Source organism: Rhodoferax sp., from assembly GCF_028689295.1.
Taxonomy (GTDB): Bacteria; Pseudomonadota; Gammaproteobacteria; order Burkholderiales; family Burkholderiaceae_C; genus Rhodoferax.
The window spans coordinates 57,672-114,878 of sequence record NZ_JAQTWL010000009.1 but is presented as its reverse complement, the minus strand read 5'-3'; the positions used below and the strand labels follow the sequence as shown (position 1 = coordinate 114,878).

The window sequence follows — 57,207 nt, the reverse complement described above, 5'->3', positions numbered from 1 at the left end:
CCAGCGGGCAAATCCAGGCCGCCTTTGAGCTCGGCCATTTTCATCACGCCAGCTTCCATTTTCATCTCATGCACTTGCGCGACGCCTGCCACAGGTGAAGACGCGCCCACCAATTTGGCACCGGCATCGGCGGTGAGGGTCATGAAGGCGCCGGTGGCCATTTGACCTTTGACGGTGGCGCGCGCCCAGGCGTTTTGCACCTCGACCGCGTCATGGGCAAACGCGCACAAGGTAGACGCGGCCAGCGCCACGGCAGTCATCAGTGATTTGAATTTCATGGGGTTCCTTCAGGATTAAAAGGTCGGGACGACCGACAGAGTGACAGAAAAACGGGGCTTACGCCGTTACCGGAAAAGCACGAATAACCGGCGTTTGTTGGCGTTAGCGGGGTTGGCTTCAGTCAACCCGAAGAACAACCTGCCGGACGCACCGTAAAACAGGGCTATCAGGCTTTGGGGGGCGCGCGCGCAGGTGGTGGCGCGGCGGTCAGGGCGGCGATGATGGCCGCTGGAATGCTTTGCAGCACATGACTCAGAGGCTGTGTTGCCTCCAACGTATTCAACACGAAGGGGGGTGGCGCACCACCCACCAGGCACAGCGGGCAGAACAGGGTGTCACCGGTGTCGGATGAGGCTGCAGTGTTGACCGTGCCGTCGTCAGCCAGCACCACCTTGAGCATGCCCGCGCCGGTGCAGATCACCAGCTCTGTCGGCGGGTTGACCATGGGTGAGGCCACGGCCGCCCCCAGCGTCAGGGCTAACCACAGCAGGGCCAGACGGGCCAGCCAGGGTGCGTTGCGCAGGGTGTGCAGAAGGTCCATGGGGCGCGATTATTGCACCTGGGCGAGCACTTGGTGTAGACGACACACTTTGGCCTGTTGCCGACCTCGCCGCTCCTTGGTCAGGTCGCAGCCGTTTCACCCAGGCGCCTGAGCGCGCTGGAGCGACGTTCCTCATCGAGTGCCTTGTCCTCAATGCCCTGGCGCACAAAGTCAATGTGTTCGCTGGCGGCCGAGGCCGCATCTTGCGGCTTGTGCTCGCGAATGGCCTGCCAGATGGCGCGGTGCTGTGCTCGCAACTGTTGCCAGCGCTGCGGCCGGGTGTGCAAGTGCACCAGATTGTTGGCCACATGACCGTGGATCACCCGCATCAGGCTGGCCGTCAGGTGGCCGATCAGCACGTTGTGCGAAGCCTCGGCCACAGCCTGGTGAAAGGCCACGTCGGCATCGATACAGTTGGCCAGATCATCCCGGTCGTAGCTGGCTTCCAGCGCCGCATAGACCGCGTCGAGCCGGCTGATGTCGATGTCAGTGGCACGATCGGCGGCCAGCGCGGCAGCCTGGCTCTCCAACATTTGGCGCACTTCGAGCAGATCACGGTGCAGCATGGGATTACCCTTGAGCATGTCCTGCCAGGGATCGACAAAATGCGCCTCCAGCCGATCCGTGACGTAAGTGCCGCCGCCATGGCGCGTGCTCAGCAGGCCCTTGGACACCAGTTGCTGCATCGCCTCGCGCAGCGAGGGGCGCGACACGCCCAGTTCCAGCGCCAGCGTCCGCTCTGACGGCAAGCGGTCGCCAGGCTTGAGCGAGCCTTCAAGGATTCGCTTCTCGAGTTCGCTGGCAACAGAGTCAGCCAGGCGGGTAGCTGCAGGGCGTCGTGGGTTCATATTGCAATAAATGGTCAGACCAATTGCATCATATTTCAAAACCCTTTTGAAAATAACGCATCAGATCCTAGGGTAAACCCTAGTTCACAGGCCAACTCATAAAATTTACAGTCGCTATTGGTAATACCACTTTACCAAAAAAATAATAAAGGAGACAAATCCATGAGCCAATTATTGGACGTGCTGGCGCGCATTCTGCCGCCCAAACAGGTCATCAGTGACCCGCTGCGGCGTCTGGCCTACGGCACCGATGCCAGCTTTTATCGCCTGACACCCGAAGTGGTGGCGGTGGTCGAGTCCGAGCAAGAAGTGCAGGCGCTGCTGCAGGTCACACGCACGCTGGGTAGCCCGGTCACGTTTCGCGCCGCCGGTACCAGTTTGTCGGGCCAGGCCGTCACCGATAGCGTGCTAGCCCTGATTGGCGAGGGTTTTGCCACTTGCGAGATTGGCCCTGATGCTGCCACGGTGCGCGTCGGCCCCGGCATCATCGGTGGCGAGGTGAACTTTCGCCTGAGCCAGCACGGGCGCAAGATCGGCCCCGACCCGGCATCCATCAACGCCTGCAAGATCGGCGGTATTGCCGCCAACAATGCTTCGGGCATGTGCTGCGGCACGGCGCAAAACAGCTACCGCACGCTGGCCGGCATGCGTGTCATTCTGGCCGACGGCACGCTGCTCGACACTGAAGACGCCTACAGCGTGGCCAGTTTTCACCAGAGCCACGCCACCCTGCTGGATGACCTGCAACACCTGGGTGAGACCACCCGCGCGGACGAGGTGCTGGCAGCGCGCATTCGCCACAAGTACAGCATCAAAAACACCACCGGCTACAGCCTCAACGCGCTGGTCGATTTTGCCGACCCCGTCGACATCCTGGCGCACCTGATGATCGGCTCCGAAGGTACCCTCGGCTTCATCTCGCGCATCACTTACCAGACGGTGAATGAGGACCCATTCAAGGCCAGCGCGCTGGTGTTTTTCCCGAATATCGAGGTGGCCTGCAAGGCGGTGATCGGGCTCAAACCCAAGCCGGTGTCGGCGGTCGAACTGCTCGACCGCGCCTCCCTGCGCTCGGTGCAAGACAAGCCGGGTTTGCCCGCCATCATGCGCACCCTGAGTGATGAGGTCGCCGCGCTGTTGATTGAGGTGCGCGGCGAAACGGCCATGGCGTTGCAACTGCGCATGGATGCGGCGTTGGATGCCTTGCGCGGTATCGAAACCATCGAACCTCCGGTGTTTTCAACCGACCCCGCCACCTGCGAGATGTACTGGAAAGTACGCAAGGGCACCTTCCCGGCGGTGGGGGCGATGCGCCGCACCGGCACCACGGTCATCATCGAAGACGTGGCGTTTCCGCTGGCGACTCTGGCCAGTGCCACGCTCGATTTGCAGGCGCTGCTGCGCAAGCACGGTTACTTTGAGGGCATCATCTTTGGCCACGCCCTTGAGGGCAACCTGCACTTTGTCTTCACGCAGGATTTCTCGGTGCAATCCGAGGTGGACCGCTACGCCCGCTTCATGAACGACATCTGCACGCTGGTGGTGGACAAGTACGACGGCTCACTCAAAGCCGAACACGGCACCGGCCGCAACATGGCGCCGTTTGTCGAAAAAGAATGGGGCACACAGGCGACCGGATTGATGCGCCGCATCAAGCAACTGTTTGACCCGCAAAACTTGCTCAACCCCGGCGTGATCCTGAACGATGACCCGCAGGCGCACCTGAAAAACCTCAAGCCCATGCCGGCCGCCGAAGAGCTGGTGGACCGTTGTATTGAATGCGGCTTTTGCGAGCCGCTGTGCCCGTCGCACCGCCTGACCTTGTCGCCGCGCCAGCGCATTGTGAGCTGGCGCGATCTATCCCGACGCACGGCGACGGGCGAGAGCGTGGCCGATCTGGAAGCCGACTTTGCCTACTATGGCCTGGACACCTGCGCCGGCTGCGGCCTGTGCTCAACGGCCTGCCCGGTCGGCATCGACACCGGTGCCCTGACGCGCCTGCTGCGCGGCCGCGGCATGGGCAGCACATCGCACAAGGTGGCGCAATGGACGGCGGACAACTTTGGCAAGGTAGCCAGCGCCTCGCGCCTGGGGCTTGGCCTCGGGCACGTGGCCTCCAGCGTGGTCGGCGACAAGGTGCTGGGCAAGCTCTCGGGCGGCAAGTGGAAACGCGGCATGCCGCATGCCGGCAAAACGCCCGAGGCATACCAAGGCGAGGGTGACCCGGTGGTCTATTTCCCGGCCTGCGGCGGGCGCATTTTTGGCGCCAACACCGCCAATGAAGCGACCCTGCCCGAAGTCATCATGACCCTGCTGGTGCGCGCCGGCTACAAGCCCATCCTGCCCGAGGGTTTTGACAAACTCTGCTGCGGCCAGATGTTGGAGAGCAAGGGCATGGCCGAGGAGGCCGACGAAATGAGCGATGCCGTGACGCAAGCGCTGTTAAAAGCGGCGGACGACGGCCACGGTGGTTACTACCCGGTTCTCATGGATGCCAGCACCTGCTCGGTTCGGATGCAGAAAAAGCTGGCGGGTAGCCCTTTGCAACTGCTGGACTTTCACGAATTTGCCCACGACGCAATGCTGCCACGGTTGTTCATCACCAAGAAGCCCGGGCCGGTGGCGCTGCACATCAATTGCAGTGTGCGCCGCACCGGCTCCGACGCCAAACTGCGCCGCGTGCTGGCGGCCTGCGTCGAGCAGGTCATCGAGCCGGCGGGCGTCACTTGTTGCGGCTTTGGCGGCGACCGCGGCTTTGCCGTGCCGGAGCTCAATGTGCATGCGCTGCGCAAGGTGCATGACGCCTTGCCGGCAAGCTGCTGCGAGGGGGTTTCGACCAACCGCACCTGCGAAATTGGCCTCACGGCTGAAACCGGCCGACCCTACCACGCCCTTGCCTACCTGCTTGAAGAATGCAGCCGGGAGGAGGTTGCCATGCTCTGCTGAAGTCGCGAGAACTTTTCCGCGCGCATGGTCTGACCAAGGCCACACGCTTCATTTTTCAATTTATTCAAGGTGGTTTTTATGGTTTGGCAACAGGTTTACGATCCATTTGGGAACATGGTGATTTCTACCCTGCTGGCGGCAATACCGGTGGTGGTGATGCTGGTGGCGTTAGGCTTCATGCACATCAAGGCCCACATCGCCGCCGGCCTGGGCCTGCTCGCCGCGGTGGCGGTGGCGGTTTTTGCCTACGGCATGCCAGCAAGCATGGCAGGCACCGCCGCCATGTATGGTGGCTTTACCGGGCTTCTTCCCATCGGCTGGATTGTGCTCAACATCATTTTTTTGCAACAACTGGCCGAGCAAAACGGCAGCTTCAAGGTGTTGCAGGCCTCACTCTCGAACATCACCGATGACCGGCGCCTGCAACTGCTGCTGATTGCCTTTTGTTTTGGTGCGTTCTTCGAGGGCGCCGCCGGCTTTGGCACACCGGTCGCGGTGACGGCTGGCATTCTGATCGGCCTGGGCTTCTCGCCGCTGGCCGCATCGGGCCTGAGCCTGATTGCCAACACGGCTCCAGTCGCCTTTGGCGCGCTGGGCACGCCGGTCATTACATTGGCCAGGGTGCACGGCTATGACCTGATGGAAGTCACCGCGATGATCGGGCGCCAACTGCCCGTCTTCTCCCTGATGGTGCCATTCTGGTTGATCTGGGCCTTTGCCGGCCGCAAGGCGATGATGGAAATCTGGCCCGCCATTCTGGTCACCGGCCTGTCATTTGCCATCCCGCAATACCTGGTGTCGAACTTCATTGGCCCGGAACTGGTGGACATTATTGCCGCCATTGTCTCGATGGTCTGCCTGATCTTGTTCCTGCGCGTCTGGCAACCCAAGAAAATCTGGACTTCGCCCTCCATCAAAGGGCACGACATCAGCGCCCATGACGCCAGGCCACCAGAACCGGCTTTGAAGTATTCCAGAGCGCAATTGATCGAGGCTTGGACACCCTGGGCGATCCTGACCGTGTTTGTGTTTGTCTGGGGCCTGCCACCCGTCAAAACCTTCCTGAACAATATCTTTGCACCCAAGTTCGTGATGGAGGGCCTGCACAACCTGATCATGAAAATGCCGCCGGTGGTGCCAACGCCGCATCCTGAGGCAGCGGTCTATGTGCTCAACCTGCTGTCCGCGACAGGCACCGGCATCTTGCTGGCCGCCGTCATCGGCGCGCTGGTTATGAAGTACAAGCCGATGGAAATCGTGCGCACCTTTGGTCGCACCTTCTGGCTGGTGCGCTATTCGCTCATGACCATTGTGCTGATGCTGGGCCTTGGCACGCTGACGCGTTTTTCGGGTACCGACACGACACTTGGTCTGGCATTCGCCAACAGCGGTGTGTTCTACCCGTTCTTTGGCACCTTGATGGGCTGGATTGGCGTGGCCATGACGGGTTCGGACACCGCCTCCAATGTGCTCTTTGGCGGTATGCAGCGGGTCGCAGCCGAGCAACTGGGCCTGTCGCCCAATCTGATGGGGGCAGCCAACAGCTCGGGCGGGGTGATGGGCAAGATGATCGACGCACAATCCATCGTGGTGGCATCGACTGCCACACGCTGGTTCAACCACGAGGGCGATATTCTTCGCTATGTGTTTTTCCACTCGATTGCGCTGGCTTGTCTGGTCGGTCTGTATGTGACGATGCAGGCTTACGTCTGGCCCTTCACCCTGATGGTTGTTCACTAAACTTAAGGAAATAGACATGCACAAACGAATTTTTGTCGCTATCGACAACAGCAGCACGGCGCAAAAGGCGCTCAATGAAGCGATTGAACTGGCCGCCGCATTGGGCGCCGAACTCTGCATCGGCACGGCGCTGGACGAAGCCCCGCTGTCCCAGCACGGCATGGGCCTGGGTTCCTACATTGACGTCGACAAGATTAAGCAGGAAATGCGCGCTGCCGGCGATGCCCTGCTCGACCAGGCTGCCGCCATAGCCAAGGAGGCGGGCTGTGAGCCGTACCGCATTCTGATCGAGTCAGACAACAAGCGCCTCTCGGACATGATTGTGGATGCGGCCACCCAATGGAATGCCGACCTGATCGTGATGGGCACACACGGCCGGCGCGGCTTTGAGCGCCTGCTGGTCGGCAGCGTTGCGGAACATGTGATTCGCATTGCCACCACTTCGCTGCTGCTGGTTCGCGAAAAATAAGCCCACGCTGCTTTGGAGCGCACGGCGACCTTGCCCGCCGCTTGCATTCCTGAGCTTGATCCGCCCTTTGAAATCTTGATTTCGAGGGCGCTTCAACATCTTCGGGCGGGACCAAGAGCTGATCGAATAGGAACTGCCATAAGCCTGCTATCCTGTTGCCATCAACAGTTTTACTCAAGCGCATGCAGTACACCTTTGTTTCAGCCACCATTTTGCTGATCCTGATCACCGATCCGATCGGCAATATCCCGATTTTTGCCAACGCCCTCAAGCACGTGGCACCCGAGCGGCGCGCGCGTGTCATCCTGCGCGAAGTGCTGATTGCCTTTTTGCTGCTGCTGACCTTCATGTTCATTGGCGGGGGCTTTTTGCGCGTGATGAACCTGAGCGAGTTGTCGCTGCAGATTGGCGGCGGCGTGATTTTGTTTTTGATCGCGCTGCGCATGATTTTTCCGCCGCCCAAGGTGGAGGCGGACGAACGCTTGGGCGAGCCACTGATCGTGCCCCTGGCCATTCCGGCCATTGCCGGACCGTCGGCGCTGGCCACGGTGCTGCTGCTGGTGTCGCAAGCGCCGGAGAAGCGGCTTGAATGGATCGCCGCGCTGTGCGTCACCATGAGCGTGAGTGCCGTGGTGCTGGTGCTGGCAGAGCGCATCCAGCGCGTGGCTGGTGACCGTTTTGTGGTGGCGCTGGAGCGCCTGATGGGCCTGGTGCTGGTGGCGGTGTCGATCGAGATGCTGCTGCGCGGCATCAAAACCTTTATCCAGCAAGTGGCTTGAGTCTGGCGTCCCAGCGCAAGCCCAAGTTGACGCCATGACCCTGAAAACCTGGCTGTCCCTGACGCTGGTGGTGTCGCTGGCGCACCTGGCGCTGCTGCAAACAATGCCTTTGAGCCTGAACATGGCGCACAACGAGGCCACCTCGCGCTTTGTTACCCGCACGCTTGTATTGCCAGACGCGACGCCGCCGCCCCCCAAGGGCGTGACGGCCACACCAGCCCTGCCCAAAACCAAGCCCAAACCAGCTCAACGAACGGCACCAAGACTCGCACACCAGTCGGTCACAGCCCCATTGCCCGGCACCCCGGCAGACAGTGCGGTGCCAATCGCTGCCGTCAGTATTCCTGCCACGGAGGCTGCGCCCGACAACGCATCAGCCTCGTTGAGAGTTGTTGCCATGGCCAGCGCGCCGTCAGCGCCAGCACCTCAACCCGGGGCGGCGTCACCCGCGCGTGCAGCCGCTTTCAATGCCCAGTCTTTACCGGGCTCTGTCAAGCTGGTGTACCGGGTGGAGTCCAACAAATTCCCCTACAGATTGCAAACCGAGTTGCTGTGGCAGCAGCACGACCAGACCTATCAGGCGCGCATGAGTTTCGGCGCTTTTGGCCTGGCGCGCGTGCAGTCCAGCCGTGGGCGGATCGATGAGCATGGTCTGGCGCCTGATCGTTTCTCCGATAAATTCCGCAGCGAAGTGGCCGCCCACTTCAATCGTCAGCTGGGCGTGGTGACCTTCAGCGCGAACACGCCCAACCTGCCGCTGCAGCCCGGTGCCCAGGACCGCCTGAGCGTGCTGTTGCAGCTGGCGGCACTGGTCGCCAGCGCGCCGCGAAGTTTTGCCCCCGGCACCACGCTGAGCATTCAAACCATTGGTCCGCGTGATGGCGAACAGTGGTCGTTTACATTTGGCGACATTGAATCGCTGGAATTGCCGGGCGGGCAGCAGCGGGGACTCAAATTGGTTCGTCAGCCACGCCACCCTTACGACCAAACCATCGAAGTGTGGCTGGCTCCCGACTTGAGTTTTCTGCCCGCGCGCATCCGCATCACCGAAACCAACGGCGATTTTGTGGATCAAAAATGGCAGGCCTCCGAGGCCGCTGACAGCCCTTGAAATCCCTCGATTCGCAACCAAGTTCAAGGCCAATTGGATTCATGGATAATTTGACGCATGCACACGCTCTACGATTCTGAGACTTATTCGGTCACCCACATGTTGGCCAATGCCGTCACGGCCGAAGTTCAGCCCGATGACATGAAAGCTGGCGAGCAGTTGCTGATCGTGCCGCAACTGGTGCGCCATGGCTTCGAGATTGTGGACAAGCGCGCCAACAAAGAGGTTTACCTCGATGGTTCCTGGGCCGAGTTGTTCCAGCAGCAAATCTCTGCCTGGCAGACCAAAACACCGACCCAGGAAGAAGTGGAAGACACCCTGGAGCAATACGCCGAGTTGGCGCAAAACCCGGTCGTGGTGCACTGACGCACTGAGCCAGTCATGAGCAGCGCCGAGATCACAGCGCTGTTGCTGCTATGCACGGCTGTGAGCTTCACACCCGGCCCCAACACCACCATCTCCACCGCGCTGGCGGCCAACTTCGGCCTGCGCCGGGCCATGCGGTTTGTGCTGGCTGTGCCGGTTGGTTGGGGCTTGCTGCTGGGCCTGTGCACCAGTGGCGTGGGTGCGCTGGTGGTGAGCCTGCCGCCGCTGCGCCTCGCAGTCCAAGCCACCGGTGTGGCCTACCTGTTATGGCTGGCCTGGAAGTTGATGCAGCCGCACAAGCTGGCACAGGCCGATGCCAGCCAGCTCGACGTGACTTTCTGGCAGGGCGTAATGCTGCAGTTCCTCAACATCAAGGCCTGGATGCTGGCCCTCACCGTCGTGGCCGGCTGGCTGGCCGGGCGCGCCGACCTGTGGCCGCGTTTTGCCGTGGTGCTGCCCCTGCTGCTGGCTTTTGCCCTGGCCAGCAACCTGAGCTACGCACTGGTCGGCACGTTGTTGCGCCAATGGCTGGCCGACCCACAGCACGGCGGTCGGCGCCTGCGCTGGTTCAACCGCAGCATGGGCACTGTGTTGGTGGCCACAGCGCTGTGGATGGCGACGGTCTAGGCCGACCGTAAAAGGCAAAGGAGAACACTCATGACAACCCCTGGCTTGAAAACCCTGGGCCTGATCGGCGGCATGAGTTGGGAGTCCACCGTGCCCTACTACCGCGAGATCAATGAAACCGTCAAGGCCCGATTGGGCGGACTGCATTCCGCCAGGATTATTTTGTACAGCGTGGACTTTGCAGAAATTGAGGAGTTGCAAGCCGGCGGCCAGTGGCAGGCCGCCGGTGCCCTGCTGGCCGAAGTCGCGCAAAAGCTCGAAGGCGCGGGTGCCGACGCGCTGGTACTGTGCACCAACACCATGCACAAGGTGGCAGAGGCCATTTCAGCCGCGGTGAACATCCCGCTGCTCCACATTGCCGACCCGACCGCACTGGCCATCCGGCAAGCGGGCTACACCACCGTGGGCTTGCTGGGCACCCGTTTCACCATGGAACAGGACTTTTACCGCAGCCGCCTGGAACAAGGCCACGGTTTGACGGTACTGACACCGCCCGTGGCCGACCGTGAACGGGTGCACCAGATCATTTACCAGGAGCTGTGCCTGGGCCAGGTACGCGATGCCTCGCGCCTGGCCTACTTGCGGGTAATCGCCGACCTTGGCACACGCGGCGCACAAGCCATCATTCTGGGATGCACCGAAATCGCCATGCTGATTCAGCCTGAAAGCTGTTCCTTGCCCCTTTTCGACACCACAGCCTTGCACGCCAGCAGCGCCGCACACTGGGCCCTTTCAGAGCCCTCTTCCTTTGTTTTCGAAACTTCAAAAAGATCTTCATGACCACCCCTACTTCCTCCTGGCATCTGGCGCGCCGCGCCGCGCGCATGAACCCCTCGGTCATCCGCGAAATCCTGAAGGTCACCGAAAAGCCGGGCATCATCAGTTTTGCCGGCGGCCTGCCCTCCAGCAAAACTTTTCCGGTGGCCGAGTTCGAGTCCGCCTGCGCCAAAGTGCTCAAGGATGACCCTGCCGGTGCCCTGCAGTACGCCGCCAGCGAGGGCTTCGGGCCGCTGCGCGACATGGTGGCCGACATGCTGCCCTGGAACGTCGACCCGGCGCAAGTGCTGATCACCACCGGCTCACAGCAGGGGCTGGACCTGGTGGCCAAAGTCTTGATCGATGCGGACAGCAAGATCCTGGTGGAGTCACCCACCTACCTCGGCGCGGTCATGGCCTTCATCCCGATGGAGCCCAGGTTGGTGAGCGTGGCCAGTGACGAACACGGCGTGGACATCGCTGACCTGTCGCAAAAAGCCGACAATGCCCGTTTTCTTTACGTGCTGCCCAATTTTCAAAACCCCACGGGCAACACCCTATCCGAGAGCCGCCGCGCCGCGCTCAGCGCACTGGCAAGCCAACGCGGCTTGCCGCTGATTGAAGACAACCCTTACGGCGACCTGTGGTTCGATGCGCCACCACCCGCGCCCTTGACGGCGCGCAACCCGGAGGGCTGCATTTATCTGGGATCGTTCTCAAAGGTGCTGGCACCGGGCCTGCGCCTGGGCTTTGTGGTGGCCCCGAAAGCGGTTTACCCCAAACTCCTGCAAGCCAAGCAGGCCGCCGACCTGCACAGCCCCGGTTTCAACCAGCGCATGATTGCAGAGGTCATGAAAGACGGCTTTTTGGAGCGCCACGTGCCCACCATTCGCGCGCTGTACAAAGCCCAGCGCGATGCCATGCTGGCGGCCCTGGCACATGAAATGCCAGCAGGCGATGCAGACAATACCCTGACTTGGAACTCGCCCGCGGGCGGCATGTTCCTGTGGGCGCGCCTGCCCAAGGGCATGCGCGCGGTTGATCTGCTGCCCTTTGCCGTTGAACAAGGTGTGGCCTTTGTGCCAGGCGCGCCGTTTTACGCCGACCATGGCGACGAGCGCACCCTGCGCCTGTCGTTTGTCACCCCCAGCGTGGACGAGATTCACCGCGGCGTGGCAGCGCTGGCCGTGGCGCTGAAGATATATGCCGCCAGCCTGCAGGCCTGATGCCATGAAAAAACAACCGGTAGCCTGCTGCGCCAGTGCGCGTCCAACCCCTGCCCACGTATCGCGCTGGTGACAAATGCACCCAGCCAATATCGCTTAAATTCAGGACATGGGCATTCTTTACCTGGTCCGCCACGCACAAGCCTCGTTTGGCGCCGCAGATTACGATCAATTGAGCGACTTGGGCCGGCGCCAAAGTGTTCAACTGGGGCGCCACTTTGCCAGCAAAGGCATGACCTTTGATGTGATTCTGAGCGGAACACTGCGCCGCCATGCGCAAACCCTGAGCGGCATCAGCGAAGGGCTGGGTCTGCCCTTGCACGCTGTGCAGTGGCCCGGTCTGAACGAATACGACAGCGCCGCCGTGATTGCCGCCGTGCACCCCGGGCCGCTGGATCGCACACCCTCACCAGACAGCTACCGCCAGCACTTCCGGCTACTGCGCGCCGGCTTGCTGCAATGGATGCTGGGCAACACCCAGCCGCAAAGCATGCCGGTCTGGCAGACTTTTGGACAACAAGTGATTGAAGTGCTTGACCATGTGCGGCTGAGCCAGGCCGAGCGGGTCCTGCTGGTGTCCAGCGGTGGCCCGATTGCCAGCGCGATTGGTCATGTGCTGGGGACGCCACCCGAGGCCACGGTCGAACTCAATATGCGCTTGCGCAACACGGCAGTGTCCGAGTTTTCCTTTAGCGCCAAGCGCCACACCTTGCTGACTTACAACACCCTGCCCCACCTGGAGCAGCTCGATTTTGCTGAATGGGTGAGCTACGCCTGAGCAAACATCGGCATTCAATTCAATAGACCAAAAAAAACCACCCGAAGGTGGTTTTTCCAATGCCATGCGGCAGCGGGCTTCAGGCTTTCTTGCCAACGGTAGCAGCAGCGTTCAAGGCTTGCTCAGTCACCACAGCCATGTTGCTTTCAGCCATCGAAAGGGCTTGCTTGGCCGAGCTTTGTGCCGACTCAATGGCGTTCTGGCTGGAAGCCAGGGCGCTCTTGAGCACAGCCACAGCCGACTCGGTGCCAGCCGGTGCGTTCTTGGCCACGTTTTCAATCACTTGATTGAAAGCCTTCTGCGTTTCAGCAGCCTTGCCTTCAGCGGCTTTGGTGTATTCAGCGCCAGTTTCCACCGCGATGCCATACACGTGACGGCCGTAAGCGACCGACTTTTCGGCCAGGGGAGCCACCAGGCTGGTTTGGAGGGCAACAGCTTGTTGCAGGTCCTTGGCCGACAGCACAGATTTGGCGTGCTCGATGGATTCAGTCATCAGGGCCTTGGCGGCAGCCATGTTGAGTTCAACCAGCTTCTCGAAGCCAGAAAAAGTTTTGTTGGCAAGGGCCATCGTGGCGGCGAGGTTGGCTTTGTTGGTGGCGGTGATTTGGTCAGCGGTGATGTACATGGTGAGTTCCTTTGGGGTGAAATGAGGGATATAAAGCTGCCTCGAACAATTATGTTGCAGTGCAGCATGGGTTGAATTATAGGGAAAACCCGAAGTCTCGCAAGTCTTTTTTGTTGCAGTGCAACAAAAATGTTAGGGATTCACCTCTAACTGGCTCAATTCAGCGACAGGTTCAGCGCCACAAAAGTAGCGCAGTGCCAATCACGGTCAGTATGGCGCCCAGCCAGGCGCCCGGTGCCGGGGCGCGTTTGAGCTGCAGCCAGAGCAGCGGCAACACCAGAATGGGCGACACCGACGACAGGATGGCGACCATGCCCACATCACCTTGCTCCAGCGCCAGCAGCACCAGCGTCATGCCAATGCCCATGGCGATGAACCCGTTGAGAGCGGTTTGCGCCAGCACCCGCGCCGTGGGCGCCTGGGTTGCGCGCGCAGCCTGAAAACCCGCCAGCAACAACACCGCGTGGGCGGCGGTGGCTACCGTGACGCGCACCGCCGAAGCCATGATCGGGTCCACCTGCTGCGCCATCACCGGCTTGGCAATCAGCGAGCCCACTGCCTGGCACAGCGCCGCCAGCAGGGCCAGCGCCACGCCCACGCGCACTTGGCCATGGTCGGCTTCCCAGGCATGGGTTTCGTCCTTGTGGCGGCCCAGCACAATGGCCAGCATCACGCCGGCCAGGGTGAGCAGCCCGCCCAGCAGGGCTTGCAAGCTCAAACGCTCGCCCAGCAGGGCAAAGCCCAGAGCGGCGCTGAAGGCGGCATGGGTGGCGAACAGCACGCCGGCACGGCGTGGCCCGAGGCGGTTGATGGCAGAAAACAGCGCGGTGTCGCCAATAAAGATGCCGATCAGGCCGCTGACCGCCATGACACCCCAGGAGTGGCCGTCGAAGCTGTGCCAGTTGCCCTGCACGGCCACCACCGCCCACAGCATCACGGCCACCATGGCCATGCGCCAGCGGGTGAAGGCAAAGGCGCCCAGATGTCGCGACGGTGTGACCGACATCACGCTGCCCAGCGCCCAGCAGGCCGCCGCGCCCAGGGCAAACAGGTCGTAGGGGTTCATGGCCAGCGCTCAGACCGTCTTTGGCAGACGCATGGTTCAGGGCAATCTGGGATTCGCCACCAGCGTATCGGGCGGCAAGCGATCAATTTCAGCCAATAGCCGTGCCAGCGCCCAGCCTGCGGCGTTTACCACGGCATGGCCTTTTTCTGCCGAGGCGTTGGCCGCATTGCCCACCGCACCGGCCGGGTTGTAGTCCTGCGTTTGCCAGGCCAGCTTGGCGCTCTTGCCGTTGCCCAAAATGTCGAACTGCGTTGCACGCGCCTGCGCCTTTGATGCAAAGTTTTGCGCCTGGCGCATGTCCACACGGGCAGGGTCGAGCGCCAGCATCATCGAGCTCTCGATGTCGCCGCCGTGAATGCCAAAGCGGTGCTCCCCGGCGCTGAACAAGGCGTTGACATCCTGGCCCAGTTCGTCCGTCAAAGGCAGATTGAACCAGCTCACGCCATAGACCAGCATGCCGAGCCGGGCTCGCAGGTCGCGCGCCACAAGATCCATCACACCGACGTTGCCACCGTGGCCATTGAACAGCACCAGTTTGGTGATGCCGGCAGCCGCCACCGATTCAGCGATGTCGGCCCACAGCCGCAGGATGGTCTCGTTCTTGAGGGTCAGCGTGCCGGCAAAGCGGGCATGTTCCGGGCTCAGGCCAATCGCCTGAGTGGGCAAAACCAGCGTCTGCAATTCAGCGGGCAGGTGCGTCAGCGCGGCGGCCACGATGCCATCGACCAGCACCGTGTCGACACTTAGCGGCAGGTGCGGCCCATGCTGCTCGGTCGCCGCCACCGGCAATACGGCGATGGTGCGCCCGACCTCACCGCTGGTGCGAAGGCGCGCAAAGTCGGCAGTCGTCCAGTCAGCCCAGAAGCGGGAAATGGTGGCCATGGTGTGGTTCCTGGTAAGCAGTTAGGTGGGCTGCGCGGCGGGCCATGAGACTCAGGCCTTTTTCATGAACTCCGCCTTGAGCATGAACGCGCCCTGGTCGGTTTTGCAGTCCACCTCGTGGTCGCCCGCGCCCTCGGGCAGGCGGATGCCCTTGATCTTGGTGCCCTTTTTGAGCACGATGGACGAGCCCTTGACCTTGAGGTCCTTGATCAGGATCACGGTGTCGCCATCGGCCAGCGGGTTGCCGTTGGCGTCCTTGACCGGGCCACTCGCCTCTTCGCCAGCCTCGGATGTGGCCACCTTGGGCCACTCGAAACCGCAGTCCGGACAGACAAAGTTGTCGCCGTCGGGGTAGGTATTTTCAAGGGTGCATTGGGGACAGGCAGGTAAATTGGACATGGTCATCAGGTAGGAAGGCTAAAAATGGAAACAGGCGGAAATCAAGACGTGCTTTGACTTTTCAAGCGCATCTCCGCCGCCCGCGCATGGGCTTGCAGGCCTTCACCGTGCGCCAGGATGGAGGCGATTTGACCCAGGGTCTGGGCACCGGCTTCACTGACTTCGATCAGGCTGCTGCGCTTTTGAAAATCGTAAACACCCAGCGGCGATGAAAACCGCGCTGTGCCGCTGGTGGGCAGCACGTGGTTGGGGCCGGCGCAGTAGTCGCCCAGCGACTCGCTGGTGTAGGCGCCCAGAAAAATGGCGCCGGCGTGTTTCAGTAGCGGCTCCCAGCGGTGCGGGTCACGGCTACTCACCTCCAGGTGTTCCGGCGCAATCCGGTTGCTGATGCCGCAGGCTTCTTCCATGCTGCGGGTCAAAATCAACGCACCGCGGCCGTTGAGCGACTTGGCGATGATCTCGCGCCTTGGCATCTCGGGCAGCAGCCGGTCGATGCTCATCTGCACCTGATCGATGTAGGCCGCGTCGGGGCACAACAAAATGCTTTGCGCCAATTCGTCGTGCTCGGCCTGGCTGAACAGATCCATCGCCACCCAGTCGGGCGGCGTGGAGCCGTCGGCGAGCACCAGAATCTCGCTCGGGCCGGCGATCATGTCGATACCCACAGTGCCAAACACCCGTCGCTTGGCAGCGGCCACGTAGGCATTGCCGGGGCCGGTGATCTTGTCAACCGTCGGAATCGTCTCAGAACCATAGGCGAGCGCGGCCACCGCCTGGGCGCCGCCAATGGTGAAGGCGCGGGACACACCGGCCACATAGGCAGCCGCCAGCACCAGGGCATTTTTCTCGCCTTTGGGCGTGGGCACCACCATGATGATCTCGGTCACACCGGCCACGTGCGCGGGAATGGCGTTCATCAGCACGCTGCTCGGGTAAGCGGCCTTGCCGCCTGGCACGTAAATCCCGACACGGTCCAGCGGCGTGACTTTTTGTCCCAGTAAGGTACCGTCTTCATCACGGTAGCTCCAGCTTTCACCATTGGCTTTGCGCTGGGCTTCGTGGTAACTGCGCACACGGGCGGTAGCGGCTTGCAGGGCTTCACGCTGCACCATCGGCAGGGCATCGAAGGCGAGCTTGAGCTCGGCCTGGGTCAGTTCCAGCTCGGCCATACTGGCAGCCTGCAAGCCGTCGAAGCGGGCGGTGTAGTCGAGCACGGCGGCGTCGCCTCGCAGTTGCACATCGCGCAGAATGTCAGCCACGCGCTGCTCGATGCCGGCATCGGTTTCGGCCGACCAATGCAGGCGCGCCTTGAATTCAGCCTCGAAGCTGTTGCTTGCGGTGGAAAGGCGGGCGGGCTTGGCAAGGGGTGACATGGCATTCATTCCAGGTTTATTTACCGATGGCCAAGGCAAACGCATCAATGATGCGGCGAATGGGGGCCTGCTTGAGCTTGAGCGCGGCCTGGTTTACCACCAGGCGCGAGCTGATGTCCATAATGTGCTCGACCTCCACCAGGTGATTGGCCTTGAGCGTGTTGCCGGAGGACACCAGATCGACAATGGCATCGGCCATGCCCACCAGGGGCGCGAGCTCCATGCTGCCATAGAGCTTGATCAAATCGACGTGCACGCCTTTGGACGCAAAAAAATCGCGCGAAATCGCCACGTATTTGGTGGCCACGGTCAGGCGCGAGCCTTTCTTGATGGCCGTGGCGTAGTCGAAGTCGGAGCGCACCGCCACGCTGATGCGGCACTTGGCGATTTGCAGGTCCAGCGGCTGGTAAAGGCCCTGGCTGCCGTGCTCCAGCAAGGTGTCCTTGCCGGTAATGCCGAGGTCGGCACCACCGTATTGCACATAGGTGGGCACGTCGGTGGCGCGCACCACCAGAACCCGCACGTCGGGCTGGTTCGTCGTCAAAATGAGCTTGCGCGAGGTTTCCGGGTCTTCCAGCACCGCGATACCGGCCGCCTTGAGCAGCGGCAGGGTTTCCTCGAAGATGCGACCTTTGGACAGGGCCAGGGTAATCATGATTTCACTCTTTCTATGTCGGCACCCAAGGCGCGCAGCTTGGCTTCCATCTGGTCGTAGCCGCGGTCCAGGTGGTAAATGCGGTCCACCCGTGTCTCGCCCTCTGCCACCAGCCCGGCAATGACGAGGCTGGCCGAAGCGCGCAAGTCGGTCGCCATCACGGTGGCACCCGACAAGGCGCGCACCCCTTCCACCATGGACACCTTGCCATCGATCTGGATGTTGGCGCCGAGGCGCACCAGTTCGTTGACGTGCATGAAGCGGTTCTCGAAAATGGTCTCGGTCACCAGCGCCGTGCCTTGCGCCACTGCATTGAGCGCCATGAACTGGGCCTGCATGTCGGTCGGGAAGCCCGGGTATTCGGTGGTGCGAAAGCTTTGCGCCTTGAGCTGCCGGGCACCGCCGGACTGAACACGGATGCCATCTGACACCTTGGTGATGGTCACCCCGGCATCGCGCAGTTTTTCCACCACTGCTTCCAAGTGCTCAATACGGCCATGCTGCGCCACCACATCACCGCCGGCAGCGGCCACGGCGCATAAAAAGGTGCCGGTCTCAATGCGGTCGGCCACCACCTGATGCGTGCAGCCATGCAACTGCTCTACACCCTGGATGCGAATGCGGCTGCTGCCGTGGCCCTCGATGCGCGCCCCCATCTGGATCAGCATTTCGGCCAAGTCAGGAATCTCGGGCTCCTGGGCGGCGTTTTCCAGAATGGTTTCACCCTCGGCCAGGGCCGCGGCCATCATGAAGTTTTCGGTGCCGGTGACCGTGACCATGTCGGTCGCAATGCGCGCACCCTTGAGCCGCGTGCGCCCTGCGGCCAGCCTGGCCACCATGTAGCCATGTTCGACGGCAATCTCGGCGCCCATGGCGGTGAGGCCCTTGATGTGCTGATCGACCGGGCGCGAGCCGATGGCGCAGCCTCCGGGCAGCGACACGCGGGCGTGCCCGAAGCGCGCCAGCAACGGCCCCAGCACCAGCACCGAGGCGCGCATGGTCTTGACCAGCTCGTAGGGGGCTTCTGGCGTGATGGGCCCGGCGGCAGAGAAGCTCATGCCACCGCGCTCGCCGTGGGTCTGGGTCTGCACCCCCATGTGACCGAGCAGCTTGCGCATGGTCGCCACGTCCTGCAGCCGCGGCACGTTGATCAGATTGACCAGCTCAGGTGTCAGCAGGGTTGCGCAAAGCTCGGGCAAAGCGGCATTTTTCGCCCCCGAGATGGTGACCGTGCCGTTGAGCTGGCGGCCACCGCGAATCAGTAATTTATCCATGTATCAGACCGGTTACGCTGCCCATTCGGCAGGGGTGAAGGTTTTCATCGACAGCGCGTGAATTTCATCGGTTTTCATTCTGTTGCCCAAGGTTGCATAGACCCGTTGGTGCCGCGCAATGGCGCGTTTGCCTTCAAATTCGGGCGAGACGACGGTGGCATACCAATGGCGGCCATCGCCTTCGAGCGTGAGATGGTCACAGGCCAGACCGGCGGCAATGAGTTGTTTGATTTGATCAGCGTTCATAGTCACTTTCTTGAATTCTTCAAATTGTCGTCATTGCGGAACCATCAGTGACGGATTTTGTAACCCATGCGCAGCAGTTGCAGCGCCCACAGGCCGACCCCGGCAGTGGCGCTGGCCACGATAGCAAGGCTGAGCCAGGGCGAGACGTCGCTGGTGCCGAAAAAGCCATAGCGAAAGCCGTCGATCATGTAGAAGAACGGATTGAAATGGCTCACGGTTTGCCAAAACGGCGGTAACGAATGAATGGAGTAAAAGACCCCGCTCAAGAACGTCATGGGCATCACGGCAAAATTCTGGAATGCCGCCATGTGGTCGAATTTTTCGGACCACAAACCGGCCACCACGCCCAGGGCGCCCATCAGCGCCGCGCCCAGCACGGCAAACAGCAACGCCCACAGCGGTTGCGCAATGGGTAGCACTGCAAACAGCAGGGCGACCGCCAGCACGCCCGCGCCCACCACCAGGCCACGCACCACGGCCGCGCCGACATAGGCCACAAACCAATGCCAGGGTGACAAGGGGGTGAGCAGCAAAAACACCAGGTTGCCCATCACCTTGCTGGCAATCAGGGACGACGAACTGTTGGCAAAGGCGTTTTGTAAAAGGCTCATCATGGCCAGCCCCGGCACCAGAAAGGCGGTGTAGCTGACATCGTCATACACCTTGACGTGCGACTCCAGCGCCTGGCCAAAGACCAGCAAATACAGCATCGCCGTGAGAATGGGGCCGGTGATGGTTTGCGCGGCCACCCGCCAGAAGCGCAGCACCTCCTTGTAAAGCAGCATTTGCCAGCCGGTCATGCGGGACTCCGGTCATCGCGCCCGGGATGCTGCTGCATCACTTTCAAGAACACGTCTTCGAGGTCGGGGCGGCGAATCTCGATGTCTTGCACCTGCAGGCCTGCCTGGCGGATTTGCGCCAGGTACTGCTCGACGGCAGCCGCGTCTTTGGCGGGCAATTGCACCACGCGCCCAGTGACGCGCGCCAGGCGGGCCAGTTCAGGGGGCAGGTTGCCATCGACGGTGCAGCGCAACACATTGCCGGAGGCCGCGCTGAGCAGCGCGCTGGTGCTGTCGAGCGCCACCACCTTGCCGGTTTTCAGCATGGCAATGCGGCCGCACAGGGCTTCGGCCTCTTCGAGGTAGTGCGTTGTCAACAAGACGGTGTGCCCCTGTTTGTTGAGCTTGTCGATAAATTGCCACAGGGTCTGGCGCAACTCCACATCGACCCCGGCGGTGGGCTCGTCAAGCACGATCACTGGCGGCTTGTGCACCAGCGCCAAGGCCACCAGCACCCGTCGCTTCATGCCGCCCGAGAGCGCGCGCATGTTGGCGTTGGCCTTGTCGGTCAGACCCAGGTTGTCAAGCAACTCATCCACCCAGGCTTCGTTGTGCTTGACGCCGAAGTAGCCCGACTGGAACAGCAGCGCCTCGCGCACGTTGAAAAAGGGGTCGAACACCAGTTCCTGCGGCACCACCCCAAGGGCAAGGCGAGCGGCGGCGAAGTCGCTTTGCACGTCATGGCCCATCACACTGACGCGCCCGGAACTGGCTTGGGCCAGGCCCGCCAGAATGGTGATCAGGGTGGTTTTACCCGCGCCATTGGGGCCGAGCAGACCAAAAAACTCGCCCGCCTCGATGTCCAGGCTGACGTTGTCAAGCGCCAGAAACGTGCTGCCCTGCGGGTCGCGTGGAGAGGGGTAGCTTTTGGAAACCGACTGGAATGAGATGGCGGGCATGGGGCCGCTATTTTACCGGGGCATCAGGCTTGCGATGGCAGCAGTTCGGCAATGCCGTACAGATCGGCCAAATCGTGCAGACGCTGCGGCACACCTTGCAAAACCAATGTTTTACCGGTTTGCAAGGCGGCCCGGCGCAGTTCCAGCAACACGGCCAGCGCCGTGGAATCAAAACGCTGCAGGGCTGAGGCGTCCACGGCGACGCTAGCCGATGGCTCGGCGCGAACAGCGTCCAGCATCCCGGCCAGGGTCGCTGTGGCCGTATCGTGCAGCAAGGTTTGGGGCAGGCGCAGCATGTTGAGTACGGCAGTATTAGCCCTTGGCAGGCTTTTCTGTTTTGGCCGGCGCGGCCGCGTTGGATTTGTTGCGCTCGGTGAGCGTGACGATCAGGCCGTCGATGCCTTTGGCGTTGATTTCCTGGGCAAACTGGCTACGGTAGGTATCGACCAGCCAGACACCGAGTACATTGAGGTTATAGATTTTCCAGCCGGCACCGACACCCGGTGTTTTTTCCAGCCGGTAGTCCAATTGCACCGGGTCGCCTCGGCCCTTGATCAGGGTGCGCACAATCACCTCCTTGTCGTCTGCTGCGGCGCGCAAGGGTTTGACCGTGAAGCTCAGGTTTTTGGCCTGGCTCATGGCACCTGCGTAGGTGCGCACCAGCAGGGTCTTGAATTCGGCCTCCAGGCGCTTGCGCTGATCGGGCGTTGCCTGGCGCCAGCCGGGGCCGACCGCAGAAGCTGTCATGCGCTGAAAGTTCACATGGGGCATGACTTTTTCATCCACCAGCGCGACGATGCGCGCCACATCACCGGCCTGTACCGCCTTATCGGCCTGTATGGTGTCAAGCGCTTCCTTGGTCAGGCGCTCAATCAGCGCATCAGGCGCTTCGTCTGCGGCCTGGGCTGGCAGCGCCATCATCAGTGATGCGCTGGCTGCAAGGGCCAGCAGCCCTTGGTTGAATAAACGTCTGTTCATGGTTTTTGATCCCTAAAAAATTACTTGGCTGAGCTTTCTTCAACCGCAGGAGGCGAGCCGTTGTCATCCGGCGGATAGCCGTCGTACACATCATTGAGACGGCGCTGCAAAAAGGCATCGCGGGTAAATGTGTAAGGGTCCAGTGCCACTTGATCGAGCATTTTTGACGCATCGAGCAGGCGGGAACGCCGGTTCAGCAAACTCAGCGCGGTGAGCGAGTTGCGCGTGGAAACATCATTGACGCCAGAGACCAGATTGCCCTGTGCATCCACCGGTAACGCTGCGGTGTCGCGCACGGTTGACGGACCCATCAAGGGCAGCACCAGATAGGGCCCGGCGCCCACCCCCCAGTGACCCAGCGTCTGGCCGAAGTCTTCGGTGTGACGCTCGATCTGCATTTCGGAGGCGATGTCGAGCACGCCGCCCAGGCCCAGGAACGTGTTGACGCCAAATCGCGCCAGGCTGTCGCCGGCGGCTTCGCCCTTGAGTTGCAGGGCATTGTTCACGATCGACCAGGCATCCTGCAGGTTGGCAAAGAAATTGGTGACGCCGGTGCGCACCGGCGACGGCAACACATCGCGATACACCGTGGCCACCGGTTTGATCACGGCACGGTCCACCGCGTCATTGAACTGGTACATGCCCCGGTTGAATGGCTCCAGCGGATCGCGCGGATTGGCGGTGGGCCCGGTGGCACAGCCCGTGAGCAACACCAGGCTGATCACCATGCCGACGCGCAAAACGCCGTCGCGGCCTGGACGGCATTCTCGGTTCATCGTTTCATTTTTTTTCATTTGAGCTGCTCGCATCCACGTTACTGCCTTCTGCTGCCTTGCTGAACAAGAACTGGCTGATCAGGTTTTCCAGCACCACCGCCGACTGGGTGCTGGAGATGGTGTCCCCCGGGCCAAGGTTTTTGTCTTCGGCACCGGGCTCGATGCCCAGATACTGCTCGCCCAACAGCCCGCTGGTCAGGATTTTGAGAGAACTGTCCTTGGGGAACACATAGCGGTTCTCCAGTGCCAGCGTCACCACCGCCTGAAAAGATTTGTCGTCGAAGACGATGTTGTCCACCCGCCCCACCACGACGCCGGCACTGCGCACCGCTGCCTTGGGCTTGACGCCGCCCACATTGTCGAACTTGGCCTTGACCAGATAGGTTTTCTGAAAACTCAGGGTCAGCAAGTTGGCCGACTGCAGGGCCAGAAACAGAATGGCCACCGCGCCGATCAGCACAAACAGGCCGACCCAGACATCATTTTTTGAACGTTTCATAAAACTTCCTTTTAATCAGTTGGGGACAGAGCTTGTGCGCTTCGCGTCACTGCGGTCTTTCCCACAAGTTCTTTTCTTTAGATCGTGAACATCATCGCCGTCAGGATGAAATCCAGCCCCAGCACGGCGAGCGACGCGACCACCACGGTGCGCGTGGTGGCGCTGGCCACGCCTTCAGGCGTGGCTTGTGCCTCAAAGCCCTGCAGCAGCGCGACAAAGGTCACGGTAAACCCAAAAACAATGCTCTTGATGATGCCGTTGCCCACGTCCTGCCAGACATCGACACCGCCCTGGATCTGGCTCCAGAACGAGCCGGCATCAACGCCGATCATGAGCACGCCCACGACCCAGCCGCCGATGATGCCCATGGCGCTGAACACCGCCGCCAGCAGCGGCATGGTGATGACCCCGGCCCAAAAGCGCGGCGCCAGGATGCGCTGCACCGGGTCCACGGCCATCATTTCCATGACGCTGATCTGCTCGCCGGCCTTCATCAGGCCGATCTCGGCGGTCAGCGAGGTGCCGGCCCGCCCGGCAAAGAGCAGCGCGGTGACCACCGGTCCGAGTTCGCGCACCAGGCTCAGCGTGACCAGCAAGCCCAGCGCTTCGGACGAGCCGTAGCGCTGCAGGGTGTAGTAGCCCTGCAGGCCAAAGACAAAGCCGACGAACAGGCCCGACACCGCGATGATCGCCAGCGAGTAATTGCCCAAAAAGTGAATCTGGTCGCGAATCAGGCCAAAGCGCTTCAGGCTGCCCGGCAGGGTGGCGAGCAGGCGCACAAATAACCGGGCGCCCAAGCCCATGTCCGCCAGTTGGCGCCGGGTGGCCAAGCCGATATCGGCAGGTTTGTACCAGCTCATGCGTTTGCCTCCACACCAAAATCCTCGGTCATCGACGGGCCCGGGTAATGAAAACGCACCGGCCCGTCCGACAGGGCATTGACATACTGATAGACCAGCGGGTCGCTGCTCTGGCGCACCTGCTCGGGCGTGCCCTGCATGGCAATTTTGCCGTTCGCCAGAATAATCACATGGTCGGAAATTGAAAAAGTTTGTTCCAGCTCATGCGAGACAAAAACGCTGGTCAGCCCCATCGCGTCATTGAGCTGGCGAATCAGCCGCGCTGCCGTGCCGAGCGAGATCGGGTCGAGACCGGAAAACGGCTCGTCGTACATGACAAGTTCAGGGTCGAGCGCAATGGCGCGCGCCAGCGCGATGCGCCGCGCCATGCCGCCCGACAAGTCGGCGGGCATCAGGTCATGCGCGCCGCGCAGGCCCACGGCGTTGAGCTTCATGAGCACGATGTCGCGAATCAGCGCCTCAGGCAAATCGGTGTGCTCGCGCAGCGGGAATGCCACGTTGTCGAACACCGACAGGTCGGCAAACAGCGCACCGAACTGAAACAGCATGCCCATGCGGCGTCGCGCGGCGTAAATTTGCGCCTGATTCATGGGCGTCACGTCCTGCCCGTCGAACAGCATCTGGCCGGACTGCGCCCGGTACTGGCCGCCCATCAGGCGCAGGATGGTGGTCTTGCCGCCGCCCGAGGCACCCATCAGCGCCGTCACCTTGCCGCGTGGGATCGACAGGGAAACGTCGTCCAGGATCACCCGCTCTCCATACCCGAAGGTGAGATGGCGTAATTCGACAAGCGCGTCTGATGAAGTTAGGGCCATAAATAAACAGAAAGGCCGGGAATGCCCGGCCTCGCCATCATAAGGGATTACACCTAAGAGTCTGTCGTGGCCGACGCTAAACCATTACATCAGCGCGGCAGATCGCTGAATCCCATCAGGAACTCATCGACCGCGCGGGCCGCCTGACGGCCTTCGCGGATGGCCCACACCACCAGGCTTTGGCCACGCCGCATGTCGCCGGCGGCAAACACCTTGGCCACATTGGTGGCGTAGCCGCCGGTGAACTCGGTACTGGCCCGGGCATTGCCACGGGCGTCTTTTTCCACACCGAAGGCATCGAGCACGGTGGCCACCGGATTCACAAAACCCATGGCCAGCAGCACCAGATCGGCCGGGTAAGTTTTCTCGGTGCCCGGGATTTCGACCATCTTGCCATCCTTGAGCTCGATGTGCACGGTTTTCAAACCCTTGACCTTGCCCTTTTCGCCGATGAATTCCCTGGTGGAAATGGCAAACTCGCGCACGCAGCCCTCGTCGTGGCTGGAGCTGGTGCGCAACTTCATGGGCCAGTAGGGCCAGGTCAGCGGCCGATTTTCCTCGACCGGGGGCTGGGGCATGACCTCGAACTGGGTCACGCTGACCGCGCCGTGGCGGTTGCTGGTTCCGACGCAGTCAGAGCCGGTGTCGCCGCCACCGATGACGATGACGTGTTTGCCGTCGGCGCGCAACTGGTTCTTGAGCTTGTCGCCGGCGTTGATCTTGTTTTGCTGCGGCAAAAACTCCATGGCGAAATGGACGCCGTCGAGCTCACGCCCGGGCACCGGCAAGTCGCGTGACTGCTCGGAGCCGCCAGTGAGCAGCACGGCGTCGTAATCCTGCTGCAGGAACGCCGGCGAAATCGTCTCTTTGGCCCAGTTGGTCACCTTACTGGCCTTGGGGATATCGCCCACCAGCACGCTGGTGCGAACAATCACGCCCTCAGCCTTGAGCTGCTCGACGCGCCGGTCGATGTGCGTTTTTTCCATCTTGAAGTCGGGAATGCCGTAGCGCAGCAGGCCGCCCAGGCGGTCGTTTTTCTCGAACAGGGTAACCTCATGGCCGACGCGCGCCAGCTGCTGCGCGGCCGCCAGCCCGGCCGGGCCCGAGCCGACGATGGCGACGCGTTTGCCGGTCTTGACCCTGGCGGGCTGGGGTGTGACCCAGCCGTGTTCCCAGGCGCGGTCGATGATGGCGTGCTCGATGCTCTTGATACCCACTGGCAACTGGTTGACGTTGAGTGTGCAGGCGGCTTCGCAGGGCGCCGGACAAATGCGGCCGGTGAACTCGGGAAAGTTGTTGGTGCTGTGTAGCACGTCGATGGCTTCTTTCCAGTCGCCGTGATAGACCAGATCATTGAAATCCGGAATGATGTTGTTGACCGGGCAGCCGTTGTTGCAAAACGGCGTGCCGCAGTCCATGCAGCGCGCCGCCTGCGTTGTGGCGGCCTGATCGTCGAGTCCGATGACGAACTCCTTGTAGTTTTTCAGGCGCTCGGGCACGGGCTTGTAGCCCTCTTCCAGGCGCTCATATTCCATGAAACCAGTTACTTTTCCCATGATATTTTTCCTGTTCGTCTGCCTGAGGAATTCACTTATTTAGCCGGGACGGCTTCTTTTTTGGTCGCCGCCTGCGCCCGGTCTGCCTTGGCTTGTGCGCCTTTTTTGGCATGGAGCTCGCCCAGAGCACGCTTGTACTCAATGGGGAAAACCTTGACAAATTTGGCGCGCGAGGTGTCCCAGTTGTCGAGCAACTCGCGGGCGCGCTTGCTGCCGGTCCAGCGATTGTGGTCGGCCAGCATTTGTTTAAGCTGGACTTCATCGCTCAGACCGCGGTGCCACAGGCTCTCGTCCATGGCCTCCTTCTGCTCGGCGGCAGTCAGCACTTTTTGCAGCGTCACCATGGCGTTGTTGCAGCGCTTGGCGAACTGGCCGTCTTCGTCATACACATAAGCGATGCCGCCGCTCATGCCGGCGGCAAAATTGCGCCCGGTCTTGCCCAGCACGGCCACGGTGCCGCCGGTCATGTATTCGCAGCCGTGGTCGCCGGTGCCTTCGACCACGGTGGTGGCACCCGACAGGCGCACCGCGAAGCGTTCGCCGGCCACGCCGCTAAAAAAAGCCTCGCCACTGGTGGCGCCAAACATCACGGTGTTGCCGACGATGGTGTTGCTGATGGCGTCGCCGCGGAAGTCGATGCTCGGGCGCACCACCACACGGCCGCCACTGAGGCCCTTGCCGGTGTAGTCGTTGGCGTCGCCGATCAGGTACAACGTGATGCCGTTGCAAAGGAAGGCGCCGAATGACTGGCCGCCGGTGCCCTCCAGCTGGATGCGGATCGTGTCGTCGGGCAAGCCCTCGGGGTGCACTTGCGTGACTGCTCCCGAAAGCATGGCCCCCACCGAGCGGTTCACGTTGCGCGCCATTTCCATGATCTTGACCTTTTCGCCGGTGTCGATGGCGCTACGGCACTTGGTGATCAGCACGTTGTCGAGCGACTTGTGCAGGCCGTGGTCCTGCGTCTCGAACTGGAAGCGCGGCACATCGGCGGGCACATCGGGTTGCGCGAACAGGCGGCTGAAGTCCAGGCCGCTGGCTTTCCAGTGCGCCAGCCCGGAGCGCTTGTCGAGCAAATCTGAGCGGCCGATCAGGTCGTCGAACTTGCGGATGCCCAGTTGCGCCATGATCTGGCGTGCCTCTTCGGCAATGAAGAAGAAATAGTTCACCACATGCTCTGGTTTGCCCGAGAATTTTTTGCGCAGCGCCGGGTCTTGCGTGGCAACGCCCACCGGGCAGGTGTTGAGGTGGCACTTGCGCATCATGATGCAGCCCTCCACCACCAGCGGCGCGGTGGCAAAGCCGAACTCGTCGGCACCCAGCAGCGCGCCCACCACCACGTCGCGGCCGGTCTTCATCTGGCCGTCGGCCTGCACGCGGATGCGGCTGCGCAGGCGGTTGAGCACCAGCGTTTGCTGGGTTTCGGCCAGGCCGATTTCCCACGGGCTGCCGGCGTGCTTGATGGACGACCAGGGCGAGGCGCCGGTGCCGCCGTCGTGGCCGGCGATCACCACGTGGTCGGCCTTGCATTTGGCAACGCCCGCGGCAATCGTGCCCACGCCGATCTCGCTCACCAGCTTGACGCTGATGCCGGCCTTGGGGGCGACGTTTTTCAGGTCGTGGATGAGCTGGGCCAGGTCTTCAATCGAATAAATGTCGTGGTGCGGCGGCGGCGAAATCAGGCCGACTCCAGGCACCGAGTGGCGCAGGCGGCCGATGTACTCGGACACCTTGCCGCCGGGCAGTTGGCCGCCCTCGCCCGGTTTGGCGCCTTGCGCCATCTTGATCTGGATCTGGTCGGCGCTGTTGAGGTATTCCGCCGTGACGCCGAAGCGCCCGGAAGCCACCTGCTTGATGCGCGAGCGCATCGAGTCGCCGTCCTGCAGCGTGTAGTCCACCTCGAACAGGTCCTTGCCGAGCAGCTCGGACATGGTTTGCCCCTGCTTGATCGGAATACCCTTGAGCTCGTTGCGGTAGCGCAGCGGGTCTTCGCCGCCCTCGCCGGTGTTGCTCTTGCCGCCGATGCGGTTCATGGCGACGGCCAGCGTGGCGTGGGCTTCGGTGGAAATGGAACCCAGCGACATGGCACCGGTGGCAAAACGCTTGACGATCTCCTTGGCCGGTTCGACCTCGTCGAGCGGGATTGCCTTGGCCGGGTCGATGCGGAACTCGAACAGGCCACGCAACGTCATGTGGCGCTTGTTCTGGTCGTTGATGATCTGCGCGTATTCCTTGTAGGTGTTCCAGTTGTTGGCGCGCGTGCTGTGCTGCAGCTTGGCAATGGCGTCGGGCGTCCACATGTGCTCCTCGCCTCGCGCGCGCCAGGCGTATTCGCCACCGGCATCGAGGCGGTTGGCCAGCACCGGGTCGGTGCCGTAAGCGGCCTTGTGCATGCGGATGGCTTCCTCGGCAATCTCGAACACGCCGATGCCCTCGACCCGGCTCGGCGTGCCGGTGAAGTACTGGTTGATGGTGGCGCTGGACAGGCCGATGGCCTCGAACAGCTGCGCGCCGCAATAGCTCATGTAGGTGCTCACGCCCATTTTGGACATGATCTTGGACAGACCCTTGCCGACCGCCTTGACGTAGTTGTAAATGGCCTTGTCGGCGTTCAGGTCGCCGGGCAGGTCTTTGCAGATGCTGGCCAGCGTTTCCATCGCCAGGTACGGGTGCACAGCCTCCGCGCCGTAGCCGGCCAGCACGGCGAAATGGTGCACTTCCCGCGCCGTGCCGGTCTCGACCACCAGCCCCGCGGTGGTGCGCAAGCCTTCGCGCACCAGATGCTGGTGGATGGCCGAGAGCGCCAGCAAGGCCGGAATCGCCACTTGGGTGGCGCTGATGGCGCGGTCGCTGATGATCAGGATGTTATTGCCGTCCTTGATGGCATCGACCGCCTCGGCGCACAGCGAGGCCAACTGGGCTTCGACCCCCTCATGGCCCCAGACCAGCGGGTAGGTGATGTCGAGCGTGTGGCTGTGAAACTTGCCGCGGGTGTATTTCTCGATGTCGCGCAACTTGGCCATGTCGGCAAAACCGAGCACCGGCTGGCTCACTTCGAGCCGCATCGGCGGATTGACCTGGTTGATGTCGAGCAAGTTGGGCTTGGGGCCGACAAACGACACCAGGCTCATCACGATGGCTTCGCGGATCGGGTCGATCGGCGGATTCGTCACCTGGGCGAACAACTGCTTGAAGTAGTTGTACAGCGGCTTGTTTTTGTCGCTCAAAACAGCCAGCGGGCTGTCGTTGCCCATCGAACCGAGGGCTTCTTCGCCGTTGGCGGCCATGGGCGCCATCAGGAACTTGATGTCTTCCTGGGAAAAGCCAAACGCCTGTTGCCGGTCCAGCAGGTTGCTCTCGGACTCGGCCGCGCTGGCGGGCTCGCCACCACCCTGCACGTCGTCGAGGCGGATGCGCAGGTTCTCGATCCACTGCTTGTAGGGCTTGCTGTTGGCCAGCCCGCTCTTGAGCTCATCGTCGTCGATCATGCGGCCCTGTTCCAGGTCGATCAGGAACATCTTGCCGGGCTGCAGGCGCCATTTGCGCACAATCTGGTTCTCGGGGAAGGGCAGCACGCCCGACTCGGACGCCATCACCACCAAGTCGTCGTCGGTGATGCAGTAGCGCGACGGGCGCAGGCCGTTGCGGTCGAGCGTGGCGCCTATCTGCCGGCCATCGGTAAACACGATGCTGGCCGGGCCGTCCCACGGCTCCATCATGGGCGCGTGGTACTCGTAAAACGCGCGGCGGCGCTCGCTCATGGCGGCGTTTTGCTCCCAGGGCTCGGGAATCATCATCATCACCGCCTGCGCCAGCGAGTAGCCGGCCATGGTCAGCAGTTCGAGGCAGTTGTCGAAGGTGGCGGTATCGGACTGGTCGGGAAAGCTGATGGGGTAAAGCTTTTGCAGGTCGGCGCCCAGCACCGGCGAGCTCATCACGCCTTCGCGCGCCTTCATCCAGTTGTAGTTGCCCTTGACGGTGTTGATTTCGCCGTTGTGCGCCACGTAGCGGTAGGGGTGCGCCAGCGGCCATTCGGGGAAGGTGTTGGTGGAAAAGCGCTGGTGCACCAGGCCCAGCGCCGAAATGCAGCGCGGGTCCTTCAAATCGAGGTAATAGGTGTCCACCTGGTGCGCCAGCAGCAAGCCCTTGTAGATCACGGTGCGGCTCGACATGCTGGGCACGTAATACTCTTTGCTGTGCTTGAGCTTGAGCGCCTGGATGTGCGCGCTGGCGGTCTTGCGGATCACATACAGCTTGCGCTCGAGCGCGTCCTGCACGATCACGTCATTGCCGCGGCCAATGAAGAGCTGACGCAGGATGGGCTCCTTGGCGCGCACCGTGGGCGACATCGGCATGTCGCGGTTGACCGGCACATCGCGCCAGCCCAGCAGCACCTGGCCTTCTATCTTGACGGCGCGCTCCAGTTCCTGCTCGCATGCCAGCCGACTGGCGTGCTCCTTGGGCAGGAAGATCATGCCAACGCCATACTCGCCGGGCGGCGGCAAGGTGACGCCCTGTGCGGCCATCTCTTCACGGTACAACGCGTCGGGCAACTGGATCAAAATGCCGGCGCCGTCGCCCATCAGCTTGTCGGCGCCCACGGCGCCCCGGTGGTCGAGGTTTTCGAGTATCTTGAGCGCATTCTTGACGATGTCATGCGACTTGACACCCTTGATGTGGGCCACAAAACCCACGCCGCAAGCATCGTGCTCATGCGCTGCTGAATACAAACCCTTGTCCTGGAGATGCTTGATCTCGGCTGCCGTCGTCATGGGGCGCGCTCCTGTAAATTTCAAAGATGAAGACTTTACCGCATTGCAGTATCCATGCCAAACAAAATAATTGGGGTCAGATTCCAATTAATTTTTAAAATCAGATTCCATAAATTAATTGGGGACACATTAAAATAAGTAGCAAAACAGCCTTTATCCTTAGCTATTTAAAGACTATTTTTAGGCTGGCTTATTGACAGAAAATGGGCGGCCAGCACCAGTTTTGGCGACGCGTCGCACGGTTCTTTTTTGCAAATCAGCCACAAAATCCGCCTCGCCCAAGGCCCAGCCGCTCAAGGTTGCCTGCGTGATGGCGATTTGCTGCACCGGGTTGAGCCCGCCCTGCACCAATTCGGCGTAGGCAGCTTCGCGTGCAAAAGGTGTGTTGCCGAGCGCCCAATAAAGCGCATGCGGTGTGATCAGCCGGTCGGGGCGCACACCCAGGTAATGCAAATGGCTCGACCACGGGTAGTCCTGCGCTTGCGCCACCAAGCCGGCCCGCACCGGATTGAGGTCGATGTAGGCCATGCAGGCCAGCAGGTAGCGGTCTGTCTGGATCAGGGTCGATTTGTAGCGCCCTTCCCACAAGGTGCCTGTGCGCTTTTGCGTGTCATTGAAATGGCGCACATAGCTGCGCCCCACGGCCTGCATCATTTTGGGCAAGCCGTCTGCCGTCTGCGGCGTGACCAGCAGGTGGAAGTGGTTGCTCATCAGTACATAGGCATGCACGGCCACGTCGAACTTTTTGGCGTTTTCTTCCAGCAGATCGAGCAGCCTGCGGTAATCGGCCGCCGCGGCAAAAATGGCTTGCCGGTTGTTGCCGCGCTGAATCACATGGTGCGGGTAACCCGGCAAGGTAAGTCGAGGAAGACGTGCCATGGTCTGGAATTAATTGGAATCTGACCCCAATTGTTTAAACCGGGTGTCAAGCAGGGACGACAGCCCGAACTCGTCGAGTAGCGCGCGCAGGCGCTCGGCCGCGGCGCGCTTTTTCTGGCCGGTGCGGCGGGCGATGATGAGTTCGTTTTTCAGGCTGTGCTCCCAACCCACCAGTTCGGTCACCGTGACCTGATAGCCGCAGGCCTCCAGATACAGGCAGCGCAGCACGTTGGTGATCTGGCTGCCCATCTCGCGGGTGTGCAAGGGGTGGCGCCACAGCTCGGACAGCGGCGTGCGCGACAGCGACAGCGCCTTGTGCTGGCTCAGCACGCGCGCCACCTCGGCCTGGCAACACGGCACCAGCACCATGAAGCGCGCCTGTTTTTGCAGACCAAAGGCAATCGCGTCGTCGGTGGCGGTGTCGCAGGCGTGCAGCGCCGTGACCATGTCGATGCGCGCCGGCAACTGGTCCGACTGCGCCGACTCGGCCACCGTCAGGTTCAAAAACGACATTCGCGCATAGCCCAGCCGCTGTGCCAGCTCACGCGATTTTTGCACCAGTTCCGGTCGTGTCTCGATGCCATAGATGTGCCCCTGCGCCTGTTGCTTGAAGAACAGGTCGTACACGATGAAGCCCAGGTACGACTTGCCCGCGCCATGGTCGGCCAGGGTGATGCCGGATGGCGGGTCGCCCAGTTCCAGCAGCAGTTTTTCGATGAACTGGTACAGGTGATACACCTGCTTGAGCTTGCGCCGCGAGTCCTGATTGAGCTTGCCATCGCGCGTCAGGATGTGCAGTTCCTTGAGCAGTTCGACGGACTGTCCGGGGCGAATGTCGTCGGCCAGCGTCGGCGGCACCTTGTCAGCCAGCTTGCCGCGCGGCGCGCTTTCAGGTTTTGGGTGTGTCATGGGGCGATGATGCCACGGGCGGCTCGGTGCGATCCACCTTGAGCGCCGCCCAGCCTTCCTGGCCCAGGCGCTCCATGGTTTGCATGTTGACCTCGAAGATCGACTCGGGGTCGGGAAAAGCCGCCACCGCGCGGTCGATACTGTCTTCGCGCAGCAGATGCAGCGTGGGGTAAGGCGAGCGGTTGGTAAAGTTGGTGATGTCGTCCTCAGCCGTGCCGGCAAACTGGTAGCGCGGGTGTAGCGAGGCTATTTGCAGCACACCGTCAAGCGCCAGGTCTTCCAGCGCCCGGTCGGCTTCAGCCAGAAAGTCGTTGAAATCCAGAAAGTCGTGCAGGCACTCAGGCGCGATCAACAGCGTGGTGTCGCGCAGCTTGGCGTCCATGGCAGCAAGGTATTTGAGCTCGCTGATCAGGTCTGGCAGCAAATCTTGTGGCGTGGCGGCATGGCTCACCGCGTAATGCACCTGGCCCTTGACATGCACGCTTTTGGCGAACGGGCACAGGTTCAGGCCGATCACGGCGCGCTCCAGCCAGGCGCGGGTATCGGCAATCACGGTGTCGTCAGGGGTCATGGGAGTCTTTCAGTCGAGCAAGCGCAAGCCGGTCAGGCGCTCGTGTTCGCGCAGCGCAAAACGATCGGTCATGCCGGCAATGTAGTCGGCCACGATGCGCGGCAAGGCATACTCGGGCAGCGGCTCGCTTGCCTGGGCACTTGCCAACCTGCGGTGGTGACTCTCAGGCATGTGGTCGGGCTGCGTCAGGTAGCGGTCGAACAGGTCGCGCACCACCTGCTGCGCCTGGCCGATGGTTTGCAACACCCGTGGGTGGCGGTACAGCTTTTGCAGCAAAAAGCTCTTCAGCGTTTGCGACTTGTCGCGCATGGGCGCGCTGAACCGGATCAGGGGCGGCAACTGTCGCACCGCGTCGGCATCCGCTGGCGCCGCCGTCTGCAGGGCCCCTCGCGTGGCGCTGATCACGTCATAAACCTGCGCGCTCAACATGCGGCGAATCGACTCGTAGAGCAGCCGCCGGCCCTGCCCCTTGTCCTGCAACTGCGGAAACTCAACCAGCGTCTGCCGCCTGAAGTCATCGAACAGCGCCACTTCCTGCAACTGCTCCAGCGTGATCAGGCCCGAGCGCACGCCGTCGTCGATGTCGTGCGCGTTGTAGGAAATTTCGTCGGCCAGGTTGCACAGCTGGGCCTCCAGGCTGGGCTGGTTGCGCGCCAGAAAACGCTGGCCCACGCCGTTCGGCTCGGTGCGTTCAAGCTGTTCGGCGTGGTGGCGCGAGCAGTGCTTGAGGATGCCCTCGCGCGTCTCGAACGTCAGGTTCAGTCCATCAAACTCGGGGTAGCGCTCCTCCAGACGGTCCACCACGCGCAAGCTTTGCAGGTTGTGCTCGAAGCCGCCAAAGTCGGCCATGCAGGCGTTGAGCGTGTCCTGCCCGGCGTGGCCGAACGGCGTGTGTCCCAGGTCGTGCGCCAGCGCAATGGCTTCGACCAGGTCTTCGTTGAGCCCGAGCGTGCGCGCCACCGAGCGGCCAAGCTGCGCCACCTCGAGCGAGTGCGTGAGCCGGGTGCGAAACAGGTCGCCTTCGTGGTTCAAAAACACCTGAGTTTTATAGACCAATCGCCTGAACGCCGTGCTGTGCACGATGCGGTCGCGGTCGCGCTGGTAGTCGGTGCGGGTGGGCGCCGGTGGCTGCGGGTAACGCCGCCCACGCGACTTTGCCGCGTCGCAGGCGTAAGGAGCCAGGGTCATGCTTGACTTTTGACTGTCAGCCAGCGCAGCAGGCGTCGATCACCTGGCGCACCATGGCATCGGGCGCGCTGCGCACCGCCGCCCGGCCCGGCTGCGCGATCACGACAAACTTGATTTCACCGGCCTCGCTCTTTTTGTCCAGCCGCATCAGCTCCAGGTAACGCCCGGCGTTGTCAGCTGCGGCCAGCAGCGGCGCCTTGACGGGCAGGCCGGCCTGTTGAATCAGGGTTTTGAGGCGGTTGACAAAAAATGCATCGACCAGCCCCAAACGCTGCGACAAATGCGCCGCCATCACCATGCCGCAGCCCACCGCCTCGCCGTGCAGCCATTCGCCATAACCCAGGCCGGCCTCGATGGCGTGGCCAAAGGTGTGGCCAAAATTGAGAATGGCGCGCAGGCCCGACTCGCGCTCGTCCTGCCCCACCACGTCGGCCTTGATCTCGCAACTGCGCTTGACAATGTGCGCCAGCGCGGCGGGTTCGCGCGCCAGCGCGGCGGGCATGTTGGACTCCAGCCAGGCCAGAAAGTCCATATCGGCAATGGGACCGTATTTGATGACCTCTGCCAGGCCGGCGCTGAGCTCGCGCGCGGGCAGAGTCTTGAGCGTGTCAAGGTCGCAAATCACCTTGAGCGGCTGGTAAAACGCGCCGATCATGTTCTTGCCCAGCGGGTGGTTGATGGCGGTTTTGCCGCCCACCGACGAGTCCACCTGCGCCAGCAAGGTGGTGGGCACCTGCACAAAGGGCACGCCGCGCATGTAGCTGGCCGCGGCAAAGCCGGTCATGTCGCCGACCACGCCGCCGCCCAGCGCAAACAGCATGGTTTTGCGGTCGCAGCCATGGCCCAGCAGGGCGTCAAAGATCAGATTGAGACTTTCCCAGGTTTTGTACGCCTCGCCATCGGGCAACACCACGGTGTGCACCTGCGGGTACTTGCCGGCCAAGGCGCGTTGCAGGCGCTCGGCATACAAGGGACCCACGATGGTGTTGGTCACAATCAGCGCGCTGTGCGCCGCCGGCAACTCGGCGTAGCTCAAGGGGTTGTCGAACAGCGAGCCGCGGATGGCGATGTGGTAGCTGCGCTCGGCCAGGTCGATGCTGACAGTTTGGAGGTCGGAGGTGTTCATAGGGGTAGATTGGCGATGTTACCAATGTGTCGGCTTGCTGGCAGGTTTCTTTTTGGTGGGTAATTTTTGGGGATCGCTTTTTCAGTATGGAGCAAGCCAAAAGCCTCATCGCTCGCCTCCATCGCGCCGTGCCAGGCGTCATTTCGCGAGCCAGATCAGCCCAGCGTCGGACGCCACCGTCACCCGCCAGCGTATTTTGGAGGGAACTGGGTGGCCTCTAAGGTATCCCGGTTTAAAGCGTGCCTGCTTTAGCTGGTCAGTGATGTGGACCAAGGCGACCGGCGATAGCGAGCTGAATTCGGTATGCACCACCACCACCTTTCCCTGGGTCGAAATATAAAGCGACACATCAGCATGACCAGCCTGAAGTTCATCAGCGCTCAAGCCATTCGTATCAAGCGCCAGGGGTTTGGTGAGGACAGGAAAGCGGTTAAGTTCGGATTTTTCATAAAAATGGACAGCGGAAACATCCACAGCCGCGTGGCCAACATCAGGTATGTTTTCTGAATCGAGGCCACCACCGCCAGCGCCCGAAGCCTGGGTGTCGGCCGTCGTGCCCGTCATTGCCGGTGGCATCTCCTTCTTTTCCGGCAAGTTTTCAAGCGGCTTGGCCGTCTGCTGCGCAGAACCTGAATCCAACTTGATGAACAAGACGCGCGTCAAGGGCGGGTTGCCAACGACAGGCGCCTCGCCCAAAGGCCACAGCAACAGCAGCAAATGGGCGGCAACCGACAATCCCGCCGCTGCCAGCTGCGGATACCTGCTGGTTGGCAAGACCGTCGATGCGCTCAATCGTTGAGCTCGCTCCAATTGATCCGCCGTAAGTCGCCGCCCCCACCTCCAGGCTGCATGATGGGCACCGGCGGCAGTTTGGTGCCTTCTGCGGTGGTGATCTTTAACACCACAACACCCGACGGCAGGCCGATCGGACTGAAGCCCACCACGATCGAATCGCTTATCTGGAAGCCTATCTCGGTGTCGGCCTGGTGATCCGGGGACAAACCATTGCAGTATGAAAACTGGTACAGAAAACCCTTGCCGCCAGTGCCGCATGCCGCAGATCCATCAGAGGTCGGTTTGTTGCTGACGACCACCAGATTGCTGTTGATCAGCACCGGGTCGAGATTGACGCGCTCGCCGCTGTTGCGATCCAGGTCAACGTACCAGCCATTGTTGTCTGTCACGACACTGCCGGCATCACTGATGGTGTAGCGCCCGCTGGCTGTTGTCGTTAGCACTCGCTGCGACAAGGTGCCTGAAGTGCGTAGCGCACCCAAAGCCGCTGCGTGGTCATGGATACCCCACACCGTCTGCAGTTGCGTCGTCTCCACGTCCGATACGCCAAGATACTTTCCGGTGCCCACAAAAATCATCTTTTGCCCCTCGCATTTGCCGGTCTCCGGACGCGTCGTGATGGGTTGGCGCGTGCCTGACGCATCCGTCAGCACGCTCAAGGTGATGACGGTGTTGGTGGCCAAGTCAAACCGGAACACATTGCCGAAAAGGTCGCCGCCATATACCTGCAGCGAGGTGCTGTCGGTATCCGGTGCCTCTGCATAATCGGCAATTTTTGCCAGTCCGTCTGGCGCGATCGTCGAGCCTGTGCCATTGCTGATCTTATTGAGAACCTCACCATTCGAAGCATCCAGCACATAAAGATAACCCACACCGCTGCCAGGCGAGACATTGTTGTACCCGGATGTCACCAACACCACCCACTTCCCGTCGCTTGGGCGTTTTGTGATGATCGGCTCGGCAAACGAATAACCCATGTCTGCATCATTGCGGTAAGGGCATAGTGCGGCGTCGCTGCAAATTTCCCACATGGGAACGGGTGCATCAGGGTCGGTGATGTCCAAAGCAAAATAACCACGACCGCCCTTGTTCAGGCCGCCCACCAGGATTGTTTTCCAGGCACCATCCACAAATACATCTCCGACCGACGGACTGCCGTCCACGTAAAACTGGTGATTGGTACCGTAAGTCGTGCTGGCAAGCTTGTGCAGGTTCGGCATCACCATTCGCGGCACATAAGCCCAGCGTTCATTGCCGTCGGACACATCGAACGCATGCAACATGCCGTCGTTGCCCCCCACATAGATCATCGCCTCGCGCGCCGCGTTGTCAAGCTTGAAAGTTCCATAACCAGCATCGCTGAACTCGCGTTTGGGCTTGGCAACATAGGCGGGTTTGGAGCCTGCCAGATCGCCCAGAATATGGTCCCTGGAACGGAAAATCTGCACCGACGAGTCGGCTGTCACCGCAAACGCCTCCAGTGCCTGCTGCCCGCGCAAGTAGTCCACCATCAGCTCGCCGTTGTTGGCGAGTGTTTTTTGGCTGGCCGACAGGGAGACGCATTGGCCAAGCACACCCGTGCCGGCACACATGTCAGCAAACCAGCTTCTCTCAGCCGTGGTCAGTTCGCTCCAGCGCCACTCCCGGTAAGCGGGTGTGCCACTTGCCGTGGTGGTAAATATTGTCCGGCCATCAGCTGTTCCGGTCAGGGTGCCATCGGCAGCGACGGTGCCAGAACCGGCCTTGGTCTGCAATTGCGTTTGCGCCGACCAGATCACCGCCGAGTTGGTCGAGCCGTCAATGATGTTGATGTGCTGCGCCACCAGTTCGCCATCCCATTTCACCGTGCGGAAGGTTGCACTGAATTCGAAGTTGTCTTCTTGCGTGATGTTGGGCGTTGACGTGGCCGAGGCAGAGGCCGCGCCGGTTCTGATCTGCAGTGCGTTGAGCGCCCCGCTCAGCCCTGCTGCCAGAGAACTGGGATCCTGCGCACTGAAGTACTTGCCGTGGCCAGACGCAGCAGCATGCCACAGGTCGTCAACGGCGGTGTCTGTGAGATTTTGCGGCACCGGCCAGTTGCAGGTGCCTGTGACCCATTCGCAGCCGGTGTCGCCGGTGCGCACCCGGTAGAAGTCCCCCGAGGTCGCGGTTTCATAATCCGGCCGGTAGGTCATCCGGCCGTCCACCCCCAAACCGAGCGTGAACGTGGTCATGTGCTGGGCCGGATTGGGGTCCGATGGCGTCACGGGCACGTTGTCGATCAGGTCGTCACGAATGTCGTTCATGTAGTAGTGCGCCGCCACATCGGACAAGGTATTTGTGGCACCGGTATCCCCGTCGTAGCAGCCGTTGGCACGGGTGCAAAACTGGCTGGCAACGTTGACGTTGTCCACGTTGCCCATGCCGCTGTAGCTTTCGTTCCAGTAGCCGTCGGTCGTGAGAATGGTGTAGTTGCGCTGACAGGAGAATTCAATGGGGCTGTTGGTATCGGCCAAGGTCCCGGTGAAATAACTGCCCATCCGGTTCAGTGCCCCGCGCAAGGGCGTGGCAGAATTGCCCGAGGCAGCAAATAGCTTGGTGTACCAATTGCTTTTATGCGTTGGTGTCAGGTCGCGCGTCGGCAGCCAGTTGGTTTTCCCCACGTCCAGATCATTGAATGTGGTGTTGTTGATCGTGTTGAAGCCCAGCCGGTAACCATCGGCAATGGGCAAAAAAGCATGGCTGGCGGCAGATTTCATGGTCTGGTTGCGCGTTCGGTAATAGGCATACCAGTTCGAAAAATTGGTCATTTCCTCGTCATACGTGCAAACCCCGGGTGATGTGACGCAATCGGCTCTGACCGCTGCCTTTGGATAATTGGCAGTGGCTGGAACAATATTGGTGCGCACAAAGGCCGATATCACACTGGAACCGGCCACAAACGGATAAGTGCTGGTCGGCACCGTTGGCGTGGCATAACCACCTTGCATCCGCTTGGTGTTATCAACGGTTGAGACCGCGACATCGGTGTTGTTACCGGTGTCTGTAATGAGCACTTCATAACCATTGGGTGTGCCGCCAGCCGAACGCGGTGCCCTGATAAAGAAATCATCGTCACCACTGCAGGACGTCGAGGTGTCGCTAACACTGGTGCCTGAATAGGCGGCATAGCCGGTGCTGGCCGTCAATGTGTTGATCTTTTGGCACAGGACGCGTCCGGCAGCTTGGCGGTTGTTTTTGCTGTTCGATCCGAAGTTGGATGACAGCGGACCGCTCAGGATTTCCGTGTAGGGCCCGCCCACCGGCCCCACCCGGATGCTGCTCACATTGCCGCTGCCGGTACCGGAGTTATTCACCTTCAGCCTGGCCCATGACGAGAGCAGTCCGACCGAGGTATTGGCCGTCACGGCAATCGGAAAGCCGGCTCTGCTGGCATCGGCCACCGGCACAGTGCCGTCGTAGGCCACCACCATCACGGTATTTTCTGCCACCGTGCCCAAACCAAAGGTGCTGAACGGGGCGCGTCTGCAACCCAGGCCAGACGTTGAATTGCCGGCACACGCCCGGTATTCAGGCGTCGAATTCTGGTCATTGATGGCTTGGGCGATGCTCTGCGCCATATTGTTCTGCGGGGTCGAACTAGTTCCCTGGTAGGACGGCAGGTAAGTTCCTATCGCCGAAACACCATTGATCAATATCTGGCTGATCTCAAAGTTGTAGGCTTGGCACGCATCCCTGCTGTCGCCACTGGCGGTTGGGCACCAATTGTGGTCAACCACAATCTTGCCATATGAAACGCTCGAGTCGCCCGAAGGTGTAAATCGCGGATAGACAAATGTGCCACCGCGTTTGCTGCGACAGGCGGCCGCGGCCGGGCTTGCCATATTGGCATTGGCTGCGCTGGTACACCAGCGAACCCTTGATTCATAAGGATATCCGGTTGGCGCCGAAGCGCCCGGCGTCACCGCAATGCAGTTGGTCAGCGCCGCGTCCTGGCAGTATTCCCAAGGCAGGATCGTGTAGTAGTAAGGTGCGCCGAGTTTATATTTGATGTTATCCGAACCATCGAGCCCAACCGAATATCCACCTGTGGAATCACTGGTGAAACCATCGGCATAGGTAAACCCCGGATCATTATTTTTACAAAGATCGGTATTATTGACGCTATCGCCACTACTGGTACAGTAAACACGATCAGGATAATTTTGAACAATATTGAAATAATTAGTCGTTACCCCTAATTGGGTTTTATTCTGTTTGTTGAATCCATCTGTTCGCACCGATGTCCAGGCGCTGGTATTGGCCCGATTCTGGCTGGAGAATGTCAAGCTGCCCTGTGCCGCGCTGCCATCGTAACCCACGGGCGGTTGGTAATAAACGCCAGGGTTGTAATACTGTTTATTGAACTGGGCGCTCATGTAAGGTGGATCGCCAAGTTCACCCGTGTATTTCGGCGCCAAGGATGTGCTGGCGTCGTCAACATGGTCAGGCACATAATCCCATTGCATGCTACCGGAATCATCCAGAACAAACATGATGTTGGGTTTGATGAGTGTGGTGCTCGATATATTCGCAAGCGGTATATCAGTCAAATCCGTCAAATCTGCCAGCGCAGGACTGATCACCAGGATGCCTGATAAAAACAGGACAGATTTGATATTCCAGAAAATACGCAAGTCAACCATTGACGATAGCTTCATGGCGTCACCCAGCTTTCTTTAAAATAAATCATCGTTCCATTTTTTCAAACAGGAATAATGACAGTGGCCTGAACAAATGACCTTGTTCCTCGCGGGGACCGCACGCGCACCGTGATGCGATAAGCCACATTGACGACGGCCGAGCCAATCAGTTCACGATTGCTGCGATGGCTGCTGGTTTCCGCTGATCCCGCAGCGGACCCCGCCGCTCTTGAGCATCTTTGGAGCGGAGTCGAAGACTCGTCGGGTGCACTGTCCGGACGAATGCACAGCCGGTGGATGAGGTAATCCACGGTGTTGCCCGCACTGTCGGTGGGCAAGGCCACCGGCGTGCAGGCCGCCGTCCAGTTTTGCTCGGGAATCCAGTCGCTGCGATTGTCGTTGTCTCCGAGGTCCTGTGAATGCAGCGATGAGCAATAACCGCGCGCTGCATTGGTGTTGCGCAAAGCAGCAGACGTTTGCGATGCCAGCCAGGTGGAGGCGGCCGCGATACCCTGGTCAGCCGCCAGGGTGGCCGAATGTTTGAAGGCCATGTTGCCCGACACCAATACCGCGGTGTCGATGGTCCTGATCATGCCGGCTGCGCCAATCATCAGCACCATCAGCATGATGAGCGCAACGGGTAGCGCAACCCCGCGCTGCACGCCAAGGGTGGACAGTTTGCTCTCGGTTTTCATTGCGGCACGCTCCAGAGGACATTTCTGACCGGCACGATGGTCTCGACCACCTGGTAGCGATAACAGCGCGCATCGGTGATGCCGCCAAGGCTGAAACTGCCCCAAGGTGGCAGTGGCAACGGCACAACGTTTCGCCTGACATCACCCCATGTCAGTTCCTCCGGTGACGTTGTGCAGTTGCCATCTCTATCACGACCTTCAAGTTGCGGATTGCGGATCACCAAGGCCAGCCTGACGGCTGTCAGTCGCAACCAGCCGCTGGCATCGTTGGTGATGGTGAGGCAGCCCGCGCCCCCAATGGTTTCACACCAGGCCGTCGTTCCGTCTGCATTCCGAAAACCATATTGCGCCTGGAGGGTCATTGCATTGCCGAACAAGGTCGCGGTGCTGTTGGTCAACAGCTCCGCGCGTTGAAAATTACCATTCGCAACCGTGTACTGATGGATGGTGAAGGCGCTGCCAAGATCGCTCACCATGGCGGCACCGGTAAAAGCGATTGGCACCCCGGCAGCGGTCACCACACCTGCCGGATTGTTGTAGCTTGTGACGCCGGTTCCTGCCTGGTGTTCTAGTTCCTGCGGGTTACCCGCAGAAAGGTCGGCAGAAAGTTGCCGAACGGCGCAGGGACCACCCGCCGTTTCAGTGAGCAGAATCAGGTCACGGATCTGGAATCCAAAATTGCTGTCGGTCACAAAATTGCCGGTGTCGCCGGCATGGCTGCTGAAAAGCCCGGTTTCGGCAAAAAAGCGACTGTTGCCTGCGGCCACCGTCAAGGTGTCCGACGCGGTGCCGGCGCCCTGGGTGATGTAAACCGGAAACAGCCCGGGTAGCGCCACGTTGGCCGCATTGAGCGTCAGCGTGGTGTTATTCGACTCGCGGTACACCGTCAGAGCACAGCCGATGGCGTTTGCGGAATTGATGCCGTGCCCGGCCGACATCAGGCCATTGCGCATCAATTGCAGCGCCACATTGGCGGCATCCACAGTGTCGCCCGCACCCACCGTGGTGCGTTTCTGGCGCTCGAACTCAACCGCGACCTGCGTCAGCGCCAGCACGGTCACCAGACCAATGACCAGCGAAATCATCAGCTCGATCAGGCTGTAGCCCTTTTGGCCCTTTTGTCGCTTGTCAGACCAGGGGGAGTGTTTTGGGTTCATGGCGCGCGCCTGGACAGTTTATTGTTTGGTGACCGTCGTCACCACCTGGTAGTTGCTGACGCGGCCCTCGGGCGGCTGCCAGCGGACGGTCAGCGTCACCACCCCGGCACTGGCGGCCAGCGTTGGCGGGTTTGCAGTGGCACCCGGCAACCGATTCACCTCTTCCAGCCAATCGGCTGGCAACAAGGTGTTGTCCGCGACATAGGCCGGCAGCACATTGTCAGCGCCAGTTTCAAGCCACAACCGGGCCAGCAGCGCGTCGGCCAAGGCAGTGGCCTCGGTGCGGTAGCGGGTGTCACTGACGAGGCCAATGCTGCCACCTTGCAAACCGACCAGCCCCAGAATGCCAAAACTGACCAGCAGGATGGCCACCAGCACTTCAATCATCCCGACACCGCGCTGGCCATGCCGCCGGCGCGGCGACAGTACATCAATGGATTTCCGTTGGATCATCAGGCACTTTCTGATCATGAAGTGGGGCACTCACGGGTATCCCCCGTTGTCACGTGGGGATCACACAGCCGGGCACGGCCAACAGGCGGTGCAACGAGGCGTAAATCACGACTGTCATCTGCGGCAAGTGAACTGGAGTCGATACGCAACGCGACAAACTGTTCAACAGCGTCCATGCAATCCTGAGCCTGTGAGCCGTTGGGGCCATACACATAAACCTGCGCTGTGGTGGCGGCGGTGGCCGGAACGTCTGAAAAGGTAGTGACCACGACGGCGGTGCTGCTCGAAGTTGTTGCCCTGGTTTGCAGCACATCTCCGTCAAACACACATGTGTTATCGGCAGAGCGCCGGACGGTCCAGTTGCCGGTGCTGCTGTCAAGACTGAACCGGATTTTTTCGTTTCTGCGCACCGCCTCGGACCGGGCGAACTGCAAGCCGCTGGTAACCGACTCGGCGACAGAACGAATGCGCGAGTTGCCCATGGTTTCGACAAAGGAAGGCATGGCGATGGCCATCAAAATCCCCAGCACTGCCATGGCCACGACCAGCTCGATCATGGTGAAACCATTTTGGGGTCTGGAAAGTGCGGTCATGAATTGGCCTTGTGTCGTGCCGGCAAAAGTGGCATCAGCAGCCCGATTTGCGCATCACCCAGCAGGTGGCGGGGGTGGCCCAGCCAGAAGGCGCGCCCGTTGTGGCCTGGACGTTGGCTTGATCGACCGTCATGACAAAACCGCTGGTAACGCCTGACCCGGTGGCGGTGATCGTGTAGGCGGTTGTTGTCAGGCCAGTACAAGTGAACGTAAAAGGAATATTGGGGTTCGCCGCGGGACAGGGCATGCCCACATATGTTCGGTTGTCCTGAAAAAACTGCTCTGCGCGCACTCGCCCGGTGGCAAGACCATTGTGCGCATCCACGAGACGTCCGCGAATCACATACTCGTTGTAGGACGGCAGGGCAACTGCGGCAAGAATGCCGACAACGGCCACCGTGATCATTAACTCGATGAGGGTAAAGCCGCCATTTTTATGGAATCTCATGTCATTTCACCTGTATTGCCAACACTGAAATAAGCTTGCCATTCTGCAAAATAATGCATTGCCGCAATGATTCTCGCTGCCGCCCCAGCGCCATCGGCTAAATTTAATCGACGCATCGGCGATGAGGAACGATTGAATGACAAAAGGTCGAATTTGGCGGATGAGCGGTGCCTAAACCGCCAACTCCAACTGCATCAGGATCATGTTGACCAGGGCCGCCACCGAAGGGCGGCCGGTTTCGACCTGAATGTGCGCGGTTTCACGGTATAACAAGTCGCGCTGGGCGTGGAGGTCGCGCAGGCGCTGCAGCGGGTCGGCCACTTGCAGCAGCGGGCGATGTTTGTCGTGGCGCAAACGGCGAAACAATTCGTCGGGCGACGAATTGAGGTAAATCACTTTGCTGCGGTCGTGCAAATGGTGCCGGTTTTCGGGCCGCAACACGACACCGCCACCGGTGGACAACACGCCCTCGGGGCTTTGGGTGAGTTCGTCGATCACCGCGGCTTCGAGATCGCGAAAGCGGTCTTCACCCTCGCGCTCGAAATACTCGCGAATCGAGCAACCCAGCCGCTGCTCGATCACATGGTCGGAGTCGAAGAAGGGAAGTTGCAGCCGCCGGGCGAGTTGCCGCCCGACGGTGGATTTGCCTGAGCCGGGCAGGCCGATAAGGGAAACGATCAATTCGGATTGGTGCAGAGCGTTGCTATACCAAACGGACTGGTCACATTTGCGGGCGTCGCTGGACTCGTCGCATCAGAAAACAACATCTCAAGATCATAGGTGACCGTTCTGGACGACTCTGTGCCCCCCACCAGCGCCCGCGCGCTGACTTGCGTGGTCAACCACAAAGCGTAGTTCTTGCCGTAACGCATCTTGAACGTGGCGTAGCCATTGGCATCAGTGGTCAGGTTGGACGGGGAGAGCACCACCGGCAGGCCCGGATCAAGAATACCGTTGCCGTTGATGTCCTCGCCGCCGCCCAGAATACCGTTGCGATCGATATCTTCGTTGGCACAGGTGGTTGGCGTACCAAAATATGTCCAAGGTGTCGTAGCACTACCAGGGCCCACCAAATAGCCCTTCCTGTAGGTCGGAGGGTAGGCAGAAATCGTCACCGAGCGGCTGGCCGCCGCCACGCCGTTGGCATCGGTGACATAGACCGAGAAGTTCTTTTCGTAGGTAGCGGCATCGAGCACCGTCAAGGTACTGCCAACGCCTATGGAGATAAAGAGCGCGTCGCCATTGACCGTCAGCGTTGCATCGGCAAAGATGCCTGGCGCGGATTGCACCGTGGCACGCAGCAGCACGCCGTTCGCCGCAGTGGACAAGGCGCCGGGGATAAACTGGACCGAGGTCATCCCATTGGCATCTGTTGTGCCAGAACCCGGCACGATGGAGCCGTTGCTGCCGTCCTGAATGGCGGTGAAATTGACCACCTGCCCTGACACCGGGTTACCGGTCGCATCCCGCACCGTGGCTGACAGGGTGCTTTGGCTCGCGGTGCTCCCCACCGGATTGGGTACCAAGGCATTCGGATTGGCCTGCAACACGATGCTGGCCGGTATGGTGGCGATGAACGCCGCCGTGACACTGCTGCGTGCCGTGCCAAGCTGCGCCGACAGCGTGACCGGCCCGGCAGTCGTGGACGAGACGAAAGTGGACGCATTGCCGTTGATATCAGTGATCACCGTTGACGACGTCAATACGCCGCGGGTCGTGCTGAAGGTCACTGTCTGACCTGCCACACCAACGCCGCCAACCCGGTACCGAACGGTTACCACGTTTGGCGTGTTCACCACCAAATTGGCCGCAGTCAGGGGCGCAGTAAAGGAAAAATCTTCATTGCTGACGGCAACACTAGCGGTCGCTGAAGCGCCCAGGCCGGTCACCGTTAAAGTGTCTGTGCCGGGCACGAGCGGAGTGAGGTTGAAAGATGCCGCACCGGCCAGATCGGTGGTCAGCACCGAGGGCGACACGGTGTTACCGGTTGCCGACGTCACCGTCAGCGAGGCCCCGGCTATCGGGTTGCCACCGGAATCGACGGCTTTGGCGGTGTAGGCCACCGGCGGCGCGCCGATCAGGGTTGATCCGGGTCCGGAAATGGATACCGCCGTGCCCACCACCGGAATGTTGATCGACTTGGTCACAGCACCCGCTGTTGCCGTGACCGTGATGATTCTGTTGGAAAGATCAGCGCCCGGCGACAAACTGATGGTGGAGATGGTGCCGTTCGCATCGGTCATGGGTGACGGATTGGCGCCCGTCAAGGTGCCTGAATTCGCCGTGAAAGTGACGATCTGGTTGGGAACGGCGGTGTTGACAGCATCTTTCACCGTGACCACAAATGTGACCTTGGAGCCCACGGCTGACGGCAACGAATTGCTTGAAGGAAGTATTTCAATGAAGGCAGGACCGCCAGTGCCTATGTTGGTGCCGTCAACAGTGACCACAATCTGCAACTTGGCGCCAGTGGCATCGGCAATCTGCAATATGGCTGAACCCGCCATCAACGCGGTAATGGTGAGCGAGGAACCACTGATACTGCCGGTAACCACCCTGGCATCCGAGCTGGAAAAATAATACGGCTGCGCCCCACCGCTGACCAGGTAACTGAGCGAACTTCCTGTACCCATAAACAGAGCGCTTGGCGCTGAGGTGAACAGCTCGCCCGGCGAGCTTGGTGCAACAGTCAATGCAACCGACAGGGTTGACCCCGCTGCATCACGAATCGTGATCGTGGTCGAGCCAAAATCGGCAGCGTAAATGACCATGCTGTTGCCGGTTAATGAAACCGTCGCAATCCGGCGGTCGCTTGATTCAACCGCGTAGCCTGGCACGCCACCGCCCACGGAATAGGTGCTCTGGGTACCTTTGGCGACGGTCAGACTGGCTGGCGCTGAAGTAAACAAACCCAGTGGGCTGTCACCGCCCACGGTCACAGTCAAGGTGACCAGACTGTTGGCTTTATCACGAATCAAAACACTGGCAGAACCAGCCGCCACACCGCGAATACTCATGGTGGAGCCCGAGAGCGTTACCGCCACAATCCGCGTGTCGGAAGACTCCGCAATGTAGCCAGGAACTCCCCCGCCAACGGTGAAGAGGCGCTGGGTGTCTTTGGCAATCGTGAAACTGGACGGCGCAGTTGTGTACAGCGCATAAAGATTTTCTACCGAGACAGCCAGCACGGTCGATTGCCCGCTGGCGTCACTGACCACAATGCTGGCTGAGCCACTTGCAATGCCGCTGATCGTCAGGCTGGCATTGCTCACACTGGCTGCTGAAACCTGTTCATTGCTACTTGAGACCTGGTAGGGTGCCTTGCCACCTGAAATCATGTATTGATGCACCGCGCCCACCGCCACCGTGAGGCTGGCGGGTGCTGTCGTGATCAATGGCGTGCTGACGCCAGACGGCAAGCCCGGCGACCCGCCGCCACCGCCACAAGCCGCCAAAGTCAATGTCAGCCAAAGCACCGCTAAATATTTAATGAACTTCATACAATTATTGCCTTAACGATTATTAGGATGCATACCACTACCGTACTGCCTTTTCGGTAATGATCCGCGGCGTAACAAATACAAGAAGTTCCCGTTTGGTCTGTGTTCTGGAATTATTTTTGAACAAATTACCGACTCCCGGCAAATCCCCAAACCAGGGTACCTTGGCCGAATCGTTGGACTCGACAATTTCAAAAATTCCGCCAATCACGACAGTCCCGCCATTGTCAACCAGCACTTGGGTCACAATATTTTTATTGTTGATAGCGGGGCCGGCATTGGTATCCACGCCCCGCGAATCTTTGCTGACATCCAGGTCCATGATGATGGTTCCCTCAGGGGTGATCCGCGGCGTGACTTGGAGCTTGAGAGAGGCATCCTTGAATTCAGTGGTACAGGTGGAGCTCGAGCCACCGGAACAGTTGAGGTAGGGAATTTGTTCACCCTGTTTGATGGTCGCCTGCTTGCCATCCGCGGTCACTACACGCGGGCTCGACACGACCCGGCCTTTGCTGTCGGCCTCCAGCGCAGAAATCTCCAGATTCAGGAATCGATTGGCGACCGCATTGAAAATGGAGACGGCAAAGGTTGCCGGGGTCTGGCCCAGAGCACCGACAGCGGGCAAATTAACAAAATTGCCTGACAAGTTAGCACTGCCGCCGGCACCGCTTGAGGCAACCGCATCACTGTAACTGGTACCGATTGCCGCCCGATTGTTTCCAGATATCCGGTAACCACCGTCACCGCCCTGCTGTGCCCTGAGGTCGGTGGCGCCGAACTTGACACCCAGGGATTTGCCAAAATCTTCCGTTGCCTCAACGATGCGCGCCTCGATCATGACCTGGCGCACCGAAACATCGAGCTTTTGCAGAAGCAGAAGCACCTGCTCGAGCCGGGACGGCACATCGGTCACAAAAAGAAGATTGGTACGGGGATCAGCGGTGGCGTTGCCGCGCGCGCTGAGTGCGCGTCCGGCGCTTTTATCGCCGCCACCGGCGCCGGTCAATTGTCTGGCAATGTCTTCGGCCTTGGCATAACTCATCTGAAAGGTTTCGGTCCGCAGCGGTTCCAGGACGAGTGTCGCGGCTTTGGATTCGAGCTCCAGTTTCTCCTTGGCAATGATTTCTTCCTTGGGCGCAATCCAGATGACGTTGTCGTGTTTGCGCATGCCCAAACCCTTGGCCTGCAAAATGATGTCCAGCGCCTGGTCCCATGGGACATCCTGGAGTCGCAAGGTAACGCCGCCGGTGACTGAGTCGGAAGTCACAATATTGAAATTGGTGAAGTCGGCAATCACCTGCAGCAGTGAACGCACTTCGATATTCTGGAAATTGAGGGACAACTTTTGACCGCTGTATCCCGGACCCTGTGTCAGCTTGGTGGGATCTACCTTGACGGGCTTGACCTCCAGCACAAACTGCTCATCGGTCTGGTAGGCACTGTGCACCCACACGCCCGTTGGCTCGATTTCCATGCGCACCCGGTCGCCCGTCTGGGTGGCGGTGATGGTTTTGATGGGGGTGCCGAAGTCATTCACATCAAGGCGTCTGCGCAGGCCTTCGGGCAGGCTGGTCTTCATGAATTCGACCACCAGCAACTGGCCCTGCTGGCGCACGTCCACGCCGACCTGGCTGTTGGGTAAGGTCACCACGACACGGCCCGAGCCTTCATCGCCGCGCCTGAAATCAAGGTCGCGCAGGGGCTGCACATCGCGGCTCTGGTTTTCGGCAAACTTCTGGGCTGTCGGCGCCGGGCTTGACTCTGCCAGGGCACCCAGCAGCACCAGCAGCGACTTGCCTTGCCATTGGGTTTTGTAGGTGGTGGCTTGCTTGAGGTTCAGCACCACACGGGTGCGGTTGCCAGCCTGCACCACGCTGACCGTGCGCAGGTTGCCTTGGTTGACCTCGACTGTGGAGCGCCCGATGGCGCTGGTCACGTTGGGAAAATCGAGCGCAATTCGAGCCGGCGATTGGATGGTAAAGCCGGTAGGCGGCGTGGTGAGCGTATCACTGAGGTCGATCTTGACCACTTCGACGCCACTTTGCACCGTGCCGGAAACCGACTCGATGGCCACCTGGGCCTGCGCCAGGGCTGACGTCAGCAGCAAACTCAAGCCGAGTGCCAACTGTTGCCACCAGCGACCTGTCCAACCAATATGGCGATTTTTCATTTTGACCTCTCTTGCAACAGCAAACTGGCTGTGCGCTCTATCCACTCACCCACGGCATCCTGCACGATTTCGCGCAAGATGACTTCGTTTTCGACAATTTTGACTACTTTGCCGTAGTTTTGCCCCAAATGGTCGCCCAGCTTGACCTGATACAGGAGTGGGCCGACTTTCACCAGGCCCACCGGCTTCTTGTCCTGCACCATGCTGCCCACCAGGGTCATGGTGTCTAGCGGGAATTCTTCCAGCGGCTCTTTGCGTCGCGCCAGCTCCGGCGCAATCAAGGCACTCGTGGCACCAGCCTGGCTGGCTTCTTTGCTCAGCACCATGATGAGCTTCTGTTTGCTGAACGGATCAATCTCTGTAAACAGTTGATAACTTTCCGGCTTGAACGGTTTGGGCGCCGAGACCGGTTTGATATTGGGTTGCGTTTGGGCCTTTTGCTCTGCCATCCACCGGCTCAACTCGTCACGCGAGGAAGAGCCACAAGCAGTCAAAAGCCCGATAACCCCAAATAGAACAGCAGTTTTAAACAGCTTCATGATCATTTAGCCAGCTTGGGTTTGGCAGTGGCTTTGCGCTGGGCATTGATCTCATTGATGTCGAGATAGCGGAAGGTCTTGGCGGTCACGTTCATGGTCAGTGTGCCCTCCTTGGCCGATGCGATGACCAGATTGTTGAGCGTGACAATGCGCGACAAATTGGCAATATCCGAGGCGAAAGCACCCATATCGTGATAGCGCCCGGTGACGCGCAGCGCAATGGGAAGCTCGGCATAGTAGTCATTGATCACCACCTGACCTGGCCGAAACAGTTCGAACTGCAGACTACGGCCCAATCCCGACTGGTTGATGTCAGACAGCAAGGCGTCCATTTCAGCCTTGCTGGGCAATTGCTTCTCGAGCTGGGTCACGTACTGAAGTACCTGCTCCCGCTGCTTTTTCAGCGCTTCAAGGTTGACAGCCTTGGCCAGCTTGACTTTGTATTCGTCGCGCAACTTGAGTTCCGATGCTTGCGCCTGGACAAGTTCTTCTTTGACATCAGCCAGCCAGGCAAACCATAACGCCACCAGGCAGGCGGCCGCCAGGGCAACAAACACGGCGAAGCGGGGCACCAAGGGCCAGCTGGACGGGTCTCTGCTGTCCAGATTGCGAAACTGCCCGGCAAAGGCGTCAAGCTGTCCCTTGAAATCGACATCGATGTTGAGATTCTTGGCCATCGTGCCCACCTTTACCGCGCCACCGCATCAGATGCGGGCATTGAAGATTTTTGAGCAGGCAACTGGCTGGCGGGCGTCTTGGGCGCCTCGCTGGCGCGCCTCAGCTTGACTCTGATCTGGAAGTTGGAAACACGACGCACGTCGCGCGCGGACAGACTGGCGGTACCTGCCACGATTTCCACCAACTCGGGGCTGGCAAGCCACGTGGAATTGTTGGCAAGGTTACGCAACAATTCCGACACCCGCTCATTGGACTGTGCAACGCCCAGCAAGACCACATTTTGGCCATTTTGTTGCAAGGAGTTGATGTAAACCCCCTCGGGCAGTTGTTTCACAAGCTCCGTCAAAAGATGCACGGGCGTGTTGCGGTCAGCCTGCAAATTTTCGACGGCCTGCTGGCGTGCCAGCAAGGCTGCAATTTCAGCCTCCAGGCCAGCAATGTCCTTGATCTGTGCGTCAAACTTGGTGATCTCGGTTTGCAGCATCTGGTTTTTATCCTGCTGATTGGAGATTTGCGCCTCGAACCATGCAAAAACCAGGACAGCCAGAAAGATCCCCAACAAAACAGACAAACCCAAAGCCAGCGTGAACTGTTCTTTTCTGTGTTTTCGGGCAATTTCCCGATGCGGAAGCAGGTTAATCAAAATCACTGCAAAAACCTCCGCAAAGCCAAGCCACAAGCCGTCAGGTAGGAAGAGGCCTCATGCGCCAATCTTTTCTTCCCGACGCCCTCTGCAACGCGCATTCCCTGGAACGGATTGGCAATCATGCACGGGAAGCCGGATTGTTTGGTCACCATGGCCGTCAAGCCAGCCAAACTGGCCGAACCGCCTGCCAACATCACCAGATCCACCTTGTTGTGCGTGGTGCTGGTAAAAAAGAATTGAAGCGCACGGCTGATTTCCTGCACCAGACTCTCTAGAAAAGGTTTCAGAACAGCTGCTTCATAATCCGGCGGCAACTCGCCCCTGCATTTTTTGATTTCGGCTTCTTCATACGAAAAACCATACTGCAACACAATCAATTGCGTCAATTGGGAGCCGCCAAAGGCCTGTTCGCGGTCATATAGCACCTCGTCATTGCGCATCACCTGCATGCTTGTGGTCAGGGACCCGACTTCGAACAAGGCCACCACGCTGTCAGCAGAATGTTCAGGCATGTTGGCAATCAAACGGCTGGCAGCAAGTCGGGAGGCATACGACTTGACATCCACAATCACGGGCTTGAGCCCGGTGGCTTCAGCCATGCCCTGCAGGTCCTGCACTTTTTCGCGCCTCGAAGCGGCGATCAACACCTCGATATCACCTTTGGAGCTTGCACTGGGACCCAAAATGCAAAAGTCAAGACTGACTTCGTCCAGTGGGAAGGGGATGTACTGATTGGCTTCGGACTCGACCTGCATCTCCAGTTCCTGGTCGGTCATGCCGCCCGGCAGAACGATTTTTTTGGTGATGACCGACGAAGGTGGCAAAGCCATGACAACATTTTTGGTTTTGATCCCACTGATTTTGATCAGGCGACGCACGGCTTCGGCAACGGCATCAAAGTTTTCAATGTTGCCGTCTTTGATCCATCCGCCCTCAAGAGGCACAACGGCGCAGGCTTCCACCACCAGATTGCCTTCCTTGTCCTGGCCCAACTCCACGAGCTTGACGCTGGAATTGCCGATATCCAAGCCCAGCAATGGTGCAAGTCGTTGGCTAAACAATGATCTCAAAGAAATCAACACAATTCCCCAAACAAGAAAGAAAAATCAATTCAACACTTAAGAAGTCACATGAATGCTATCAGCAAGATTGTTGTGGCGTAAAGAAATTCCGCTTTTATACAAAACTCGATGTTGTCAAATATAGACGCCAAACCAGAAAAAAAAGCGCATCTCGTGGAAAATCACAAGACACGGAAGCAAATCTTGCTTCGGCTCCCTTGGCGGGATGCTAACCTCAGCAAGGCAACTATCCTGATTTTTATTGCGACCAAGTTTCATTGACCATTTTTTATGACCGTTCACTCATCTTCCGCAGAGTCGAAATCAGCATCCGCCAAATCCGGGCGATCAGCCCAGCATTGGGCGATCAGACTGGTTTTATGGGCTGGCGGACTGGTGTTGGCCGGGATCATGACCCTGGTGCTGTTGGTGGGCATCGCCATGGCAGTGGCTTTTCCAAATCTGCCTGACATTTCGGATTTGTCAGACTATCGACCCAAGTTGCCCATGCGCATTTTTTCTGCAGAGGGCACACTGATCGGTGAGTTTGGTGAAGAGCGCCGCCAGCTCACGCCCATCCGGGACATCCCGAAAGTGATGAAGGATGCCGTTCTGGCCATTGAAGATGCCCGGTTTTATGAACACGGTGGCGTGGACTACAAAGGCATTTTGCGGGCCGCGCTGGCCAATCTGGGGCGCATCAAAAGCCAGGGCGCATCGACCATCACCATGCAGGTGGCGCGCAACGTGTACCTGACATCCGAGAAAACCTACACCCGGAAAATTTATGAGATATTGTTGACCTTCAAGCTGGAACATTTGCTCACAAAGGACCAGATTCTTGAAATCTACATGAACCAGATTTTTCTGGGCAACCGGGCCTATGGCTTTGCTGCAGCCGCTGAGGCCTATTTTGGCAAATCGCTGCAAGACATCACAGTCTCCGAGGCAGCCATGCTGGCCGGCTTGCCCAAAGCCCCTTCCGCCTACAACCCGATCAACAATCCCAAGCGCGCCAGGTCGCGCCAGCTTTACATCATTGAACGAATGCTGGAAAACGGCTTTATCACCGCCGAACAGGCTGATGCAGCCAAGCGCGAGCCGCTGAAAGTGAAGTCCAATTCTGACAACACCGGGGTGCATGCTGAATACGCCGCCGAAACGGCCAGGCAATTGATGTTTGCCCAGTACGGCGAGGACACCTACACCCGGGGCCTGAACGTGTACACCACGCTCAGCACGACGCAGCAGGACACTGCCTACAAAGCCTTGCGACGCGGCATCATGAACTATGAGCGGCGCCAGGTTTATCGCGGACCAGAACTATTTGCCAGTCTGCCTTCTGATCAACAGGCCATGGATGACGTGATTGACGAAGTGCTGCAAGAGCATCCAGACAATGGCGACGTGATGGCGGCCGTGGTGCTGGCTGCCTCGACCAAGAAAATCCAGGCTATCCGGCAAAACGGCGAAATCATCGAGATCACCGGGGAGGGACTCAAACCAGCCCAGTCAGGCTTGTCCGACAAGGCTGCCGCCAACATCAGGATTCGCCGGGGCGCGGTGATCCGTGTGGTGCAAACGCCGAAGAAAGCCTGGGAAATCACCCAGTTGCCGGAAGTGGAAGGCGCCTTTGTGGCGCTGGACCCGCGCAACGGCGCGATCAAGGCGTTGGTCGGCGGTTTTGATTTTGAAAAAAACAAGTTCAACCATGTCACCCAGGCTTGGCGTCAACCGGGTTCGAGTTTCAAGCCGTTCATTTACTCGGCCGCGCTGGAGTCCGGTGTGACGCCCGCCACCATCGTCAACGACGGCCCCATGTTTTTTGATGCCGGCGTGACCGGCGGCCAGCCATGGGAGCCGAAAAACTACGACGGCAAATTTGAAGGGCCCATGACCATGCGACGCGGCCTGGCCAAGTCCAAAAACATGGTTTCGATCCGCATTTTGCAAACGGTGGGCGCCCAGAACGCGCAGGACTGGGTGACGCGCTTTGGCTTCGATGCCGACAAACACCCTGCTTACCTGACCATGGCGCTCGGCGCCGGCTCGGTCACCCCCATGCAAATGGCCAGCGCTTACTCGGTGTTTGCCAATGGCGGCTACCGTGTCAACCCCTGGCTGATCAGCCGGGTGACCGATCAAAGAGGCAAAGTGCTCACGCAGACGCCAACGCCCGCCTTGGACGAGTCGATGCGCACCATCGCCGCTCGCAATGCGTTCATCATGGGAAGTTTGTTGCAGGAAGTCACCCGCTCAGGGACGGCAGCTTCAGCTCAAGCCACGCTCAAACGTCCTGACTTGTATGGCAAGACGGGCACCACCAATGATTCGATGGATGCCTGGTTTGCCGGCTACCAACCGACGCTGACAGCCATCACCTGGATTGGTTACGACACGCCCAGAAAACTTGGCTCGCGCGAAACTGGCGGCGGATTGAGCCTGCCCGTTTGGATCGAATTCATGGCTCAGGCCTTAAAGAATGTCCCGGTGATGGAATATTCAGTACCTGCGGGCGTGAACAACCTGGGCGGCGAATGGTTTTACGAAGAATATGCCGGCAATGCCGGCATCACCAATTTGGGCTTGAATGACGGGTCCGACCCGGGCAAACCCCTGATCATCCCCTTGCCAGCGGCTGATGAAAAAAACAAGATTCTGGATTTGTTCAGATAAGCCCCGGCATCAGGGGGCAAACGTCAGCGCCTGGCAGGCCTGCTCGCTTGCATAGCGGGACAGAGATGCAAAAAACTCGCCCTGGCCTTTGGTGTCCATCCATTGTTTGCCATCGAAATAGTAATGAAAACCGCCGCATCGGGCAGCCAGCCAGATTTCGTGCAAAGGCTTTTGCTGGTTGATGACGATCTGGCTGCGATTGGCAAACGCCAAGGTGATCATGCCGCCGGTGCGCTGGTTGTCGATGTCAGCGGAGGTTTCATCATTGATGCGGTCGCAACTGGCCTCGACGGCCTTGAGCACCAGTTCCGCGCGATCCATGAATTCTGAGTCAGTCATTACAATTTCACCATGCTGTTGATTCCCCAAATTCTAGTGCGCACCTTTGCCCTTGGTGCCAGTGCGGGTCTGATCGCCTGCGGCCAGCAGGGGCCGCTTTATTTGCCGCCAGCCGGCGCCGTCCAGCGTGCCACCCCGCCTGAATCCTTGTTGCCACCCACCGGCACTACCGAAACCACCCTGCAACCGGCACTCCCCGCCTCAGCCCCTCAACATCAATGAGTTCCAAACGCTTACCGGGCCAGCCCCACATTGCTTACCGTGGCGATGAACTTTTTCTGGAGGAAGCCAGCTTGAACGCCTTGGCGCAGCAGTTCGGCACGCCCTTGTTTGTTTATTCCAAAGCCGCCATGATGGCTGCCCTAGCGGCTTACCAGCGCGGCTTTGCCGGGCGCAAGGTGCAGATTTGCTATGCCATGAAGGCCAACTCCACACTGGGCGTGATCCAGCTGTTTGCCCAGGAAGGTTGTGGCTTCGATGTGGTGTCGCTGGGCGAACTGACACGTGTGCTGGCCGCAGGCGGGCAAGCCAGCCGCATCATCTTTTCCGGTGTGGGCAAAACCCGCGCCGAGATGCGCGCGGCGCTGCAAGCGGGCATTGGCTGCTTCAATGTGGAGAGCGAAGCCGAACTGGAAGTGCTCAACGAGGTCGCTCTAAGCCTGGGCCGGCAAGCGCCAGTGAGCATCCGCGTCAACCCCAATGTGGACCCGCAAACCCATCCCTACATTTCCACCGGCCTGAAGGGCAACAAATTTGGCATTGCGCATGAGCGCGTGGTGCAAACCTACCAGCGCGCGGACGCCCTGCCCGGCTTGCGCATCGAAGGCATCGACTGCCACATTGGCTCGCAGATTATCCAGGAGGCGCCGTATCTGGATGCCATGGACCGCATGCTCGACCTGGTGCAGGCCATTGAGGCCGCAGGTGTGCCGATTCACCACATCGACCTGGGCGGCGGCCTGGGCATCGACTACAACGGCGAAACCCCGCCAGAAGCCGACCAACTGTGGGCCAAACTGCTGGCCAAACTCGATGCCCGTGGTTTTGGCCAGCGCGCGCTGATGATCGAACCCGGCCGCTCGCTGGTGGGCAATGCGGGCGTGTGCCTCACCGAGGTGCTGTACCTCAAACCGGGGGAGCAAAAGA

55 protein-coding genes (2 of these 55 running past the window's edge) are annotated in these 57,207 nt (G+C 60.2%); 14 read left to right on the top strand and 41 right to left on the bottom strand.

Annotated elements, in window-relative coordinates:
- The 3 genes from PHF15_RS09855 to PHF15_RS09845 all read right to left on the bottom strand — a co-directional run.
- Window positions 1-278 carry the 5' portion of a copper chaperone PCu(A)C gene (locus PHF15_RS09855; protein ID WP_300120719.1) on the bottom strand. It extends 238 nt beyond the left edge of the window, so the window shows 278 of its 516 coding nt (coding positions 1-278); its start codon is at window positions 276-278; the stop codon falls past the left edge of the window.
- A 167-nt stretch (window positions 279-445) separates the two neighbouring features.
- A complete protein-coding gene (locus tag PHF15_RS09850) occupies window positions 446-820 on the bottom strand; it encodes a DUF2946 family protein (RefSeq protein WP_300120718.1) in 375 nt (124 codons plus the stop codon).
- Between the two features lie 80 nt (window positions 821-900).
- A complete protein-coding gene (locus tag PHF15_RS09845; protein WP_300120716.1) occupies window positions 901-1,668 on the bottom strand; it encodes an FCD domain-containing protein in 768 nt (255 codons plus the stop codon).
- 162 nt (window positions 1,669-1,830) lie between these two features.
- Between PHF15_RS09845 and PHF15_RS09840 the strand changes: the two genes are divergently transcribed.
- The 10 genes from PHF15_RS09840 to PHF15_RS09795 all read left to right on the top strand — a co-directional run bounded on the left by PHF15_RS09840 (window position 1,831) and on the right by PHF15_RS09795 (window position 12,466).
- On the top strand, window positions 1,831-4,614 hold the full coding sequence (locus tag PHF15_RS09840) for an FAD-binding and (Fe-S)-binding domain-containing protein (RefSeq protein ID WP_300120715.1): 2,784 nt from the start codon (window positions 1,831-1,833) through the stop codon (window positions 4,612-4,614).
- A 78-nt stretch (window positions 4,615-4,692) separates the two neighbouring features.
- Complete coding sequence (locus tag PHF15_RS09835) at window positions 4,693-6,354, top strand: L-lactate permease (protein WP_300120714.1); 1,662 nt, start codon at window positions 4,693-4,695, stop codon at window positions 6,352-6,354.
- 16 nt (window positions 6,355-6,370) lie between these two features.
- A complete protein-coding gene (locus PHF15_RS09830) occupies window positions 6,371-6,823 on the top strand; it encodes a universal stress protein (protein ID WP_300120712.1) in 453 nt (150 codons plus the stop codon).
- A gap of 182 nt (window positions 6,824-7,005) precedes the next feature.
- Window positions 7,006-7,602, top strand: coding sequence for a MarC family protein (locus tag PHF15_RS09825; protein ID WP_300120710.1), 597 nt, complete (start codon window positions 7,006-7,008; stop codon window positions 7,600-7,602).
- A 34-nt stretch (window positions 7,603-7,636) separates the two neighbouring features.
- Complete coding sequence (locus PHF15_RS09820) at window positions 7,637-8,713, top strand: DUF3108 domain-containing protein (RefSeq protein ID WP_300120708.1); 1,077 nt, start codon at window positions 7,637-7,639, stop codon at window positions 8,711-8,713.
- A gap of 57 nt (window positions 8,714-8,770) precedes the next feature.
- Window positions 8,771-9,079, top strand: coding sequence for a DUF3567 domain-containing protein (locus PHF15_RS09815; protein ID WP_300120707.1), 309 nt, complete (start codon window positions 8,771-8,773; stop codon window positions 9,077-9,079).
- A gap of 15 nt (window positions 9,080-9,094) precedes the next feature.
- Window positions 9,095-9,706, top strand: a complete 612-nt coding sequence (locus PHF15_RS09810) for a LysE family translocator (protein ID WP_300120705.1) — start codon at window positions 9,095-9,097, stop codon at window positions 9,704-9,706.
- A 30-nt stretch (window positions 9,707-9,736) separates the two neighbouring features.
- Window positions 9,737-10,486 carry an aspartate/glutamate racemase family protein gene (locus PHF15_RS09805; RefSeq protein ID WP_300120703.1) on the top strand — a complete coding sequence of 250 codons (750 nt, stop codon included), beginning with the start codon at window positions 9,737-9,739 and terminating at the stop codon, window positions 10,484-10,486.
- Entirely contained in the window at window positions 10,483-11,688 is a 1,206-nt protein-coding gene (locus PHF15_RS09800; protein WP_300120701.1) for a PLP-dependent aminotransferase family protein, read from the top strand. Before PHF15_RS09805 ends, PHF15_RS09800 begins: the two co-directional genes overlap by 4 nt.
- A gap of 109 nt (window positions 11,689-11,797) precedes the next feature.
- Complete coding sequence (locus tag PHF15_RS09795) at window positions 11,798-12,466, top strand: histidine phosphatase family protein (protein WP_300120700.1); 669 nt, start codon at window positions 11,798-11,800, stop codon at window positions 12,464-12,466.
- 79 nt (window positions 12,467-12,545) lie between these two features.
- Here PHF15_RS09795 and phaP read toward each other — a convergent pair whose 3' ends face one another.
- The 24 genes from phaP to PHF15_RS09675 form a co-directional block, all read right to left on the bottom strand.
- On the bottom strand, window positions 12,546-13,091 hold the full coding sequence (gene phaP / locus PHF15_RS09790; RefSeq protein ID WP_300120699.1) for a TIGR01841 family phasin: 546 nt from the start codon (window positions 13,089-13,091) through the stop codon (window positions 12,546-12,548).
- Window positions 13,092-13,263: 172 nt separating this feature from the next.
- Complete coding sequence (locus PHF15_RS09785) at window positions 13,264-14,157, bottom strand: DMT family transporter (protein WP_300120697.1); 894 nt, start codon at window positions 14,155-14,157, stop codon at window positions 13,264-13,266.
- Between the two features lie 36 nt (window positions 14,158-14,193).
- Window positions 14,194-15,039: a creatininase family protein gene (locus PHF15_RS09780; RefSeq protein WP_300120695.1), complete on the bottom strand. Its 846-nt coding sequence runs from the start codon at window positions 15,037-15,039 to the stop codon at window positions 14,194-14,196.
- Between the two features lie 51 nt (window positions 15,040-15,090).
- Window positions 15,091-15,438 (bottom strand): zinc ribbon domain-containing protein YjdM, encoded by a 348-nt coding sequence (locus PHF15_RS09775; protein WP_300120693.1) that lies wholly within the window; start codon window positions 15,436-15,438, stop codon window positions 15,091-15,093.
- Window positions 15,439-15,479: 41 nt separating this feature from the next.
- Entirely contained in the window at window positions 15,480-16,811 is a 1,332-nt protein-coding gene (gene hisD / locus PHF15_RS09770) for a histidinol dehydrogenase (RefSeq protein ID WP_300120691.1), read from the bottom strand.
- A gap of 16 nt (window positions 16,812-16,827) precedes the next feature.
- Window positions 16,828-17,466 carry an ATP phosphoribosyltransferase gene (gene hisG / locus PHF15_RS09765; protein WP_300120690.1) on the bottom strand — a complete coding sequence of 213 codons (639 nt, stop codon included), beginning with the start codon at window positions 17,464-17,466 and terminating at the stop codon, window positions 16,828-16,830.
- On the bottom strand, window positions 17,463-18,740 hold the full coding sequence (gene murA / locus PHF15_RS09760; protein ID WP_300120688.1) for a UDP-N-acetylglucosamine 1-carboxyvinyltransferase: 1,278 nt from the start codon (window positions 18,738-18,740) through the stop codon (window positions 17,463-17,465). The genes hisG and murA overlap by 4 nt, the downstream gene beginning before the upstream one ends.
- 12 nt (window positions 18,741-18,752) lie before the next feature.
- Window positions 18,753-18,986 carry a BolA family protein gene (locus PHF15_RS09755; protein WP_300120686.1) on the bottom strand — a complete coding sequence of 78 codons (234 nt, stop codon included), beginning with the start codon at window positions 18,984-18,986 and terminating at the stop codon, window positions 18,753-18,755.
- Window positions 18,987-19,030: 44 nt separating this feature from the next.
- Window positions 19,031-19,786, bottom strand: coding sequence for an ABC transporter permease (locus tag PHF15_RS09750; protein ID WP_300120684.1), 756 nt, complete (start codon window positions 19,784-19,786; stop codon window positions 19,031-19,033).
- Window positions 19,783-20,724, bottom strand: coding sequence for an ABC transporter ATP-binding protein (locus PHF15_RS09745; protein WP_300120682.1), 942 nt, complete (start codon window positions 20,722-20,724; stop codon window positions 19,783-19,785). Before PHF15_RS09745 ends, PHF15_RS09750 begins: the two co-directional genes overlap by 4 nt.
- A gap of 23 nt (window positions 20,725-20,747) precedes the next feature.
- The gene (locus PHF15_RS09740) at window positions 20,748-21,020 is read right to left on the bottom strand and encodes an STAS domain-containing protein (RefSeq protein ID WP_300120680.1); all 273 of its coding nucleotides are present in this window, start codon (window positions 21,018-21,020) and stop codon (window positions 20,748-20,750) included.
- Window positions 21,021-21,036: 16 nt separating this feature from the next.
- Complete coding sequence (locus PHF15_RS09735; RefSeq protein ID WP_300120678.1) at window positions 21,037-21,702, bottom strand: phospholipid-binding protein MlaC; 666 nt, start codon at window positions 21,700-21,702, stop codon at window positions 21,037-21,039.
- A gap of 20 nt (window positions 21,703-21,722) precedes the next feature.
- Window positions 21,723-22,478 carry a VacJ family lipoprotein gene (locus tag PHF15_RS09730; RefSeq protein WP_300120763.1) on the bottom strand — a complete coding sequence of 252 codons (756 nt, stop codon included), beginning with the start codon at window positions 22,476-22,478 and terminating at the stop codon, window positions 21,723-21,725.
- A 4-nt stretch (window positions 22,479-22,482) separates the two neighbouring features.
- Window positions 22,483-22,977, bottom strand: a complete 495-nt coding sequence (mlaD, locus tag PHF15_RS09725) for an outer membrane lipid asymmetry maintenance protein MlaD (protein ID WP_300120676.1) — start codon at window positions 22,975-22,977, stop codon at window positions 22,483-22,485.
- 77 nt (window positions 22,978-23,054) lie between these two features.
- Window positions 23,055-23,837, bottom strand: a complete 783-nt coding sequence (mlaE, locus tag PHF15_RS09720; RefSeq protein ID WP_300120674.1) for a lipid asymmetry maintenance ABC transporter permease subunit MlaE — start codon at window positions 23,835-23,837, stop codon at window positions 23,055-23,057.
- Entirely contained in the window at window positions 23,834-24,652 is an 819-nt protein-coding gene (locus tag PHF15_RS09715; protein WP_300120673.1) for an ABC transporter ATP-binding protein, read from the bottom strand. Before PHF15_RS09715 ends, mlaE begins: the two co-directional genes overlap by 4 nt.
- 89 nt (window positions 24,653-24,741) lie before the next feature.
- On the bottom strand, window positions 24,742-26,208 hold the full coding sequence (locus tag PHF15_RS09710; RefSeq protein WP_300120671.1) for a glutamate synthase subunit beta: 1,467 nt from the start codon (window positions 26,206-26,208) through the stop codon (window positions 24,742-24,744).
- Window positions 26,209-26,243: 35 nt separating this feature from the next.
- Window positions 26,244-30,977: a glutamate synthase-related protein gene (locus PHF15_RS09705; protein ID WP_300120669.1), complete on the bottom strand. Its 4,734-nt coding sequence runs from the start codon at window positions 30,975-30,977 to the stop codon at window positions 26,244-26,246.
- A 180-nt stretch (window positions 30,978-31,157) separates the two neighbouring features.
- A complete protein-coding gene (locus PHF15_RS09700) occupies window positions 31,158-31,856 on the bottom strand; it encodes a transposase (protein WP_300120667.1) in 699 nt (232 codons plus the stop codon).
- A 9-nt stretch (window positions 31,857-31,865) separates the two neighbouring features.
- Entirely contained in the window at window positions 31,866-32,765 is a 900-nt protein-coding gene (locus PHF15_RS09695; protein ID WP_300120665.1) for an SAM-dependent methyltransferase, read from the bottom strand.
- Window positions 32,746-33,336 carry a DUF1415 domain-containing protein gene (locus tag PHF15_RS09690; RefSeq protein WP_300120664.1) on the bottom strand — a complete coding sequence of 197 codons (591 nt, stop codon included), beginning with the start codon at window positions 33,334-33,336 and terminating at the stop codon, window positions 32,746-32,748. The genes PHF15_RS09695 and PHF15_RS09690 overlap by 20 nt, the downstream gene beginning before the upstream one ends.
- 9 nt (window positions 33,337-33,345) lie before the next feature.
- Window positions 33,346-34,524, bottom strand: coding sequence for a deoxyguanosinetriphosphate triphosphohydrolase (locus tag PHF15_RS09685; protein ID WP_300120663.1), 1,179 nt, complete (start codon window positions 34,522-34,524; stop codon window positions 33,346-33,348).
- A 16-nt stretch (window positions 34,525-34,540) separates the two neighbouring features.
- Entirely contained in the window at window positions 34,541-35,650 is a 1,110-nt protein-coding gene (gene aroB / locus PHF15_RS09680; protein WP_300120661.1) for a 3-dehydroquinate synthase, read from the bottom strand.
- Window positions 35,651-35,788: 138 nt separating this feature from the next.
- Window positions 35,789-36,301, bottom strand: coding sequence for a hypothetical protein (locus PHF15_RS09675; RefSeq protein ID WP_300120660.1), 513 nt, complete (start codon window positions 36,299-36,301; stop codon window positions 35,789-35,791).
- Between PHF15_RS09675 and PHF15_RS09670 the strand changes: the two genes are divergently transcribed.
- A complete protein-coding gene (locus tag PHF15_RS09670) occupies window positions 36,294-36,449 on the top strand; it encodes a hypothetical protein (RefSeq protein WP_300120658.1) in 156 nt (51 codons plus the stop codon). The genes PHF15_RS09675 and PHF15_RS09670 overlap by 8 nt on opposite strands.
- On the opposite strand, the gene PHF15_RS09665 is transcribed toward PHF15_RS09670, so the two are convergent.
- The 13 genes from PHF15_RS09665 to PHF15_RS09605 all read right to left on the bottom strand — a co-directional run bounded on the left by PHF15_RS09665 (window position 36,439) and on the right by PHF15_RS09605 (window position 53,064).
- A complete protein-coding gene (locus PHF15_RS09665) occupies window positions 36,439-40,308 on the bottom strand; it encodes a PilC/PilY family type IV pilus protein (RefSeq protein WP_300120656.1) in 3,870 nt (1,289 codons plus the stop codon). The two genes, PHF15_RS09670 and PHF15_RS09665, sit on opposite strands and share 11 nt — an antisense overlap.
- A gap of 860 nt (window positions 40,309-41,168) precedes the next feature.
- Window positions 41,169-41,801: a pilus assembly PilX N-terminal domain-containing protein gene (locus tag PHF15_RS09660; RefSeq protein WP_300120654.1), complete on the bottom strand. Its 633-nt coding sequence runs from the start codon at window positions 41,799-41,801 to the stop codon at window positions 41,169-41,171.
- Window positions 41,798-42,958, bottom strand: a complete 1,161-nt coding sequence (locus PHF15_RS09655) for a prepilin-type N-terminal cleavage/methylation domain-containing protein (RefSeq protein WP_300120652.1) — start codon at window positions 42,956-42,958, stop codon at window positions 41,798-41,800. Before PHF15_RS09655 ends, PHF15_RS09660 begins: the two co-directional genes overlap by 4 nt.
- An 18-nt stretch (window positions 42,959-42,976) precedes the next feature.
- Window positions 42,977-43,411, bottom strand: a complete 435-nt coding sequence (locus PHF15_RS09650) for a prepilin-type N-terminal cleavage/methylation domain-containing protein (protein WP_300120650.1) — start codon at window positions 43,409-43,411, stop codon at window positions 42,977-42,979.
- Window positions 43,412-43,425: 14 nt separating this feature from the next.
- The gene (locus PHF15_RS09645) at window positions 43,426-44,004 is read right to left on the bottom strand and encodes a GspH/FimT family pseudopilin (protein ID WP_300120648.1); all 579 of its coding nucleotides are present in this window, start codon (window positions 44,002-44,004) and stop codon (window positions 43,426-43,428) included.
- Window positions 44,005-44,038: 34 nt separating this feature from the next.
- Window positions 44,039-44,452, bottom strand: coding sequence for a type IV pilin protein (locus tag PHF15_RS09640; protein ID WP_300120646.1), 414 nt, complete (start codon window positions 44,450-44,452; stop codon window positions 44,039-44,041).
- A 171-nt stretch (window positions 44,453-44,623) separates the two neighbouring features.
- Window positions 44,624-45,133 (bottom strand): shikimate kinase, encoded by a 510-nt coding sequence (locus PHF15_RS09635; protein WP_300120645.1) that lies wholly within the window; start codon window positions 45,131-45,133, stop codon window positions 44,624-44,626.
- Window positions 45,130-47,952 (bottom strand): Ig-like domain-containing protein, encoded by a 2,823-nt coding sequence (locus PHF15_RS09630; protein WP_300120643.1) that lies wholly within the window; start codon window positions 47,950-47,952, stop codon window positions 45,130-45,132. The genes PHF15_RS09635 and PHF15_RS09630 overlap by 4 nt, the downstream gene beginning before the upstream one ends.
- Window positions 47,953-47,989: 37 nt before the next feature.
- Entirely contained in the window at window positions 47,990-50,122 is a 2,133-nt protein-coding gene (locus tag PHF15_RS09625) for a type IV pilus secretin PilQ (protein ID WP_300120641.1), read from the bottom strand.
- Entirely contained in the window at window positions 50,119-50,667 is a 549-nt protein-coding gene (locus PHF15_RS09620; RefSeq protein ID WP_366520597.1) for a pilus assembly protein PilP, read from the bottom strand. Before PHF15_RS09620 ends, PHF15_RS09625 begins: the two co-directional genes overlap by 4 nt.
- A complete protein-coding gene (locus PHF15_RS09615) occupies window positions 50,664-51,338 on the bottom strand; it encodes a type 4a pilus biogenesis protein PilO (RefSeq protein WP_300120639.1) in 675 nt (224 codons plus the stop codon). Before PHF15_RS09615 ends, PHF15_RS09620 begins: the two co-directional genes overlap by 4 nt.
- 11 nt (window positions 51,339-51,349) lie before the next feature.
- Window positions 51,350-51,988, bottom strand: a complete 639-nt coding sequence (locus tag PHF15_RS09610; RefSeq protein WP_300120637.1) for a PilN domain-containing protein — start codon at window positions 51,986-51,988, stop codon at window positions 51,350-51,352.
- Entirely contained in the window at window positions 51,985-53,064 is a 1,080-nt protein-coding gene (locus PHF15_RS09605; protein WP_300120635.1) for a pilus assembly protein PilM, read from the bottom strand. Before PHF15_RS09605 ends, PHF15_RS09610 begins: the two co-directional genes overlap by 4 nt.
- Before the next feature lie 393 nt (window positions 53,065-53,457).
- Here PHF15_RS09605 and PHF15_RS09600 point away from each other — a divergent pair, with 393 nt between their 5' ends.
- A complete protein-coding gene (locus tag PHF15_RS09600) occupies window positions 53,458-55,722 on the top strand; it encodes a penicillin-binding protein 1A (protein ID WP_300120634.1) in 2,265 nt (754 codons plus the stop codon).
- Window positions 55,723-55,731: 9 nt separating this feature from the next.
- On the opposite strand, the gene cyaY is transcribed toward PHF15_RS09600, so the two are convergent.
- The gene (gene cyaY / locus PHF15_RS09595; protein ID WP_300120633.1) at window positions 55,732-56,061 is read right to left on the bottom strand and encodes an iron donor protein CyaY; all 330 of its coding nucleotides are present in this window, start codon (window positions 56,059-56,061) and stop codon (window positions 55,732-55,734) included.
- A 12-nt stretch (window positions 56,062-56,073) separates the two neighbouring features.
- Between cyaY and PHF15_RS09590 the strand changes: the two genes are divergently transcribed.
- Together PHF15_RS09590 and lysA are read left to right on the top strand one after the other, a co-directional pair.
- The gene (locus tag PHF15_RS09590; protein WP_300120631.1) at window positions 56,074-56,283 is read left to right on the top strand and encodes a lipoprotein; all 210 of its coding nucleotides are present in this window, start codon (window positions 56,074-56,076) and stop codon (window positions 56,281-56,283) included.
- Window positions 56,280-57,207, top strand: partial view of a diaminopimelate decarboxylase gene (lysA, locus tag PHF15_RS09585; protein ID WP_300120630.1) — the 5' portion only. Its footprint extends 368 nt past the window's final position; the window shows 928 of its 1,296 coding nt (coding positions 1-928); the start codon lies at window positions 56,280-56,282; its stop codon lies off the right edge, out of view. Before PHF15_RS09590 ends, lysA begins: the two co-directional genes overlap by 4 nt.

Coding starts and splice junctions, on each gene's coding strand:
- PHF15_RS09670 (WP_300120658.1), top strand. CDS start 36,294: ATGAACAAGACGCGCGTCAAGGGCGGGTTGCCAACGACAGGCGCCTCG.
- PHF15_RS09690 (WP_300120664.1), bottom strand. CDS start 33,336: ATGACCCCTGACGACACCGTGATTGCCGATACCCGCGCCTGGCTGGAG.
- mlaE (WP_300120674.1), bottom strand. CDS start 23,837: ATGAGCTGGTACAAACCTGCCGATATCGGCTTGGCCACCCGGCGCCAA.
- PHF15_RS09600 (WP_300120634.1), top strand. CDS start 53,458: ATGACCCTGGTGCTGTTGGTGGGCATCGCCATGGCAGTGGCTTTTCCA.
- phaP (WP_300120699.1), bottom strand. CDS start 13,091: ATGTACATCACCGCTGACCAAATCACCGCCACCAACAAAGCCAACCTC.
- hisG (WP_300120690.1), bottom strand. CDS start 17,466: ATGATTACCCTGGCCCTGTCCAAAGGTCGCATCTTCGAGGAAACCCTG.
- PHF15_RS09805 (WP_300120703.1), top strand. CDS start 9,737: ATGACAACCCCTGGCTTGAAAACCCTGGGCCTGATCGGCGGCATGAGT.
- PHF15_RS09735 (WP_300120678.1), bottom strand. CDS start 21,702: ATGAACAGACGTTTATTCAACCAAGGGCTGCTGGCCCTTGCAGCCAGC.
- cyaY (WP_300120633.1), bottom strand. CDS start 56,061: ATGACTGACTCAGAATTCATGGATCGCGCGGAACTGGTGCTCAAGGCC.
- aroB (WP_300120661.1), bottom strand. CDS start 35,650: ATGAACACCTCCGACCTCCAAACTGTCAGCATCGACCTGGCCGAGCGC.
- murA (WP_300120688.1), bottom strand. CDS start 18,740: ATGGATAAATTACTGATTCGCGGTGGCCGCCAGCTCAACGGCACGGTC.
- PHF15_RS09800 (WP_300120701.1), top strand. CDS start 10,483: ATGACCACCCCTACTTCCTCCTGGCATCTGGCGCGCCGCGCCGCGCGC.
- PHF15_RS09850 (WP_300120718.1), bottom strand. CDS start 820: ATGGACCTTCTGCACACCCTGCGCAACGCACCCTGGCTGGCCCGTCTG.
- PHF15_RS09640 (WP_300120646.1), bottom strand. CDS start 44,452: ATGAGATTCCATAAAAATGGCGGCTTTACCCTCATCGAGTTAATGATC.
- PHF15_RS09755 (WP_300120686.1), bottom strand. CDS start 18,986: ATGAACGCTGATCAAATCAAACAACTCATTGCCGCCGGTCTGGCCTGT.
- PHF15_RS09650 (WP_300120650.1), bottom strand. CDS start 43,411: ATGATCCAACGGAAATCCATTGATGTACTGTCGCCGCGCCGGCGGCAT.
- PHF15_RS09835 (WP_300120714.1), top strand. CDS start 4,693: ATGGTTTGGCAACAGGTTTACGATCCATTTGGGAACATGGTGATTTCT.
- PHF15_RS09795 (WP_300120700.1), top strand. CDS start 11,798: ATGGGCATTCTTTACCTGGTCCGCCACGCACAAGCCTCGTTTGGCGCC.
- PHF15_RS09750 (WP_300120684.1), bottom strand. CDS start 19,786: ATGACCGGCTGGCAAATGCTGCTTTACAAGGAGGTGCTGCGCTTCTGG.
- PHF15_RS09840 (WP_300120715.1), top strand. CDS start 1,831: ATGAGCCAATTATTGGACGTGCTGGCGCGCATTCTGCCGCCCAAACAG.
- mlaD (WP_300120676.1), bottom strand. CDS start 22,977: ATGAAACGTTCAAAAAATGATGTCTGGGTCGGCCTGTTTGTGCTGATC.
- PHF15_RS09655 (WP_300120652.1), bottom strand. CDS start 42,958: ATGAACCCAAAACACTCCCCCTGGTCTGACAAGCGACAAAAGGGCCAA.
- PHF15_RS09810 (WP_300120705.1), top strand. CDS start 9,095: ATGAGCAGCGCCGAGATCACAGCGCTGTTGCTGCTATGCACGGCTGTG.
- PHF15_RS09630 (WP_300120643.1), bottom strand. CDS start 47,952: ATGAAGTTCATTAAATATTTAGCGGTGCTTTGGCTGACATTGACTTTG.
- PHF15_RS09705 (WP_300120669.1), bottom strand. CDS start 30,977: ATGACGACGGCAGCCGAGATCAAGCATCTCCAGGACAAGGGTTTGTAT.
- PHF15_RS09740 (WP_300120680.1), bottom strand. CDS start 21,020: ATGCTGCGCCTGCCCCAAACCTTGCTGCACGATACGGCCACAGCGACC.
- hisD (WP_300120691.1), bottom strand. CDS start 16,811: ATGTCACCCCTTGCCAAGCCCGCCCGCCTTTCCACCGCAAGCAACAGC.
- PHF15_RS09830 (WP_300120712.1), top strand. CDS start 6,371: ATGCACAAACGAATTTTTGTCGCTATCGACAACAGCAGCACGGCGCAA.
- PHF15_RS09710 (WP_300120671.1), bottom strand. CDS start 26,208: ATGGGAAAAGTAACTGGTTTCATGGAATATGAGCGCCTGGAAGAGGGC.
- PHF15_RS09780 (WP_300120695.1), bottom strand. CDS start 15,039: ATGGCCACCATTTCCCGCTTCTGGGCTGACTGGACGACTGCCGACTTT.
- PHF15_RS09615 (WP_300120639.1), bottom strand. CDS start 51,338: ATGGCCAAGAATCTCAACATCGATGTCGATTTCAAGGGACAGCTTGAC.
- PHF15_RS09775 (WP_300120693.1), bottom strand. CDS start 15,438: ATGTCCAATTTACCTGCCTGTCCCCAATGCACCCTTGAAAATACCTAC.
- PHF15_RS09845 (WP_300120716.1), bottom strand. CDS start 1,668: ATGAACCCACGACGCCCTGCAGCTACCCGCCTGGCTGACTCTGTTGCC.
- PHF15_RS09625 (WP_300120641.1), bottom strand. CDS start 50,122: ATGAAAAATCGCCATATTGGTTGGACAGGTCGCTGGTGGCAACAGTTG.
- PHF15_RS09645 (WP_300120648.1), bottom strand. CDS start 44,004: ATGACCGCACTTTCCAGACCCCAAAATGGTTTCACCATGATCGAGCTG.
- PHF15_RS09665 (WP_300120656.1), bottom strand. CDS start 40,308: ATGGCAAGCCCGGCCGCGGCCGCCTGTCGCAGCAAACGCGGTGGCACA.
- PHF15_RS09745 (WP_300120682.1), bottom strand. CDS start 20,724: ATGCCCGCCATCTCATTCCAGTCGGTTTCCAAAAGCTACCCCTCTCCA.
- PHF15_RS09815 (WP_300120707.1), top strand. CDS start 8,771: ATGCACACGCTCTACGATTCTGAGACTTATTCGGTCACCCACATGTTG.
- PHF15_RS09685 (WP_300120663.1), bottom strand. CDS start 34,524: ATGACCCTGGCTCCTTACGCCTGCGACGCGGCAAAGTCGCGTGGGCGG.
- PHF15_RS09785 (WP_300120697.1), bottom strand. CDS start 14,157: ATGAACCCCTACGACCTGTTTGCCCTGGGCGCGGCGGCCTGCTGGGCG.
- PHF15_RS09730 (WP_300120763.1), bottom strand. CDS start 22,478: ATGAACCGAGAATGCCGTCCAGGCCGCGACGGCGTTTTGCGCGTCGGC.
- PHF15_RS09700 (WP_300120667.1), bottom strand. CDS start 31,856: ATGGCACGTCTTCCTCGACTTACCTTGCCGGGTTACCCGCACCATGTG.
- PHF15_RS09695 (WP_300120665.1), bottom strand. CDS start 32,765: ATGACACACCCAAAACCTGAAAGCGCGCCGCGCGGCAAGCTGGCTGAC.
- PHF15_RS09825 (WP_300120710.1), top strand. CDS start 7,006: ATGCAGTACACCTTTGTTTCAGCCACCATTTTGCTGATCCTGATCACC.
- PHF15_RS09620 (WP_366520597.1), bottom strand. CDS start 50,667: ATGATCATGAAGCTGTTTAAAACTGCTGTTCTATTTGGGGTTATCGGG.
- PHF15_RS09820 (WP_300120708.1), top strand. CDS start 7,637: ATGACCCTGAAAACCTGGCTGTCCCTGACGCTGGTGGTGTCGCTGGCG.
- PHF15_RS09660 (WP_300120654.1), bottom strand. CDS start 41,801: ATGAAAACCGAGAGCAAACTGTCCACCCTTGGCGTGCAGCGCGGGGTT.
- PHF15_RS09590 (WP_300120631.1), top strand. CDS start 56,074: ATGCTGTTGATTCCCCAAATTCTAGTGCGCACCTTTGCCCTTGGTGCC.
- PHF15_RS09715 (WP_300120673.1), bottom strand. CDS start 24,652: ATGGCCCTAACTTCATCAGACGCGCTTGTCGAATTACGCCATCTCACC.